Raw genomic sequence first — 56,800 nt, forward strand, 5'->3', positions numbered from 1 at the left:
CGAAGTCGTCACCCGAGCCGGGCCAGCCGACGGTGGGGGCGAGTTCGTCCAGGAACTCCTCGGTCATGCTCTTGGCCAGCGCGCCGATCTCCTCCAACTGCCCGGCCAGGGCCTCGATGCGCTGCGGGTCGACGTAGTAGCGCTGTCCCATCCGTCAGTCCTCCCCGTCCTCACCGAGCGCGTCCCGCCAGCCGGGCGTCGCCGCGGTGTCACGTGCCGTGGCCGGTCCGTCGTCCTCGCGCAGCACCTCGGGGCCGAAGATCCGCTCCCAGTCCAGCTCGAAGCCCTTCAGCTCCGGTACGTCGCTGCTCGGCTCGGTGAAGGGCGCCATCGCCTTCATGACGTGCCGGTTCATCTTCGTACGGGCCGCTCCCGCCGCCTCCAGGACGCTGGCGGCCAGCTCCTGGGGGGACATGTCGCGGTACTTGTTCTCCAGGAACTCGATCCCGGTCAACTCGCCCTGCGGGCCCACCGTGGCACGGACCGCGCGGTCGGAGGAGAGCACCGCGAACGACGCCTGGCGCAGCTCGCGCTCGGTGCGCGCGACCGCCTCCTGCGCCTCCTGGAGTTCGGCCATCGCCTTCGCCAGTCGCTTCTCCAGCGGTTCCGTCACGCCCGCTCCGCCTCTCCGCGCCATTGGATCAACTGCCTTCTTGATCTTGCCTGGTGAGAGCGGTTCCGTGGAAGTGGGGAACGGGTGGGATGCGTCTCTCCGGTAGGGCCCGTCTCTCCGTCGGGGCCCGTCTCTCCGCCAGGGCCCGTCTCTCCGCCAGGGCCGCAGGGGCGGTGGCGGGCCCGCGCCGTGGTCACCGGCCGATGACGGCCGGGGTGCCGCCCTCCTCGGTACCCCACACGTCCGCGTCCCCCTCCAGGTAGTCGGCGGAACTGGTGGTCCCCCGGACGCCGCCCGGTTCCGTCTCCCGCGCGGAGTGGTCGCCGCCGGTGGTCGCCACCCGGGAGGGCGGTGAGAGGAAGGTGTCGCTGTCCTCCTGGCGGTTCCAGGGGCTGCGCCGACGGCGGTTGCGGCGCTCGCTCTCCTCCACCGCGTCGACCAGGACCGCGCGGACCCGCTCGCCGTTGCCCTTCTCGCCGCCCCCGCCCATGCCGCCGGCGCCACCCATGGGCATGCCGGGGCTGCCGGGCGTCCCCGGGGTTCCGGGAGTGCCGGCCGCCGCGGCGGAAGCCGGTGCGGCGGCGCCTCCGGCGGCGCTGTCCGACAGCGGGGCGACGCCGGTCCCGGCGGATCCAGTGAACCCGGTGGACCCGTTGATCCCGGTGGACCCGGCGGCGGTCGCACCGACGCCCGCGTCACCCGGGTATCCGGCGCCGGAGCCCGCGACGTCCGGGGCACCGCCGTTCGCACCGCTGCCGAGGCCGAGATCGGAGAGCGACACGTCCCGGCTGGTGGTGCCACCGCCGGTCCCGTCCGAACCGCCCAGGCCGTCGAGCAGGCCGGAGCCGTTGCCGTCGGTCGAGTCGAGGCCGTCGAGCAGGCCCGAACTGTCGTTGCCGGACGAGTTGAGGGCTCCCAGATCCACCGTCTCGGTGTGGCCCTGCGGATCGGTGAGGTTCGCCACCCCGGTGTCCGGGTCGATGATCTGGGTGCTGCCGTCCGGGAAGGTGGTGCTCAGCCGGCCGTTGTCGAGCATGGTCGAGGAACCGTCCGGATTGGTCACCGCCGCGCCATGGGTGAGATCGGTGATCGTGGTGCTGCCGTCCGGGTGGGTGGTGGTGAGCTGCCCGTTGCCCGGGTCGAACGCGGCGGTGCTGCCGTCCTGGTACGTGGTGGTGAAGTCGCCACCGGAGAGCGCGGTGTGACCGCCCGTCGGGGTCTGCAGTCCGGACTGGTCGCCGTTCAGGTTCCCGAGGTCGCCCAGGTCGAGCGATTGGGTGGGCACGTCCTGGCCGAGGTTGCCCAGGTCGCTCAGGTCCCCCGGATCGTTCTGCTGGCTCTGCCCGTTCAGCCCGTTCAGCCCGTCGAGGGTGCCCAGGTCGGACGTGGTCGTGGTGCCGTCCGGGTGGGTGGTGGCCGCCTGGCCGCTCGTGGGATCGACACTCTGCACCGTCCCGTCCGGGAACGTGGTCGTCAGCTTCCCGTCCTGGCCGAGCGAGGTCACCGACCCGTCCGGATTCGTCACCTCGGCACCGCTGCCCAGATCGGTGGTCGTCGTCGAACCGTCCGGGTGCGTGGTGGTCAGCGTCCCGCTGTCGGGGTGGAACGTGCTGCTGCCGCCGTCCGGGAAGTCGGTCGTCAGGTCACCGGTACCGTTCAGCTGGGTGCTGCCGCCGGTCGGGGTGTCGAGCACGCTGTCACCGCCGGGGCCGCCGTTCAGCCCGTCGAGGGTGCCCAGGTCGGACGTGGTCGTGGTGCCGTCCGGGTGGGTGGTGGCCGCCTGACCGCTCGTGGGATCGACACTCTGCACCGTCCCGTCCGGGAACGTGGTCGTCAGCTTCCCGTCCTGGCCGAGCGAGGTCACCGACCCGTCCGGATTCGTCACCTCGGCACCGCTGCCCAGATCGGTGGTCGTCGTCGAACCGTCCGGGTGCGTGGTGGTCAGCGTCCCGCTGTCGGGGTCGAAGGCGGTACTGCTGCCGTCCGCGAAGCCGGTGGTGACCTTGCCGTCGCCGAGCCGGGTACTGCCGCCGGTCGAGCTCTTGAGCGACGTACTGGGACCGCTGCCGAGCCCGCCGAGGGTGCCCAGGTCCTGCGTGATCGGCGGCACGGTGACGGGCTGTTGGCTCCCGTCGCCACCGGAGCTGTTCAGGCCGTCGCCGCCGAGGCTCTGGGTCACAGCATCGTTCGCACCGCTCTGACCACCCGAGTTCAGCAGATCGTCGAGGCCGAGGCTTTGGGTCGCAGGGTTGTTCCCGCCGCCCTGGCCACCCGAGTTCAGCAGATCGTCGAGGCCGAGGCTCTGGGTCGCAGGGTTGTTCCCGCCGCCCTGGCCACCCGAGTTCAGCAGATCGTCGAGATCGAGGCTCTGGGTAGCCGGGTTGTTCGCGCCGTCCGGGTTGCCCCCGCCATTCTGGCCGCCGCCCGGGTTCAGCAGGTCATCGAGGTTGAGACTCGTGGTGTCGCCCCCGCCCGGACTGTCGCCGCCGCCCTTGCCGAGGCTGTCCTTCAGGGCGTTGGCCTCATCCGCGGCCGCCTTGGCCGCGGCGGCGGCCGCATCCCCGTTCGCCTTCGCCGAGTCCTCCGCTGCCTTCTTCGCGGCCGCGGCCGCGTCCGCGTTCGCCTTCGCCGAGTCCTCGGCCGCCTTCTTCGCGGCATTGGCGGCGTCCTCGTTCGCCTTCGCCGCGTCCGCTGCCGCCGCGGCGGCAGCCGCGTTCGCCTTGTCGAGCTCGTCGTTCGCGTCCTGCGTCGTCTTGTCCGTGTAGTCCGACGCGGCCGTGCTGGTCGTCTTCGGCTTGGGCACGTTGTCCGTGAAGTCGTCGCCGAGGTCCAGGAAGTGGTTGTTCAGTTTGGACTGCACCTGGGCCGCGGCGTTGCGCAGATACATGTCGAGGCCCTGGTTCCAGGTCTTGACGGCCTTGTCACCGACCTTGGCCCAGCTCGCCATGTCGGTGAGGTCGCCGTAGTCCGGGTGAGTCTGGCTGAAGCCCTCCTGCGGCTGGTGGGTGATGACGTACGAGTAGGCACTGGAGGTCGACTGGATGTGCGTCTTGCCGACGTTCTCCCTGTCCACCCATTGGGCGAGGTCGTCCAGGACGTAGCGCAGCACCTGATGCGGGTCGTAGTACGGGGACTGGGCCCAGTCCAGCCACGCTTCGAGCAGCGTTCTGGCGGAGTCCTCCAGGTACTTGCGGCCCAGGGACAGAGCGCGCGAGTACACCGTCTGTCCGGTGCCGGTCTCGCTGCCCTCCCCCGCGGTCGAGTTGAAGGTCTCGACGTAGTTGTCGTAGTTCTCGCGGATCTTCTTCAGCAGATCGCGGAAGACGTTGGCCGCCTCGCCCTTCCAGCTCGCGTCGTCCCCGCCGAAGCGGTCCTCCCAGCCCTTCAGCACCGGCGCCTGGTCCTTGAAGAACTTGGCGGCGTAGTCGAAGGAACGCCCGGCGGCGTCGAAGGAGTCCAGGTCCACCACGTCGGTGTCGGGGACGCCCAGGCCGCTGAACCGGGCGTCCGCCGTGCTGCCGTCGAGCAGGGCCATGAGCGCCGCCCGCGGCCCGTTCATGTACCGGGCGAGCGCGACGGTGCTCATCTTGTCCTTGTTGTAGTCCGTGAAATCGGCGCCTCCCCGGACCGACGCGTCGTTCACGTTGTCGGCGTCGGGAGAGGCGAAGAGGATCTCGTCGCCGGATTTCACGGTGCCCTCGAAGACGATCCGGGCCTGCTTGATCGAGTACTTGTCACCTCGGTCGAAGAACCAGATGTCGTAGTCCTCGCCCGCGTTCATCCCCAGGCCGGAGTCCTTGGTGAGCAGGCTGAGGCCGCGCTCCTGGATGTCCATCCGGAAGAGCTTGCCGCCCTTGTCGGAGCGGAGCGTGTCGAAGAGGGTGGCGCGGTCCGGCACCTTGTAGCCAGTGATGTGGGTGACCAGAGTGGCCCAGATATCGGTCGTGTGGTCCGCGGTACCGCCGAACGCCTCGGCGAACTTGACGTAACCCTCGGAATTCTCGTCGTACCCCTTGGCCACCGGGCACCCTTTCTGGTCGGTTTTCGTCCGGGCCGGCGAGCCGCGTCCTCGTGCGGGTGTGCGGCCGGATGTTTCTCACTCGGGCGCGCCGGGCGGCCCAGGCCCCTACCGGAACGCGCGGTACGGGCTCAGGAGTCGTCGTCGTCCTTGTCGCCTGTGCCGCCGGTGCCGCCGGTGCCGCCGGTGCCGCCCGCGGTGAGTGTGTCGACCTCTTCGAAGCTCTGGAGCAAGGTCTGGGCGTCGATCGCGTCCAGGTTCTTGTCCTTGGTCTTGTTGGCCTCGTCGATGGTGTCGGTGAGCGCCGCCTTCAACTCCTCGAACAGGTCCATCTGGTCACCGAGCAGCGCGTCGATGGCCGTGGCCGCGGTGGTGATGTCCTCGATCAGCGTCGGTCCCGAGACCAGGGGGTCCTTCAGCATCTTGCCGATGCGCAGAAGCTGCTTGTCCTGGTCGAGGTTGTCCGCCGTGTTGTGCCCGTCGAGGAGGTCGCCCAGCGGGCGGGCGTCGGAGGTGCCCTCCTCGCGGTGCCTCTTGGCGGCGGTGTACACCGGGTGCACCTCGTTGTCCCGGAAGTTCTCCATCTGCTTGAGGTCGAAATGCTTGACGTCGGCCTTGTCACCGGCCATGGACGCTCTCCTGCCGCTTGCTGCCGGACGGGACGAGGGTGGGGGCCCGCCCGGGCGGGCCCCGGCCGGATACCGGGGCCCGCTCTCCGGACGGACGAGGGGTTACCGCGCTCGGGCCCTGGGACACACGCCCTAACGGGCCCGCACGTTGCCCCAGTTGTCGGAGCTCCTGCGCTCGTCGCGGGAGTGGTTGTCGTGAATACTCTGGATCAGCTCACCGTTGTCGCCGAGGAGCTTGGCCATGTTCGCGGTCGCCCGGTCCCACTCCGCCTGCACGCCGCGGTACGTCTCCTGGTCCGCGCCCTCCCAGGAGTTGATGAGCGGCTTCAGCTCGTCCTCCAGGTTGTTGAGGGTCGTGATGATGTGCTTGGTCTGCTCCTGCAACTCCTCGATGGCTTGCCGGACCTTGGGGTACTGCACATCGATGATGCCGTCGGCCATGACGTCTCCTCTTCGGTGACCGGGCGCCGGGGCCCCGGAAGTTCACGCGGCCCGGCCTCGCGTCGCGGGGCCGGTGCCACAGCGGGGGTTTCAGCGCAGCGCCTCGAAGACGCCCTGGCTGGTCTTGCTGTTGAGGACCTCGGTGAGGTCCTGGTTCTCCTTCGCCACACGGTTGGCGGAGGTCACGTTCTCCTGGAGCGCGTCGATCATCTTGCTGATCTGCACGACGACCTTCTGCGCCTCGGAGTTCCAGCTGCGGAAGAGCTTCAGCAGGGCCTGTCCCTCGTCGCCGCCGACGCCTGAACGCGCGGCGATCTCGGCGACGTTGTTCTGGGTCTTCTCCACCTGCTGCCGGGCCGACTCCAGGGAGGAGACGCCTCCCAGACCCTTGGCATAGTCCGCTTTCCTAGCGGCGCTGTCGGCCATGTCGCGTTCCCTTCGTTCGGGCAAGTCTCGTCGCACCGTTACCCGCCGAGGCTAAAGAGAAGAAGGGGTTCCGCGCAACGCGTGCAGGGAACATTCCAGGCTCGGCAGGCCCACAAATTGCTTACGTGGCAGCGGAGTTGTCGGCGGGTTTCGGCTGAATGAACACGCGTCCGCCGACCGCTTCGGGACAAGCGGGCGCGGGCCCCCGCCCGTTGTGGCGACACGGGCGGGAAACGGGCACACGGAGAAGGCGAACGGGCAACGGAGGGGACACATTTGCCGCAATGAGTACGCGCCGCCACGGAATCCCGGGTGGTGAAACCCGCCGAAAACTCTGAGCTTTATCTGAGGTTCGCCGCCGCTCCCGAGCGCCACCCGATTCGCCGAACTCGCGTCGGCCCACGTGGATTTCGCCCCGGATTCGCCTCGAATCCGTCCCGGCCCGCCCTTTTCCTTTTCTTCGGCACCTTATGCCCTGGTTGGCATGGTCGGTAGGTGATCAGTGCGCGATGTCGGCTGCGCGCACGATGCCCGCCTTCTCCGCGTCCGCGGCCTTGTCCGTTCCGGCGTCGGCGGCCTCGGCACCGGCCTCGGCATCCGCATCCGCATCCGCCTTGGCGTCGCCGCAGGCCGGAGCCGTGACCTTGGGCTTCGCCGCACCCGAAGCGGCCGCGGTGTCGAGGTCCACGCCGGTCGGCAACGCCGCGAGCAGCGGAGCCGGGACCGCGCCGACGTCGTCCGGCCCGTACCCGAGGGCCGCCAGGGCGTCCTTGGCGGCGACGCGGTACTTCACGCCGTTCTCCGCCACCAGGTAGGTGGTTCCGGCGTGCGCGGCGCCGCTCGCGTTCAGGGCCCTGACCAGGGCGCCGCGTCCCGGCCGCACCACTGTGACGTCGGTCGGCACGCAGGCCGGCCGCAGCGTGGTGCCCTCCGGCGCCGCGACCGGGGCGAGCCGGGCCAGCGGGACCAGCACGGATCTGATCCGGGCGCCGCCGTCGTCGCCGTCCACCTCGGCGCAGAGCGCGGACCCGCGCGGCACCGACTGCGGGACGGGCGGCGCGTCCGGCAGCTCCGCCGACCCGGCGGTGCCCGCGTCCTTCGCCCGGTGCTCGCGCAGCGCGTCCGCGCCGACCGTCCGCGCCTCGGGCGAACGGCCCTGGTAGGCGTCCTTCTGGGTGGCCGGGTCGCCGAGCACCAGGGCGGCGCCGAGGCGGGTCAGCGGCACCAGGCCGTCCTGGCGCAGCAGATGGTACGTGCTGCCGCCGCCGGGCACGCTGACCTTGAACACCTGGCCGACCCGGCTGGGCCCACCGCCGATCTCGGGGCCCTCCCCGCCGCGGCCGGGCACCGGGGGCGGCTTCAGGGCGGGGCCGGACGCCAGCGCGTCGAGGAACGCAGCCGAGACCGGCGCGGGCCGCTGGGAGCCGTAGCCGAGGGCGTTACGGGCGTCGGAGGCGCGGTCCAGCGCCAGCCGGCTGCCCCGCCACACCAGGTACTCGGTGTCGTCCGGGCCGCGTACCAGCAGGGCGTGGTCGCCCGCGACGGCGCGGGAGTCGACCGGCGCCCCGGCCACCATGGTCGTGGCGCCCGGCTTGCGCACCCCGGTCTCCGCCACCGCGCCGGAGGTGTCGGACGACGCCCCGTCCGGGCCGGTGACGCACATGTTCCAGGCCCCGTCGTCGAGTTGGCCGGTCCCGGGCACGGCGTCCGGCGCCCCGGGCAGGCCGACCGCGGAGCCCACCGGCACATCCTCGAGGGAGGCGGTGCGCACGTCCGAGGTCGGCAGGTCGGAGCCGCCGATCAGCCGCGCGGAGGCGTAGTTGCGCACCGGGTGCAGGACGCCGTCGGTGCCGGTCCACAGGTACCGCGCGCCGGTGTCGCGGTTGACCACCAGGTGTTCGCCGTCGCGCCAGCTGTCGTTCCCGCCGGGGCTCAACAGGCCGTAGACGAAGGCTCCGCCGCCGATGAGCACGGTCGCCAGCGCGCCGAAGACGACGCCGCGGGTGGTCCGGCCCAGCGGGCTCTCCGGGGCGTCCGGGTCGGCCGTCAGCAGACCCGAACTGAGCCTGCCCATCATGAACGTATGGGCGTGTACCTGGTCGCGTTTGGACTGCACGGCCTCTCCTGGACTCGTTCTCGATCGGCCGGCGTACCGGCGCGTATCTGTGTGCGGGCGGGCTCAGCCGAAGAGGCCGCGCAGCCAGCCGAACAGCCCCGCCACCCAGAGGGTGAGCGGCACCAGCGCCACCGCGAGGCCGGTGTGCGCCAGCTCCGCCGCCCGGCCCCAGTAGGGCAGCATCCGGCGGCCTGGCACCGTCCAGGCGGCGATCACGAGTGCGGCCGCCGCGGCCAGCAGGACCGCGAAGACCACGGCCCGGCCGTGGCCCTGGCTGTCCACCGCCCACGCGCCGGCGAGCAGCAGCAGCCCCCACACGCCGGGGACGGCCAGGGTCAGCCGCTGTCCGATGTGCACGAGGCCGCGGGAGTGCAGGAGCAGCAGCAGGCTGAGCGCGAGGGAGGTCAGCACCTCGGGCAGGCCGGGGCGGGCGGCGAGGACGACCAGGGCGGGCGCGGCGACGGCGCCGGTGGCGGCGAAGAGCGCAGTGACCCAGCGGCCCGCCAGCAGGGTGCGTTCGGCGACCTCGCCACCGGCGTACGGCTCGATGCCCTCCTGGAGCTGGCCCGCCGATGACGGCAGTGCGGGCATCCGCATCCCGGCCAGCTTGAAGGCGAACGGTGCCACCGCCCCGGCGGCCAGCGCCATCACCGTCGCCACCAGCGCCACGGCGGCCGCGGCGTCGAGGCCCGTGTATCCCATCAGGGCTCCGGCGATCGCGGCCGCCACCGCGACCACGGCGGTGGCCAGGAGGGCCGGGGCGCCGACCGCGGTGGCGGCGAGGGCGAGGACCGCGCCGCCGGCGCCGGCCGCGCCCGCCGCCAGCAGCCGTGCGCCCACCACCTGTGTCGCGTCCGGGCCCGTGATGTCGCCGCCGGGCAGCAGCCAGCCGGCCAGGGCCAGGCAGGGCGCGACGAGCAGGCCGAGCGCGGTGGCGGAGAGCCGGTCGCCGACCGCGCGGCTGGCGGAGCCCGCGCCCGCGAGCAGCAGCAGCCCGGCCACGGTCGCGAAACCCGCCCGCACGGAACCGGAGCCGGCCACCCCGGGCCTGACCACGAGGACGAGGGCGGCCACCACGGTCGCCACCGCCGCGCCCACCAGCAGTCCGCGGGCCGCGCGGGGGCTCCAGGTGTGCAGCCGCCGGCCCGCGGTGTCGGCTATCCCGTCCACCAGGTCGTCGAGCCGGGCCTCGGGCAGCGCCTCGGTGTGCGGGCGCAGATAGAGCACGTCTCCGTCGCGGAGGTCGGCACGGGCGAGGGTGGTCTCCTCGTCGAGCGGGGCGTCACCGAGCCGCTGGAGCACCCAGCCCGCGTGATCGAGCCCGGCTTCCTCGGATTCCTCACCGACGTAACGCAGCAGCGTGGGCAGAAGGTCGGCGACCGGTACGTCGGCGGGTACGGCCAGATCGACGGAAACGCTCGGCGCACGTACGGTCAGGCGGCACAGTGCGGCCACCACGCTGTCGGTCATCGGCTGAACTCTCGTCTTCCGTGGGGGCTTTGCCGGGAGAACTTCCCCGGGGGAGGGGACGTGCGAAGAGTACGGAAGGACCGCGCGGACGAGAACCGGTCGGCCGGGCAGCGGAATTGACCCCGCGGACCCGGCGCCCGCCCCAGCCGCGTGGACAGGTCGCGTTCCGTGAATGCAGACTACTGCCTATGTCCGTCGGCATCTGCTGCGGTCCGGGCTCCTTTGCCCGCTCCGGAGTTGGCGACGGGAAGAGAAGTCGGCCGCCCGCAATCCGCTCGCAGCATTCACCCGGTGTTCATGGTGTCACCCGGAACCCGGAGAATCGGTGTGGTGCGGTCATTTCCACGACCGGGAGCGCCGGTATTCGGTGTGGGCCGAAAGCGAATGAACCGGAGGTTCTGTTCCTTGAGCGTGGTGCTGTTTCGCCGGCCGGCCCGCAGGCGTGGTCCGCAGATGCCGGACGGGCAATTGACCCTCCAGGAGCCACCGGTCCTCGCCGAGACCGTGCCGGACACCTCGGCGGTGTGGACGTATCTGCCGATGGTGCTGATGTCGGTGTCGATGATGCTGATGTTCCTGCGCACCGGTGGCGGCAACGGCGTCTTCATGTATCTGGCGATGGGCGTCATGGTGCTCGCCGCGGCGGCCATGCTGCTGGGCCAGCTGATGCGCCGCTCCGGAGAGCGCAAGCAGCGTCTGAAGGGTGAGCGCCGCGACTACCTCCGCTATCTGGCGCAGATCCGCAAGCGGGTCAGGACCACCATCGTGGAGCAGCAGCGGGCGCTCGCCTGGCGCCATCCGGATCCCGCCTCGCTGCGCTCGCTGGCCCGCACGTCGCGGCTGTGGGAGCGCCGCCCGGCGGACGAGGACTTCGGCGAGGTACGGCTCGCGGTCGGTGAACAGCAGCTCGCCGTCGCCCTGGAGCCGGTCTCCACCCGCCCGGTGGAGGACCTGGAGCCGCTCTGCGCGCACGCCCTGCGCCGCTTCGTCCGCGCCTACTCCACCATCCCCGACCAGCCCCTCGGCCTGTATCTGCGCTCCTCGGCGCGGGTCCTGCTGCGCCCCGAGGAGGCGGCTGAGGGGACGGCCGAGGGGGCTCCCGGCGCTCCGTCGTCCGACGCGGTACGTGCCCTGACGCGTGCCATGCTCGGCCAGCTCGCGGTCTTCCACGCGCCCGAGGAGCTGTGGCTCGCGTTCTGCGTCAGCGACGAGCGGCGGCCCGACTGGGAGTGGACCAAGTGGCTGCCGCACACCCTGCATCCGCAGGAGGAGGACGGCGCGGGGCAGGTGCGCCGGGTCACCGCCGACCTCACCGAGCTGGACGATCTGCTCGGCGCCGAGTTCACCGAGCGCCCCGGCTTCGATCCGGATGCCAGGCCCGGCCGGGACGAGCCGTACACGGTCGTCGTCCTGGACGGCGTCACCGTCCCCGAGGGCCACCGCTGGGAGGGGCCCGGCTACCGCAACGCGCTGGTGATCGACCTCTCCGGGGCGCTGCGCTGGCGGCCCGGCCGCAACACACTGCGGCTGACCGTCGGCCCCGACCGGGTGAGTCTGGTGCGCACCGACCGCAGCCGCAAGGAGCGTTCCGTGCCGCTCGGCCGGCCGGACCGGCTCGGCCCGCTCGGCGCGGAGTCGCTGGCGCGGCTGCTGACCGCCCGGCGGATCAGTCTGGGCACCGATATCGCGCTGCCCCTGGAGACCGACGTCGAGCTGACCACCCTGCTCGGCATACCCGACCTGCACCGGCACGAGCCGCGGACGGTCTTCGAACGGCACACCGGTTCCGGCCGGCTGCGGGTGCCGATCGCGGTCGGCGAGGACGGCCGCCCGATGGAACTCGACATCAAGGAGTCAGCGCAGGGCGGCATGGGCCCGCACGGCATGCTGATCGGCGCCACCGGCTCGGGCAAGAGCGAGCTGCTGCGCACCCTCGTCCTCGGGCTCGCCCTGACCAACTCCTCCGAGACGCTCAACTTCGTCCTGGTCGACTTCAAGGGCGGCGCCACCTTCCTCGGCCTGGAGGAGCTCCCGCACACCGCCGCCGTCATCACCAACCTCGCCGACGAGGTCGCCCTGGTGGAGCGGATGCAGGACGCCCTGCACGGCGAACTCATCCGCCGCCAGGAGCTGTTGCGCGCCGCCGGGAACTACACCTCGGCCCTGGAGTACGAGCGGGCGCGGGCCGGCGGAGCGGACCTCAAGCCGCTGCCGAGCCTGTTCGTGGTGGTCGACGAGTTCAGTGAACTGCTCGCCGCACACCGCGAGTTCATGGACCTGTTCGTGATGATCGGCCGCCTCGGCCGCTCCCTCGGAGTGCATCTGCTGCTCGCCTCGCAGCGCCTGGACGAGGGGCGTATGCACCAGCTGGAGAGCCATCTGTCGTACCGCATCGGTCTGCGGACCTTCTCCGCCATGGAGAGCCGCGGGGTGCTCGGGGTGCCGGACGCCTACGAGTTGCCCGCCCAGCCGGGCAGCGGCTATCTGAAGTCCGGGGTGGAGGCCCTGACCCGGTTCCGTGCCGCGTACTCCTCCGGTACGTACCGGCGTCGTACCGGCGCGGTGGTGCAGGCCCGGGTGGCCAGCCAGGTCGTGCCGTGGACCAACGGCTGGGTGGTGCCCCGGACGCTGGAGGCCGCGCCGGAGCCCGAGCCGGCCGCGCAGGAGAGCGGCGCCGAGGAGACGCTGCTGGAGGTGGCTCTGGAGCGGCTGCGCGACTCGGGTCCGCCCGCGCACCGGGTGTGGCTGCCGCCGCTGGACGAGCCCGCCCCGCTGGACGTGCTGCTGGCCGGGGTCGCCGCCGACCCGGAGCGCGGTCTCACCGCCACCGGCTGGCCCGGGACCGGCCGCCTTCGCGTGCCGGTCGGTCTGGTCGACAAGCCCTTCGAGCAGCGCCGCGACCCGCTGGTCGTCGATCTGTCGGGGGCGGGCGGCCATGTCGCCGTCGCCGGCGGTTCACAGAGCGGCAAGTCCACTTTGACGCGCACGCTGATCGCGGCGCTCGCCCTGACCCACACGCCGGCCGAGGTCCAGTTCTACTGCCTCGACTTCGGTGGCGGTGGCCTGTCGCAGCTGGCCGGTCTCCCCCATGTCGGCGGGGTGGCGGCGCGGCTCAACCCGGAGCGGGTGCACAGGACCGTCGCCGAGGTCATGGCGCTCCTCGCCCGGCGCGAGCAGTTCTTCGTGGACCACACCCTCGACTCGATGCAGTCCTACCGGCGGCGCCGGGCCGCCGGGGAGTTCCGCGATGAACCCTTCGGTGACGTGTTCCTGGTGGTCGACGGCTGGTCCACGGTCCGTCAGGACTACGACGAGCTGATCCCGAAGTTCAACGAGCTCGCCGCCCGCGGCCTCAACTACGGCATCCACCTGGTCGTCACCACCGCCCGCTGGGTGGAGCTGTCGGCACAGGTCCGCGACCAGTCCGCGACCCGGCTCGAACTGCGGATGGGTGATCCGATGGACTCCGAGGTCGACACCCGCAAGGCGCGCTCGGTGCCGCGCAGCGGCGGCCGCGGCATCACCGCCGACAGCAAGATGCACTTCCTGGCGGGTCTGCCGCGGCTGGACGGCAGCGGCTCCCTCGACGACCTCGGCGACGGCGTCGGCCACCTGGTCGGCGAGATCTCCCGGCACTGGAAGGGCGAGCGCGCCCCGCAGGTCCGGATGTTGCCGCACCGGCTGCCGCTGGCCGAACTGCCCGCGCCCGAGGCCACGGAGGGCGGCGGCATGCGGCTGCCGCTCGGCATCGACCAGGACGCGCTGGAACCGGTCTGGCACGACTTCAGCCGTACCCCGCACCTGATCGTGGTCGGCGACACCGAGAGCGGCAAGACCAACCTGCTGCGCCGTGTCACCCAAGGCATCACCGCCCGGTACGCGCCGAACGAGGCGAAGATCATCGTGGTGGACTACCGCCGCACCCTGGTGGACGCCGTCCCCGAGGAGTACCGCATCGGGCACGTGATCTCCCTGGACAACCTCACGGAGACGGTCGAGGGCGCGGCCCGCGCGCTGAAGACCCGGGTCCCCGGCGCGGACATCGCGCCCGGCCGCATGCGCCGGTGCGACTGGTGGACGGGGCCGCGCCTCTTCATCCTGGTCGACGACTACGACATGGTCGCGGGCAACTCCTTCCAGAATCCGTTCGAGCCGCTCTTCCAGCACCTCGCCCTCGGCTTCGAGATGGGCCTGCACCTGGTCGTCGCCCGGAGCGCGATGGGTGCGGGACGTGGTCTGAGCGACGGTCTCGTACGCCGGATGGACGAGGCCAACAACCCGGCCGTGGTGCTCTCCTGCCCGCCCACGGAGGGCCGCCTGTTCGGCAACGCGAAGCCGCTCAACCTGCCGCCGGGCCGTGCTCTGCACATCGCCAGGGGCCGGGCCCGGCTGATGCAGACGGCGCTGGTGGAGGAGGAGCGGGGGCAGGAGGGCTGAGGGCCCGGCGCCCACAAGCGGCGGGGGTCGTTTGGAGGTGGCCCCCGCCGCTTCAGTTCGCGGCCCCGCCGCCGCCCGCCGCGTCCGCCTCCGCCGGGCGCCAGCCCCGCGCGCGGGCCCGGGAGAGGGCGAACCCGGCCCAGAGCGCGGCCAGGACGGCGGCCGAGCCGAGGAGGACGAACAGCGTGGCGCGGCCGGTGGCGCGGTCGGCCGCCGCGGTGTCGCGGACGGTCACGGGGTCGGCGGCGTGTCCGGTGACCGCCGCCGCACCGGAGCCGGCGCCGCCCAGCACGGCCGTGACGGCGGCGTACGGGTCCAGCTGCGGGAGGTCGGCCGGGTACGCGGTGGCGGTCAGGCGGCGCGTGACGGCGTCGGCGGAGTCGTCGGGGCGGGCGGCGCGGACCGCCGCGGCCGCTCCGGCGGCGTAGGCGGCGGCCACCGAGGCACCGCCGCCCAGGTAGTGCCCGGTGCCGCGCGGGCCGCCGGAGACCACTCCCGCGCCGGGAGCGGCCAGGTCGATGCCGTCCGTGGCCAGGGAGCCGTCCGGGCGGGCGCCGCTCGGGAGCATGTCGGCGACCGAGAGGACACCGGGCTCACCGGCCGGCCAGTACGTGCGGGCCGGGATGTCGTCGGCGCCGGACGTGGGCGGGGCAGGGGTGGCAGCGGCGACCACCACCGCACCCGCGTCGCGCGCCTCGGCGACCGCGCGGGTGACGTCCTTGTCGCGGCCCGGCAGCGCCACCGCGACCGCGATGACGTCCGCGTGGGCCTCGGTCGCCTCGCGCAACGCCGTGGCGACCAGGCTGGGGTCCGCCTCGCCGAGTCGGTCGGTGCCGCGCAGCGCCAGGATCTTCGCGTCCGGGGCGACTCCGGCCAGCCGCGGGCCCGCCCCGGCGATCAGTCCGGCGAGGAAGGTGCCGTGCCCCACGCAGTCGTCGGCGGCGGCGCCCGGGGCGGTGACCCGGCCGTCGAGTCCGGCGGCGCCGGGGGCGACACCGGTGTCGATCAGGGCGACGGTCACGCCCGCGCCGGTGCTGTGCCGGTGCACCCGGTCCAGGTCGAGGCGCTGGCGCGACCAGTCCTGCTTCTTGGCCTCCTCGCGGGAGGCGGGGACACAGGTCGGCTGCTCGGCGTCGGGGTCGAGCGCGGAGGGCATGACGGGCAGCGCCTGGCTCCCGCCGCCGTCCGCCGCCGTGCCCGGCGCGTCCGCCCGGGCCGGGGCGACGGCGGGCAGCAGCAGGGCGGCGGTGAGGCCCGCGCCGGACAGCAGGCGGGCGGCCCGGCGGGCGGGCGGCCTCACCTGGCCGCCTTCGGGGCGGCCGCCGCGCTCACGTCGTCGGGTGTCAGGACCCGCAGGTCGTCCAGGGTCGGCGCGGAGAGTGAACTGAGCCGTCCCGCCTGCCGGGTGACCATCGCGTCGACCATCTGCCGGGCCTGGCGCGCGTTGCCGAAGGAGCGGTCGCGGGGCAGCCCGTCGAAGTACTCCTTGAGCAACGGGCCGGTGCCGGGGCCGCATTCGTACCCCATGCTCACGGCCTGGGCGCGCACGATGGTGACCAGCTCCTCGGAGGAGTAGTCGGCGAACGCGATCCGGCGCGGGAAGCGCGAGGCGAGGCCGGGGTTGGAGCCGAGGAAGCGCTCCATCTCGTCGGTGTAGCCGGCGACGATGACGATCACCTCGTCGCGGTGGTCCTCCATCAGCTTCAGCAGGGTGTCCACCGCCTCCTGCCCGAAGTCGGCGCCGCCGCCGCGCGGGGTGAGGGTGTACGCCTCGTCGATGAACAGCACGCCGCCGCGGGCCCGTTCGAAGACCTCGCGGGTGAGCTGGGCGGTGTGGCCGATGTAGCGGCCGACCAGGTCGGCGCGGGCCGCCTCGATGAGCTGGCCGCGCTCCAGGATGCCGAGCCGGCCCAGGATCTCCCCGTAGAGGCGGGCGACGGTGGTCTTGCCGGTGCCGGGCGGGCCGGTGAAGACCAGGTGGTGGCTGAGCGAGGGCACCGGCAGACCGGCGGCGGCGCGGTGGCGGGCGGTGGTGATCAGGTTGACCAGGTCGGCGACGTCGCGCTTCACCTCGGACAGGCCGATCATGTCGCCGAGGCGGGTCAGCGGGTCGTCGTCCGGTACGGCGGTCTCGGTGGCCCGGGTCGCGGCGGTCGCGGAGACGTCCTCGGGCAGCAGCAGCCGCAGATCGTGCTCACCGACCTGGGCCTGCGCGGAGAGCCGGACGGCCTGCCGGTCCACCATCTCCTCGAACACCCCGCGCGCGGCACGGCCGTTGCCGAAGCCGGCGTCGCGGGGCAGTGCCTCGAAGTGCGCGGCGAGCGCCGCCGCGGTGCCCTCCCCCAGTTCGTACTGGTGCTGGGCGCACATGCTCTCCATGATCGCGACCAGGTCGGGCACCGAGTAGTTCTCGAACTCGACGGTCCGTGAGAAGCGGGAGGCGAGGCCCGGGTTGGAGCCGAGGAAGGAGTCCATCTCGCGGGAGTAGCCGGCCGCGACCACGACCACCTCGTCGCGGTGGTCCTCCATCAGCTTCAGCAGGGTGTCCACCGCCTCGCGGCCGAAGTCGGCGCCGCCGTTGCCGCTGTCCGAGGTGAGCGTGTACGCCTCGTCGATGAACAGCACGCCGCCCAGGGCCCGTTGGAAGGTCTCGCTCGTCTTGATCGCGGTGCCGCCGACGACCTGGGCGACCAGGTCGGCGCGGGAGACCTCCACCAGGTGCCCGCTGCGCAGTGAGCCGAGTTCGGCGAGGATCGCCCCGTAGAGGCGGGCGACGGTGGTCTTGCCGGTGCCGGGGGGGCCGGCGAAGATCAGGTGCCGGCTCATCGGCGGGGCCAGCATGCCGAGTTGTTCGCGGCGGCGGGCGAGCTGGGTCAGATTGACCAGGGTGCGCACCTGCTGCTTGACGTTCTCCAGGCCGATGAGCGCGTTGAGGGCGCCGAGCGGGCCGTCCGCGCGGTCCGGCGGCGGCGCGTCGGCGGCGCCGGCGCCGGCCGGGTCGGTGTTCTCGGCGCTGCCGCTGCCCCAGGCGTCCCGCTTGCCGTTGCCGGTGCTGTTCAGGCCGTCCACGGCGAGCCGTTCGCCGGGCGCGGTCTGCACCAGACCCGCGCCCTCGTTCTCCCGGGCCAGGCAGTTGACGAGCGAGACCGGCGCGGTGGATTCGACCCGGAAGCCGTCCTGGGCGCCGCCGGTCGCCTCGCAGCCGCTGAGCGAGGCGAGCGCGCCCTCGCCCAGCAGGAAGCCGTGGCCCTTCGCGGCATGCACCGATGTGCGGTTGGCGGTCAGTTCACCGCCCGCGGCGACGAGCACACCCTCCTCGCCGGATATCTCGACGCGGAAGTCGCGGACCGTGACGTTGCCGCCGTCCTCCACGACCAGGCCGCCCGCGGCGGAGTCGGAGACCCCGCCGCCCGCCAGGTAGAGGGTGCTGCCCAAGGAGACGCGGACACCCGCGCCCTTCGGCCGGACGACCTCGCAGTCCTCTACGCGGCCCCTGGCGTCCTTGGTGGCGGTGATGCCGTCACCGGCGGGTTCCACGAGACGGGCCCTGCGCAGCATCGGGTTGGCGCCGCCGCTCAGCGCGACCGCGGGCGAGCCGCCGATCACTTCCAGGCGGTCGAGCTCCGGTGCCGCGTCCTCCTCCAGGAGCAGTCCGGCGTACTCGCAGTCGCGCACGGTCAGGCCGGTCAGCGCCGGGGAGGCGGCCCCGGCGACGCGCACCGCGGCGCTGCCCGCGCCGTCCACCCAGCAGTCCTCGAAGGTGCCGCGCGCCCGGTCGGTGACGAGGATGCCGTGGCCGCGGGCGCGTGAGACGCGGCAGCGGCGCAGCACCGGGTCGGTGCCCGCGGACAGCGCGATCCCGTGCCCGGAGGCCCCGGTGACGCGGACGTCCTCCAGCGTGGTGCGGCCCGCGCTGCTGAGGTGCACGCCCGTACTGGTGTCGTGCACCACGGTGCGGATCACCGAGAGGGAGCTCTCCCCCTCCAGGGCAAGGGACGGCTTGTCCGTCGAGGAGAGGTCGCAGTCCTCGACGGTGCCGCGGGACTCGCCGTTGGCGAGCAGGCCGTTGCCCCGGGCGTCGCGCACGGTGCAGCCGCGGACGCGCGCCTCGCCCTGCTCCGCGAGGACCAGGCCGCTCGTGCCCAGGTGCTCGAAGGTGCAGGACTCCACGGTGGTGGGGGTGGTCGAAGTGACCACGACGCCCGCGCCCTTGGGGTTGCTCACCCGGCATTCGCGCAGCGCGAGCGAGCCGGTGCCGCCGGCGAGGAGCGCGGTCCAGGCGGCGCCGACGATCTCGCAGCCGTCGAGGGCGGCCTGCCCGCGCCGTACGTCCACGGCCGGTTGTTCGGGGTCGCCGCCGCGCAGGGTCAGCTCGGTGAGCAGCACGGCGTCGGCGCGCAGCGCGAGCACGCTGCCCGAGCGCGGCCGGATCTCCACCGTCCCCCGCCCCTCGGCGGCGGTGAGGGTGACCCGGGTGTGGACCACCAGATTCTCCGCGTACGTCCCCGGGCGGACGCTGATGAGCGCGCCGGTTCGGGCGGCGGCGAGTGCCTCACCGATGGTCCGGTAGCGGTCCTGGTCCCCTGGACCGACCGTCAGTACCTGGCGCGACACGCACCAACCTCCTTGCCACGGCTGCGTCTTCGGCGGGAGCGCCCCGCTTCACCGGGGCGCGTGTCGGCGAGCCGACGATCACATCATGCCTTGCCCGGTCAGAGGCTCCACTTCTGGGCGTCGGCGCCGTTGCAGGTCCAGAGCTGGATGGGCGCCCCCCTGTCGGTGTTGCTGCCCTTGATGTCCACGCACATGCCGACGACGGTGTTGACCAGGTCGTGCCGCTCGTTCAGGACGAACTTCTGGGCGTCGTTGCCGCTGCAGTAGGCGAGTTGCATGGGGGTGCCGGGGGCGAACACCGCGCCCGCGACGTCCAGGCAAAGGCCGCCGATGCGGACGGTGTTGTCGGAGCCGAACTGCCAGCGCTGTGCCTCCAGGCCCGTGCAGTCCCACATGATCAGATTCTTGCCGTCGCGGAAGTCGGCGTTCGGTACGTCGAGGCAGCGGCCGTTGAGATGGCTGCGGAAGGAGACGGGGCCGCTGAACGTCACGGGGGCGGGGGCCTTCTTCTTGCTGCCGGCCTTCTCCGTGTCGTCCTGCTTCTTCGTCTCCGTCTTCTTCGACTCCGTCTTCTTCGTCTTCTTCTCAGCGGCGTCGGCCTTCGGCGCGGCCGGACTCTCGTTCTTGCCCGCGGCGACCGAGGGAGCGGCGTTCCCCGGCTTCTCGCTCTTCTCGGCCTTCTTCTTGCCGTCGGCCGAGGGGCTGCCGCTGGGCGTCGCCTCGGCGAAGGCGCCCGGCGTGTCCTGCGCGCTCCCGTCCAGGACGGTGCCCGCCGCCGTCGTCTCCTTGCGGTCGTTGTCGTCGTTGTCCCCACCGGCCAGCAGGAACGGCACCGAGACGAGCAGCGCCCCGACGACCGCGGCCCCGGCCAGCACCGCCTTGCCCGGCCGTCCCACGGGCCTGGCCTGCGGCTCCGGCTGACCGATCGCTGTCGCGGTCATGGTCCGCACGAGCGCGGGCAGCCGGCTCTTGGCCGCGGCGGCATCCCCGGAATCGACCTCGGGATCGCCCTCACTCTTGCCCCGGGGCTCAGTCCCTACGTCGGCCCCGGACTCAGCTCCGGCGTCAGTTCCGGCGTCGGCCCCGGACTTGGCCCCGGGCTGAGCCCCGGACTCAGGTGCGGCCTCGGCCCCGGACTCCGTTCCGGCCTCGGCCCCGGACTCGGCCCCGGACTCAGGTGCGGCCTTGGTGCCGGTACCGGTACCGGACTTGGCCCCGGCCCCGGACTTGGCTCCCGCCTCGGGCTCCGCCCCGACTGCGCCGGCGGCCTCGGGGCCCGCTTTCGTCGCTACGGGGCCGGACTCGGCCCCGGTCTCAGCGGCGGCGGGAGTACTGGCGGCCGCGGCCGTCTCGCCGTCGGTGCCGGACGTGCGCGTCACAAGGTCCTCCCAGAGGTGCGGGGCCGGGGATCGGCCAAGTCGGTGGTCCGGGCCGTGGCAGCGGCCTCGGCCGGAGGGCCGGAACGGGCGGCCGGCCCGGCATCCGGCGCGGGGGCGCCCTCGGCGTGCGGCCCGGGTGCCGCAGCGAGGAGGCGGTCCGCCGGGACGAGCAGGGGGGCCGCGGCTCCCGCGTTGGCCAGCAGCGAGGTGCCGGAACCGCTCAGCGCACGGGCCAACTCCCGTGCGGGCAGCGTGCCGTGCCGAAGTGCCGGGGACATGAACGCATGTGCTGTCGAGGTGAACAACAGCACCACGGGCGCGCCGTCCTCACCGGTGGCCGTGAGCGGCCCGCCGTCCGGTGCGCGCACCACGGTGACCTCCGCCTCCGCGAGCGCCGCGACGGCCGTCTCCACCGAGCCGTAGCCGGTGGCGGCCCGCTGTGCCGCCGCGTCCACCGGGTCGGTGGGTTCGGGCCAGCCGAGCACCCGGGCCGAAGGCCGGTACTCGGGGTTGGCCCGGTACTCGGTCACGGCCCCGCCCGCGTCCGACTGCCACTCCCCGAGGACCGCCCACTGCGGTGGCGTCCGCTCCTCGGTCCACTCCGGGTCCACCACCCCGACCCAGTGCCCCGGCGCCTGCCGTGCGGCGGCCCGCACGGCCTCGGGTATGTCGGGGAGGCCGGTGTCGGCGGTGGCGTCGGCCGTATGCCCGCCCTCGTGCCGTTCTCCGGGCCGCATCTGCACCTGAACTCTCGTGTTCCGTCGGGTTCTTCCGTGCCGGACGGCTTGCGCTCACATCGGCACTGATCAGATCAGGGAGCCAACAGGATGCCATACACACCTCTTCGGCAGGGCGCGGAGATTGCTCCGTATCGGGCTCTCACGTGCCCGTTTGCCGCCCGAGTCGCGAACTTTCCAGGAGGTGTGAGACGAGAGCGGACAAAGTGACGGCACAGGTCGGGAGGGACGGGTGGGAAGGGAGCGCTGCCGTCCCCACGACGGGCTAAGTTGGTTACGCCGTCCGCCACTTCGGCGTAGGACGCCATCCGGCCGACGGTCCGGGCCGTAGCCACAGCCGTGGGGGGGAGTTCCCGCGGCCGGCGAGGTCGCAGTACGGACCGCCGCCGTCACCACGCCCCCACGTATGGCCTCGCCACCGAGGAGGAGTACCGCGATGTCCCCCGAGCCCCAGGCCGCAGGCGCGAACACAGAGGCGGCCCCCGTCGCCCGCCCGGAGGAAGCCGGGCCCCCGGCACCGGAGGCGAGGACGCCCGATCCGGCCGCCGCTGAAAGCCGGCACGAAGGCGAGCCCGCACCGGCACCGGCATCAGCACCGGCGCCCACCACCGCGACCACACCGATACCGGACTCCGCGCCGGACTCCGGAAAGACCTCCGGAACGGCCTCCGGAACGGCCTCCAAAACGGGCGAGAAGACCAGCGCGGCGCCCAAGAAGTCCATCGCCGTGGCGGCGGCCATCGGCACGACACCCCCCGGCACCAGGTCCGGCATCGGCACCGCCGGCGGACGCCCCCGCAAGCCGGTCCTGGCGGGAGCCGCCGTCGCGGGCGCCGCCCTGATCGCGATACCGCTGCTGCTGATCGGGAGCGCGGACGACAACGGGCGGGGCGACACGGCGAAGAACGCGGCCGCGGCGGGCTCCGACACCGTCCTGAACCCGGGGTCCGCTCCCTCCGCCCCGGGCGACTACGTGGCGGCGAAGCCCAGCGTGCCCCCGCACAAGGAGAAGCCGAAGAAGAGCGCGCCGCCGAAGGTCACCCTCGCGACACCTCCGGCCGCCGCCCCCGTCCCGCAGAAGACGGCGACGAGCGCGCCGCCCAAGAAGAAGCCCGCCCCCGAGAAGAAGCCCGCCCCCAAGGCGGCCCCGAAACCGGACTGGGGCTCCGCGACCGTCTCCGCGCCCAGTGTCCTGGAGGTCAATCAGGCCTGGACGACCAACCGGATCCGGATGGTCATGCAGGCCGACGGCAACCTCGTCGTCTACAACGAGAAGGGCAAGCCCATCTGGGCGGCCATGACCTTCGGGCCCAACCACCGGGCCATCTTCCAGAGCGACGGCAACCTCGTCATCCACAACGGCGACGACCGCCCCATCTGGGCCTCGAAAAGCCACGGCCACCAGGGCGCGCAGCTGATCCTGCGGGCCGACGCCAAGGTCGTCATCGTGCAGAACGGCAGCGTCATCTGGTCGACCTGACCTGCGTCCGCCCCCTGAGGACCGACGACCGGCAGGACCGGCGCTCAGGGGTGCGTCATCGACACCACGAAGACCATGGGGTGGTCCGGGTTCGAGCGGTTCACCACGACGGTCTGGGTCGGGGACGGGTCCTTGCGGCTGCGCGTCAGGCCGTACCAGGGGCCGGGGCCGGTGAACTCCCAGCCGGCCACGTTCCGGTCGCGGCCGCTGATCGCGAGGTTGTCCTTCTTCAGCTCGGCCGTGTCGCTGTCGATCCTCTTCAGGAACGTCTCCAGGCCACTGTTGCTGGTGAGGAACTGCGCGTACAGGCGGCTGACCTTGTAGTTGTTCGTCTCGTAGTAGGCGACGTCGCGGGAGTACCCCGGGATCGGGATCTCGTAGAGGCGGCGCTGCACCTTGGAGGGCCAGCCGATGGTGAGCCCGGTCGCCGAGTACTTGGCCTCCTTGTCCTTGCCGCTGTTGCGGCTCTGGTTCGCCGAGATCACCAGGTAGCCCGCGGGGATGCCGATGAGCAGCACGATGGTGAGGAGGGTGAGGGCGCGGCGGCGGATGACCCTGCCGCGGTCCGGGGCCTCGGGCGGCTCCTGGTCCGGGGACGAGGGTTGACGGGGCACGGTCGTCATTGCTGGCATTCCTGTCGCTCTGGTCGTTCTGGGGGCCAGAAGGCCGGCCCCTAGGGCGTGCAGGCCCTAGCCCTCGGCGCCGGTGCGGGTACGGACGTACCGGTCGTAGCGCTCGTACCGCTCCACGCGGCGGCGCTTGGCCCGGCGGAAGCGGCGGGCGACCAGGCGGGCGAGGTCCGCGGCGCCGACCATGCCGGCCTCCGGACCGAGCTGGGCGCGGGCGATACGGGCCTCGGGGCGGTAGCCGCGTCCGGTGAGCTGGCGTTTGAAGGCGTCGCGGGCGGGGCCGATGAGCAGGTCGTCGGCGGCGGAGACGCCTCCGCCGATGACGAAGCAGGACGGGTCGAGGGCGGCGGCGAGGTTGGCGATGCCGACGCCGAGCCACTGGCCGATGTCCTGGAGCAGCTCGACGCACATGGCGTCGCCCTCGCGGGCCAGCTCGGTGATGAGGGGGCCGGTGATGTCGGGGATGCTGCCCTGGACCCGGTCGATGATGTTGTACGCGACCGGGGAGTCGGCGGCGGCGAGCTCGCGGGCCTCGCGGACCAGCGCGTTGCCTGAGCTGTACTGCTCCCAGCAGCCGCGGTTGCCGCACGGGCAGCGGTGTCCGCCGGGGACGACCTGCATATGGCCGAACTCGCCGGCGACGCCGAACTTGCCGCGCTTGACCTGCCCGTCCTCCAGGATCGCGCCGCCGATCCCGGTTCCGAGCGTGATCATGACGAGGTGGTCCTCGCCGCGGCCCGCGCCGAACCGCCATTCGGCCCAGGCGGCGGTGTTGGCGTCGTTGTCGACGAGGACCGGGACGGAGAGGCGCCCCGCGAGACGGTCGCGGAGCGGCTCGTTGCGCCAGGACAGGTGCGGGGCGAACAGGACGCGGTTGCGGTCGGCGTCGACCCAGCCGGCCGCGCCGATGCCCACCGCGTGGACGTCGTGCCGGTCGGACAGGTCGAGGACCAGCTCGGTGATGGTGTCCTCGACGACCTTGGGGCTCTTGGACTTGTCCGGGGTCTCGGTGCGCAGCGTCTCCAGGATGACGCCGTCCGCGTCGACGACGCCCGCCATCACCTTCGTGCCGCCGATGTCGATGCCGACGGTGGGGACGCGGGGGGCCGTCAGGTGCGAGCGGCGCTCCCGGGTGCCGACGGTCCGCAGGACGGTGGCCCGGGCGCTGCCCCGGTGGGCGAGGTCACGGTAGGTGCTCATCGGGCGGCTCCGACGGACAGCTGTCGGCGGTGGCGGCTGGGTGCTCGCACGAGTCGTATCGCCCCTAGGTGGTGGTTCGCGGTCCTGGCGGGCCCGGCGCCCGCCGTTGCCCGATTCTGCCTCACCTGCCTCCGGCCGCGCACGGCGGCGGGCCCCCGCCCCACAGGGCCCGGGCCCGGGGCGGGTGGCCGGGCCGGATGACACATACCTGTTCCTCGCCGCTCCGGCGGGTCTAGGCTCCGTGGATGACCTTGGAATGGGAACAGGTAATCGTCCACTCGGCGGATCCGGCGGCCTTGGGACAGTGGTGGGCCGAGGCTCTCGGCTGGGTCGTCGTCCACTCCTCGGACGAGGAGTTCGAGATCCGTCCGGCGCCGGACCGCTTGCCGGGGGTTGACTTCGTACGGCTCGACGAGGCCAAGCAGGCCAAGAGCCGGCTGCACCTCGACTTCCGCCCCGACGACCAGGACGCGGAGGTGGCGCGGTTGGTGGCTCATGGCGCCCGGCGCGTCGACATCGGCCAGGGCGACCAGTCCTGGGTGGTCCTGGCGGACCCCGAGGGTAACGAGTTCTGCGTCCTCAGCGACCGACGTCAGTGACGCCCGGCGCCGGTGATCCCGGCGCCGGTGATCCCGGCGCCGGTGGCCCCCGGGGGCGGTCGTCCCCGGGGGTCGGGGTCAGGGGGTCTTGGGGCCCGGGGTGCTCCCCTTCGTCTGGTTCTGGTCGAGGTGGGCGCCCTTGCCGAGGCCGGTGGGGGCCGGGGCGCGCTCCAGTTCGTGGCGGAGGTCGTCGAGCTCGTTGCCGCCCGCCATCTGGCGTGTCAGTTCGTCCAGGGTGATCTCGTCGCGCGTGTGGCTGCCGAACATGGCACCCCGCTTGAGCAGGACGAACCGGTCGCCGACCAGGTAGGCGTGGTGCGGGTTGTGGGTGATGAGGACCACGCCGAGACCCGCGTCACGGGCCGCCGCCACGTACTTCAGGACGACGCCCGACTGCTTGACGCCGAGCGCGGCCGTCGGCTCGTCGAGGACCAGGACCTTGGCGCCGAAGTAGACGGCGCGGGCGATGGCGACGCACTGGCGCTCGCCGCCGGAGAGCGTACCGACGGGCTGGTCGACGTCGCGCAGGTCGATGCCCATGCGCAGGAGTTCCTCGCGGGTCGTCCGGCGCATGAGGTCGACGTCCATGCGCTTGAAGGGGCCCCTGCCCTTCGTCGGCTCGGAGCCGAGGAAGAAGTTGCGCCACACCGGCATCAGCGGGACGACGGCGAGGTTCTGGTAGACCGTGGCGATGCCGCGGTCCAGGGCCTCGCGCGGGTTGGCCAGCCGCGTCTCCTCGCCGTCGATCGAGAAGGAGCCCGCGTCGTGCCGGTGCAACCCCGCGATGATCTTGATGAGGGTGGACTTGCCGGCGCCGTTGTCGCCGAGGACACAGGAGATCTCGCCCGCGTTCACGACGAGGGAGACGTCCTCCAGCGCCCGGATGTTGCCGTAGTACTTGCTGACGCCGCCGAGCTCGACCAGGGGCGTACGTACGTCGGTGGTGGTCACTTGATCGCCTCCGCGCGCTTGCGGACCCACGCGTTGAGCAGGGTCGCGAGGAGCAGCATCGCCCCCAGGAAGAACTTGAACCAGTCCGAGTTCCACTCGGCGAAGACGATGCCCTTGCTGGTCATGCCGAAGATCAGCGCGCCGATGGCCGCGCCGACCGCCGAGCCGTAGCCGCCGGTGATCAGACAGCCGCCGATGACGGCCGCGACGATGTAGATCAGCTCGTTGCCGACGCCTTCGCCGGACTGCACGACGTCGTACGAGAAGAGCAGGTGCTGGCCCGAGATCCAGGCGCCGAAAGCGACCCCCATGTACAGGCCGATCTTGGTCTTGTTGACCGGGACGCCGACCGCGCGGGCCGCGTCCACGTCACCGCCGACCGCGAAGATCCAGTTCCCGACGCGGGTGCGCAGCAGGATCCAGGTGGCTACCAGGATCAGGGCGAGCCACCAGAGAATCGTGATCTTGAAGTCGACGCCGCCGACGGTGAGCGTGGAGGCGAAGACGGACTTGGCGGAGGAGAAGCCCTCCATGTCGGAGATCGACTTCGTCGAGACGGTGCCGCTGATCAGCTTGGTGAAGCCGAGGTTCATGCCGGTCAGCATCAGGAACGTGCCCAGCGTGATGATGAAGCTGGGCAGTTTGGTGCGGGTCAGCATGACGCCGTTGAAGACGCCGATGGCGAGGGTGACGAGGAGGGAGACCCCGACGCCGACCCAGGTGTTCGCCGTCATCTGGTAGCTGAACATCGACGAGATCAGCGCCGACGACGTCACGAGGACGCCCGCCGACAGGTCGAACTCGCCGCCGATCATCAGCAGCGCCACCGGCACGGCCATGATGCCGAGGGTCGACGCCGCGTAGAGGACGGTCGCGAGGCTCGCCGCCCGCAGGAAGCTGTCCGCGAAGATCGCGAAGAAGATGAAGACGGCGACGGCGCCGACGACCGAGCCCAGCTCGGGGCGGCCCATCAGCTTCTTCCAGGGCGAGGTCCGCAGCACTCTCTCGTCGAGCTGTGACCCGGGGGTCGTGGTCGTCATCGGGTTCCCCGCTTCGCGTATTCCTCGAGCTCGGCGGCCTGGTCCTTGGTGACGATCTGCGGGCCGGTGAGGACCGGCTTGCCGCCGCCGAGGACGTTGGCGTTGTACCGGTAGAGCCAGAGCAGGTCCACGGCCTGGTAGCCCTGGAGGTAGGGCTGCTGGTCGACGGCGAAGCCGAGCGAGCCGTCCTTCAGGCCCTGGGCGACCTTCTCGTTCAGGTCGAAGGTGTCGATCTCCGCCTTGCTGCCCGCGTCCTCCCTCGCCTTCACGGCGGTGGCCGCGAAGGGCGCGCCGAGCGTGACGACCGCGTCGACGGCACTGTCGGACTGGAGCTTCGCCTCGATGGAGGACTGCACGTCGGGCATGTTGGTGCCCTCGACGTACAGGTTCGTCATCGTGCCCTCGAAGGTCTCCTTGGCGCCCTCGCAGCGCTGCTCGTGGCCCACGTTGCCCTGCTCGTGCAGGATGCACAGGGCCTTCTTCTTCCCGCGCTTGTTGAGCTCCTCGCCGACGGCCTCGCCCGCGATCTTCTCGTCCTGGCCGATGTGCGTGAGCGCGCCGAACCGCTTGGACTCGGCGGAGCCCGAGTTCACCGTGACGACCGGGATGCCGGCCTTCTCGGCGCGGGCCAGGGCCGACTTCATCGCGGCCGGCTTGGCGAGCGTGACGATGATGCCGTCGACCTTCTTGTCGATCGCGGCGTCGACGAGCTGCGCCTGCTGGTTGGCCTCGTCGTTGTGCGAGTAGAGGAAGTTGATGTTGTCCTTGACGGCGGCCTGCTTGGCGCCGCTCTGGACGATGTCCCAGAAGGTGTCGCCATCACCCGAGTGGGTGATCATGGCGAAGGTCCAGCGCGGGGTGTTCACCGCGGCCTTGCCCTGAGCGGACTGCGCCTTCCTGGCGTCCTCCGCCCGCTTGCCGCCGGTGCTGCTGCATCCCGCCAGCGTGAGGCCGAGCGCCCCCGCAACGGCGATGCTCACCCAGGTCCGAAACCGTGCCACGAGGCCGTGCCCTTCTTGGTCTGCTGCTTCGTACACCGGAGCCGGCGCGGGGCCGGTCCCGGCGGACCTCTCACCGGTCCTTGAGGACCACTTTGCGGTCCCAAACGCACAAGTATGGGTCACGGGGATCATCCAACGGTTCACCGGGTGCCGCGCGCGGTGTACTTCTCCAGCTGGGGCACGTCCTTCTCGGTGACGAGGGCCGGTCCGGTGAGGACGGGTTCGCCGCCGCCCAGCACGTTGCCGTTGGTCTCGTGGAGCCACAGTTCGTCGACGGAGAGATAGCCCTGGAGGTACGGCTGCTGGTCGACGGCGAAGGTGACCTCGTTCGCCTTCAGCCGCCGGACGACCTCGGCGTTCAGGTCGAAGGTGGCGATCTCCGCCTCGCTGCCCGCACCCTCCTTCGCCTTCACCGCGAGGGCCGCGACCGGGGCGCCGAGCGCGACGATCGCGTCGATGGACCCGTCGGCCTGGAGCTTGGCCTCGATGGAGGACTGGGAGGCGGGGGCGTTGGTGCCGTCGACGTTCAGGTTCTCGACGCTGCCCTCGAAGGTCTTCTTGACGCCGGCGCAGCGCTGCTCCAGGGAGACGTTGCCCTGTTCGTGGATGACGCACAGCGTCTTCTTGCGGCCCTCCTGCGTCAGCCTGGTGCCGACGGCCTCGCCTGCCACGGCCTCCTCCTGGCCGATGTGGCTGAGCGCGCCGTACTTCTGCGAGAACTGGGAGCCCGAGTTGATGGAGACCACCGGGATGCCCGCGGCCTTCGCCTTGCCGAGTACCGCCCGCATGGCCTCCGGCTTGGCGAGCGTGACGACGATCCCGTCCACCTTCTTGTCGATCGCCGCCTGGACGAGCTCGGCCTGCCCCTTGGCCTCCTTGTCGTTCGAGTAGAGGAGGTCGACGTTGTCCTTGGCGGCGGCCTGCTTGGCGCCGCTGCGCACGATGTCCCAGAAGGTGTCGCCCTCACCCGAGTGCGTGACCATCGCGATCTTCAGACGGGGCGTCGAGACCCCCTTGCCGTTCTGCGAGGCGTCCGCCCCGTCCTCGGTCTTCTTGCCGCCCGATCCACTGCAACCGGCGGCGAGGGCGATCACCGCGACGAGGGCAGCGGCCGTACGAGCTGTGCGGGTCGTGCGCATGGTGGAGCCACCTCTCCTCCGGCCGCGCGGTGCGGCTGGGGGAGTTTGTAGCGGGGTCCCGTCGCAGCGTCAATGACTTTGTCAGAACATAAGGACTGCACGGTGTTTGTCAGGACAAAGGATTGACAGCACCTGGGTGGGACGGCACGTTGGGTCCATGCGCATCGGACTCATCGGAACGGGCCGGATCGGGACTTTTCACGCGGGTGTGCTGGAGCGGTACCGGGAGATCGGCTCGCTCGTCGTCACCGACGCCGAGCCCGCGCGGGCCGTCGCGCTCGCCGACCGCATCGGGGCGACCGCGGCGCCGGGCGTCGACGAGCTGTTCGCCTGGGGCGTGGACGCCCTGGTGATCACGGCCGCGACCGCCGCGCACGCCGAGCTGATCGGGCGCGCCGCGCGGGCCGGCCTGCCGGTGTTCTGCGAGAAGCCGATCGCTCTCGACCTGCCCGGGACGCTGGCCGCGCTGCACCAGGTGGAGGCGGCGGGCACCGTCCTCCAGCTCGGTTTCCAGCGGCGCTTCGACGCCGGGTACACGGCGGCGCGGGAAGCCGTGCGGTCGGGGGCGCTCGGGCGGCTGCACACCGTACGGGCGATGACCTGCGACCCGGCGCCGCCGCCTGCCGCGTACCTGCCGCTCTCCGGCGGCCTCTACCGGGACTGCCTCGTCCACGACTTCGACATCCTGCGGTGGGTCACGGGGCGCGAGATCGTCGAGGTGTACGCGGCCGGCTCGGACGCGGGGCCCCCGATGTTCCGGGAGGCGGGGGACGTCGACACCGCGGCCGTCGTCCTCACCCTGGACGACGGAACGCTGGCGACGGCCACGGCGACGCGGTGCAACGGCGCCGGGTACGACGTGCGGATGGAGCTCTCCGGCGAGCGGGACACGGTGGTCGTGGGCCTCGACGACCGGACACCGGTCACCTCGACGGAGCCGGAGGGGCCACCGGCGGCGGCGAAGCCGTGGCCCGGGTTCCTCGAACGGTTCGCGCCCGCCTACGAGGCCGAGCTGAAGGCGTTCGTCGACGTGGTGCGCGGGGCGCGGGCCAACCCGTGCGACGGGCGGGAGGCGCTGGCGGCGCTGCGGGTCGCCGAGGCGTGCGAGGTGTCCCGGGCCGAGCGGAGGATGGTGCGGGTGGCGGAGGTACCCGGGGGCTGACAGGCACGGGACGGCACGCGTCGCCGCCCGGGGCTACCAGCGCACCGGCAACGTGCGGACACCGCGCATCAGCATGCCGGGGAGCCAGGCGTCGGGCTCGGCGGCCAGGGCCAGGTCCGGGCAGCGCTCCAGCAGGGAGCGGATGGCGGTGCGGCCCTCGATGCGGGCCAGCGGGGCGCCGAGGCAGAAGTGGATGCCGTGGCCGAACGCCAGGTGGCCGCGGGCCTCGCGGCGGATGTCGAAGCGGTCCGGCGCCGGGAAGCGGTCCGGGTCGCGGCCCGCCGAGCCGAGGCCGATCAGGACGGGCGCGCCCGCCGGGATCACCGTGCCGTCCATCTCGATGGGTTCCGCGGCGAAGCGGTGCGTGGCGGTCTCCACCGGGCCGTCGTAACGGAGCATCTCCTCCACGGCGCCGTCGAGGAGGCTCATGTCCGCGCGCAGGGCGGCGAGTTGGTCCGGGTGCGAGAGCAGGGCGCGTACCCCGTTGCCGATCAGGTTGACGGTGGTCTCGTGGCCCGCGACGAGCAGGAGGAAGGCCATGGCGCGCAGCTCGGACGGGGAGAGCCGGTCGCCGTCCTCCGCGGTGGTCCTGATGAGGGCGCTCAGCAGGTCGTCGGCCGGGTCCGCGCGGCGCTTGTCCTCGATCAACGCGTCGAGGAACGCCGCCAGTTCGACGTACACGTCCGCGGCCTCGTCGTCGCTGGTCGGCGCGACCACCTGACTCGACATCCGGCGGAAGCGGTCCCGGTCGATGTCGGGGACGCCGAGCAGCTCACAGATGACGACGAGCGGGAGCGGGAAGGCCAGCGCGGCGATCAGGTCGGCGGAGCCCCGCGGCACCATGTCGTCGAGCAGCTCGTCCGTGATCTTCTGGATGCGCTGTTCGAGCCCGGCGACCCGGCGCGCGGTGAACTCCCGGGTGACCAGCGACCGGAGCCTGCCGTGCTCGGGCGGGTCCGCGAAGAGCAGGTGCCGTCCGATGACGTCGTCGTCGAACCCCCAGGGCGGGGACTTGACCAGGCGCGGGTCGGTGAACGCGGCCCGGGCCGCCTCGTGCCCGACGATCAGCCACAGCTCCTCGCGGGGGCCGGGCCCCGGGGTCCGCACGTGGTGCACGGTGCCGCGGCGGCGCAGCGCGTCGTACACGGGGTAGGGGTCGGCGTAGAAGGACCGCGCGCCGTCCTCGAACGCGTCGAGGTCGACGGTCCCGCTCGGCTCTGTCATGCTCGCGTACCCCCCGCTGTCGTCCCGGTCCTCACCGGCGTGCGCCTCTCACCTCGTCCAACTCGGCTCGCTCACGATCCGTTCCCGCCGGGCGCCGCCCGTCTCCAGGAACCGGGCGAGCGGCAGGGTCGCCGCGCCGACCGTGACCGCGTCGGCGCCGAGGCGGCCGAGTTCGACGGTGGTCTGCGCGAAGGGGTGGCGCAGCGCGTACGCGGCGGCGGCGCGGCGCACCGGTTCGATCAGGCGCGGGCCGAGGAGCAGTCCGGCCCAGCCGCCGACGACGATCCGTTCCGGGTTGAAGAGGTTGACCAGGTCGGCGATGCCCGCGCCGAGGAACTCCGCCGTCTCGTCGAGGAGTTGACCGGTGTCGGGGGCGGCCAGGAGTTCGGCGAGCGCGCCCTCCTCGTCCTGGGCGGTCCAGCTGCCGCCCGCCTCCCGCCACCGTTCGAGGAGGGCCTCCGCGCCGACGTACGCCTCGAGGCAGCCGCGCGAGCCGCACCGGCAGAGCCGGCCGCCGACCTGGAGGACGGTGTGGCCCCACTCCCCCGCGCTGCTGGAGGAGCCGCGGTAGGGCACGCCGTCGGCGATGACGCAGGCGCCGACACCGGAGCCGATGAGGGTGATCACCGCGTTGCGGGCGCCGCGGCCGGCCCCGAACCACATCTCGGCGCGGCCGAGGGTCTTGGCCCCGTTGTCGACGAACAGCGGGATCTCCGGCGGGAGTTCGCCGGGGGCGCGCAGCATCGCCTCCAGGGGGACGGCGTCCCAGCCGATGGTCTGGCCGTGCACGACGGCGCCGGCCGCGCCGGAGGCGTCCACGATGCCGGGCACCCCGATCCCGACGCCGATGAGCGACGCGGAGGTCACCTCGGTCCCGGCCAGGACCTCGGTGAGGCCGCCCGCGACGAGCCGTACGATCTCGTGGGCGTCGTAGGTGCCGTCCGGTGCGGCGTCGGGCAACGGGGCGTCCACGCGCGCGAGTTCACGCAGCGACAGGTCGAACAGCTCCACGCGGACCCGGGTCTCGCCCACGTCCACCCCGACGACGTGGCCGCTGCCGGGCGCGACGCGCAGCAGGGTGCGGGGGCGGCCGCCGTCGGAGTCGACGGAGCCGGCCTCCTCCACGAGTCCGTCGGCGACCAGCTCCGCGACGACGTTGCTGATGGAGCCCGAGCTGAGGGCGGTGAGCGGGCCGAGCTCCTGTCTGCTGAGCGGTCCGTCGAAGTAGAGCTTGCTCAATACCGTGGCCCGGTTGTTGCGGCGCAGGTCGCGCACCGTCCGCCGGCGTGGTCCTGCCATCGCTCGCTCCACCCCTCACCCTGACTTCGGCCAACTCTTAGATCACGGTGTGAAATTTACCGTGGCCCGCGGGCGGTCAGCCGTCGAGCAGGCCCGCGTCGTGGACGAGGAGCGCGATCTGGACGCGGTTGTTGAGGTCGAGCTTGGTCATGACGCGGGAGACGTGCGCCTTGATCGTGGCGACGCTGAGGTAGAGGGTCCCGGCGATCTCCGCGTTGGACTTGCCGCGGCCGATCTCGACGGCGACGTCGCGCTCGCGGTCGGCGAGAGAGGCGAGGCGCCGCCGGGCGTCCGCCGCGCGGACGTCGCGCTCGGAGGCCGCGGCGTGGGTCATCAACTGACGGGTCACCGCGGGCGAGAGCGCCGGATCGCCCGCCACGACGCTGCGCACCGCGTCGAGGATCTCGCCCGGGGTGGCGTCCTTGAGCACGAACCCGGCGGCGCCCGCGCGCAGCGCCCGCAGCACCTGCTCGTCCGCGTGGAAGGTGGTGAGGACGACCACCTCGGGGGCGTCCGCCGCGGCCCGCAGCCGCTCGGTGGCGGTGAGCCCGTCCATGTTCGGCATGCGGATGTCCATGAGGACGACGTCGGGGCGGACGGTGCCGGCGACCGCGAGCGCCTCCTCACCGTCGGCCGCCTCGCCGACGATGACGACGTCCTGGGCCCCGCCCAGCATCAGGGTCAGTCCGGAGCGGACCAGCGGGTCGTCGTCGACCAGCAGCAAACGGATCGCGTTCATGGGGTCACCGTAACCAAGCGGGGCCCGGCGGCGGGCCGGCCCGTCATCCGGCCCACGGCAGCCAGGCGCTGACGACGAAGCCGCCGTCGGGTCCCGGCCCGTGGTCGAGGTGGCCGCCCGCGAGCGTGGCCCGTTCGGTCAGCCCGATCAGCCCCTGCCCGGAGCCGGGGACGTGCGGCACCGCGCCGGGCGGCGGCGGGTTGCTGACCGTGACGGTGAGGCCCTTTCCGGGAGCGCCGTCGACCGAGACGGTGACCTCGGCCCCGGGGGCGTGCTTGCGGGCGTTGGTCAGGCCCTCCTGGGCGATGCGGTAGGCGGTGCGGCCCGCGGAGGCGGGGAGCGCCGTGGGGTCGGTGACGTGCTGGTCGAGGTCGACCTTCATGCCGGCCTCGCGGGACTCGGCGATCAGGGTGTCCAGAGCGCCGAGCGTGGGCTGGGGCCGTCCGGACTCCTCGCCGTGGTCGGCGGCGCGCAGCACGCCGATGATCTCGCGCAGGTCCTGGAGCGCCTCGTGCGCGCTCTCCCTGATGACGCCCGCGGCGCGGGCGATCTCCGCCCGGGGCGCGTCCGGCCGGAACTCCAGGGCGCCCGCGTGCACGCTGAGCAGGGTCAGCCGGTGGGCCAGGACGTCGTGCATCTCGCGGGCGATGGCCTCGCGGGCCAGCCGCTGGGCCTGCTCGGCGCGGAGCGCCGCCTCGGTCTCGGCGCGGTGGGCGCGGTCCCGCAGTGACATCAGGAGCTGGCGCCGGGAGCGGACGAACATCCCCCAGCCGACACAGGTCGCCGCGATGACCACGGCGAAGGCGACCGCGACCAGGTACGGCGTGGTCGGGTCCGGGCGGAGCGCGAGGTACCCCGGGACCAGCGCGACGGAGACGCCCGCGACCCAGCCGACGTAGCGGAACGGGCGGTGCACGGCCAGCGTGAAGATGGAGATCATCACCGCGCCGCCCGCGCTGTCGGACAGCAGGCTGACGGGGACCATGGCGACGGCGAGGCCGAGCGGCCAGCGGCGGCGCAGCCAGAGCGCGGCGCAGGACAGGACGCCGACGAGCTGGTCGACGACGGCGAGGTCGTGCGGGATGTTCGGGTTCCGGTCGAGCTGGTCGGCGGCGACCATGCCGATGCCGACGGCGATCAGGAAGCAGCTGAAGTCGACGGCCCAGTCGCGGGCTGTGCGTTTTCGGCGGCCGGGGCGGCCGTCGGGGTCGAGGTCGAGTTCGCCGGCGGCCGTCGACGGCAGCAGTCGGCGGCGCCACCCCGGCGGCGGTTCGACCGTCTGCTCCGGGGTTCTGGTCCCTTCCGTTGCCTCCATGGTCGACAAATCTACGCACCACGAGCGGCCCGCAGCGCCCCGTGCGCCCGGTGCGCGACCAAAGTCGTACGGGCGGATACTTCGGTCGCGCGGGGCCGGCCGGGGCAGCGACTCGTGCCGTACGTGCCTCGCCCCGCGGCCGGTGTGCGAGGGGGGTCCGCGGGGCGAGAGTTCGGGACATGAACAAGAAGCAGTGGCAGCAGTTCCTCGAGGTCGTCGGCGGTCTCGCCTTCCTTCAGGGCGCGGTCGGCCTCGTCCACGAGTTCACCGGGTGGCTGGGCTGGGGACTGATCCGGCACATCGGCCTCCTCGACGGCCGCGAGGTGTACGGCAGTGCGGCGCTGGTCGTGCTCGCGATCGCGCTGTTCGCGGCCGCCGGGAGCCGGCAGGAGAGCTGAGGCCCGGGGCCCGTCGGGGAAGGCCCGGCTCAGCAGTCGTGGTCGACGAGGTCGAACGACGCGTAGTGGTCGGACGTGTAGTAGTCCTCCTGGCTCGCCGCGCCGGTGACGATGCGGCGGGCTCCGCGGTCGGAGGAGCCGGGCGTGATGACCGTGTACTCGTGGTAGTAGCCGGTGGTCCGGGACGGCAGGACGCTCTCGCGGTTCTGGAAGACGGTGCCGTCCTGGTCGTACGGGTACGGGCCGCCCCGCGCGATGAGGTCCAGGGTGTCGTGCGCCTGGGACGGCAGTGCGGAGTAGCAGATGGAGCCGACCGCGGCGGTGGAGAGGGGGGAGGCGGCGGTGACGGGGGCCGGGGCGGCCTGGGCGGCGACCGTGGCGGGGCCGCCGACGAAGAGGGCGGCGGCGAGGGCGGCGACGCTGATGAAGCGTGGGGGAATCTTCATGCTCCTAGCATGACGCGCGTAGACGGGTACACGTCAACCCCAACTACGGCATGTTCTCCGGGAGTTAACTCGCCGCCCTCCCGCCCCCACCCGGTCGCGGCCGGCTCCCGATCTCGGCGTCCGTTTGCCGCCAGCGTCGGTCGCCGTACGCCGCTGTACTCGAAGCCGTACCACCACACCGACCGACGACCTCAGGAGTGTTCATGGACAGCAAGGTGGCTCTGGTGACCGGCGGCAGCCGTGGCGTGGGCGCGGCGACGGCGCTGCGGCTCGCGCAGGACGGTTTCGACGTGGCCGTCACCTACGTACAGGGCAAGGAGGCCGCCGAAGAGGTCGTGCGCCGGATCGAGGCGCTGGGGCGGCGCGGGCTCGCGGTGCGCGCCGACGCGGGCGACGCCGACGAGGCGGCCGGGGCGGTGGCGGTGACCGCGGACCGGCTCGGCCGGCTCGACGTGCTGGTCAACAACGCCGGTGTCGGCGTCCTCGGCCCGCTGGAGAGCCTGAGCCTCTCCGACGTGGACCGGGTCCTCGCCGTGAACGTCCGCGGCGTCTTCCTCGCCTCGCAGGCCGCGGCGCCGGTGATGGGCGAGGGCGGCCGCATCGTCACGATCGGCACCTGCATGGCCAAGTACGTGCCGGGGCCCGGCGGCACGCTCTACGCGATGAGCAAGTCGGCCCTGATCGGCCTGACGAAGGCCCTGGCCAGGGAGCTCGGCGGGCGTGGCATCACGGCGAACATCGTCCACCCGGGTCCGATCGACACGGACATGAACCCGGCGGACGGCCCGTACGCGGCCGGCCAGGCGGAGGGGACGGCGCTCGGCAGGTTCGGCACGGCGGACGAGGTGGCCCGGACGGTGGCCTACCTGGCGGGTCCCGCGGCCACGTACGTCACGGGCGCGGAGCTCGCGGTGGACGGCGGGCACGCCGCGTAGGGCAGGGCGCCGCGGGGCGCACCGGTGCTGTCGGGCCGGTGCGCCCTGGGCCGGTGCGCCCGGGGCCTGGCTAGGCGCCCAGCTCCGCGTGGCGGGCGGCCAGTCGGGCCTCGCCCTGTTCCGTGAGGGAGCCGAACAGGCGCAGCCGCGAGATGCCGCCGTCGGGGTAGATGTCGACGCGGGCGTGGGTGCCGACCGCCGGGGTGTCGAGCACGAAGCGGTGGTTGGTGTCGGGCTGGAGGCGGGTGCGGGGCAGCACCTCGACCCAGTCGCCGTCCCCGTTCTCGGAGACATCCTTGACGGAGACCGAGGCCCAGCCCGCCGAGTTGCCCTTCAGGTACGCCGTGTCGATCTCCAGGGCGCGGATCTGCGCCTGGGCGACGAGCTGGTAGCGGATCCAGTCGTTGCCGTCGTCGCGGCGGCGCCTGGTCTCCCAGCCGTCGTCCATCTTGCGGGAGTAGCCCGGCTGGATGGTGTTGGAGGCGGGCGAGTAGAAGAGGTTCGAGGCGTCCTCGGCGTGGCCGCCGTTGGCGAGGGCGACGACGTCGAACGTGCCGAGCGTGGCGAGCCACTTCGGGTCGGGGACGACCTCGCCGTACACGCGCAGGCGGGCGATGCCGCCGTCGGGGTGCTGGTTGACGCGCAGGTGTGTGAAGCACTGCTCGACGTCGACCTCGAAGCCGTTGGCCGCGTGGCCGCCGACCGCCGTGCGCGGGACGAGCGTGGTCCACTTCACGTCGGGGGCGAGCAGCTCCTCCGGGGTCGGCGCGCCGGTGACCGAGGTCGCCTCGACGGAGACCGCCTGCGGGTAGTTGCCGCGGAAGTGGGCGGTGTCGACGACGATGCCGCGGACGACGCCGGGGGCGCCGAGCCGGACGAGCGCCCAGTCGTGGTCCTCGGCGGTGGGCCACGGGTGGTCGGCGCCGGGGCCGCGGCGACGGCGGGTCTCCCAGCCGTCCATGACCTTGCCCTTGTGGCCGAAGTGCTCCGGGTCGAACTCGGCGCGCCCGGCGACGAGGAGGTTCTCGCGCTGGGCGAAGAACTCGTCGTTGGCGGCGATCACGCCGGCGCCGAGCGTGCGCGCGGCGAGGTCGGCGTACCGGGTGAAGGGGAAGTCCGCGGTGCGGTAGTCGGCGTACGGGTCGCCGCCGCCGTACGGGCTGGCGTCGCCGGTGAAGCGGGGTATCTCAGAGGATGCGGCCACGGTCTTACTTGTTCCTTTCGAGCAGCTTGCCCTGCGGGGCGGTGAACTCGCCGTCGGCGACGATGCGTTCGCCGCGCAGCCAGGTGGACTTGACGACTCCGTGCAGCGTCCTGCCCGCGTACGCGGTGACGCGGTTGCGGTGCTGGAGCGCGGCCGGGTCGACGGTGAAGGTCTCGTCGGGGGCGAGGACCGCGAAGTCGGCGTCGCGGCCGACGGCGATGGCGCCCTTGCGGTCGTCGAGGCCGACCAGCTCCGCGGTGCGCGCCGACATCCAGCGGACGACGTCCTCCAGGGAGTACCCGCGCCGGCGGGCCGCGGTCCAGATGGCGGAGAGGCTGAGCTGGAGGCCGGAGATGCCGCCCCACGCGGTGGCGAAGTCGTCCGTCTTCAGGTCGGCGGTGGACGGCGAGTGGTCGGTGACGACGCAGTCGATGGTGCCGTCGGCGAGGGCCTGCCAGAGCAGGTCCTGGTTGGCGGCCTCGCGGATCGGCGGACAGCACTTGAACTCGCTGGCCCCGTCCGGGACTTCCTCTGCGGTGAGCGTGAGGTAGTGCGGGCACGTCTCGACGGTCAGCTTGACGCCCTCGGCCTTGGCGGCGGCGATCAGCGGCAGCGCGTCGGAGGAGGACAGGTGCAGGATGTGGACGCGGGCGCCGATCCGCCTGGCCGTGTCGATGAGGCCCTTGATCGCGGTGTCCTCGGAGATACGGGGCCGGGTCGCGAGGTAGTCGTCGTACTTGGGGCCGCTGGTGTGCGGGGCGATGTCCAGCTCGTGCGGGTCCTCGGCGTGCACGATGAGCAGGCCGCCGAATCCGGTGATCTCGGCCATGGAGGCGGTGAGCCGGTCGCTGTCCAGGTGCGGGAACTCCTCGACGCCGGACGGCGACAGGAAGCACTTGAAGCCGAAGACGCCGGCGTCGTGCAGCGGGCGCAGGTCCTTGACGTTGTCGGGCAGCGCGCCGCCCCAGAAGCCGACGTCGATGTGCGCCTTGGCGGCGGCGACCTCCTGCTTGGTGCGGAGGTTGTCGACGCTGGTGGTCGGCGGCAGGGAGTTGAGCGGCATGTCGACGAGGGTCGTGATGCCACCGGCCGCGGCGGCGCGGGTGGCGGTCCAGAACCCCTCCCACTCGGTGCGCCCGGGGTCGTTCACGTGGACGTGCGTGTCCACGATGCCGGGCAGCAGGACGTGGTCGCCGAAGTCCTCGGACCGGGCGCCCGCCGGTACCTCCGCGTCGTGGTCGAGCACCGCGACGATCTTCCCGCCGGCGACGGCCACCGACGCGGGCCGCGTACCGTCGGGGGTGATGACGCGGGTCGAGCGCAGCACCAGTTCGACTTCGACGTCCGACACCCTGGACCTCCTCTATTTCAACGTTCTGTTGAAGGAGTCTTCACTCCTCGTTCGCGGTCCGTCAAGGGTCCGCGGTGACCGCCGTACGCCCTGAGCCACCTCTGGATGTTTCCACAAAGTGAAATTATGATTCCGATAGGCAGAATGTAGCTACCGACGAACTTCAGGGTCAAGGGATCACCGCTCGGGAAACCGCCGGTAGGCTGCACCATCGCCTGCTTGCCCTCGAAAGGAACGCGCTGTGCCGACGTCCAACGCCAGCACCTCTGATGCCGCCAAGTCCGCGCCCAGCGGTGGTGTCCAGTCCCTCGAGCGCGCCTTCGACCTTCTCGAGCGGATGGCCGACGCCGGCGGCGAGGTGGGTCTCAGCGAACTCTCCGCGAGCAGCGGTCTGCCCCTGCCCACGATCCACCGCCTGATGCGCACCCTGGTCGCCTGCGGCTACGTACGCCAGCAGCCCAACCGCCGCTACGCGCTCGGCCCGCGCCTGATCCGCCTCGGCGAGTCCTCCGCGCGGCTGCTCGGCACGTGGGCCCGGCCCTACCTGGCCCGGCTCGTCGAGGAGACCGGCGAGACGGCGAACATGGCACTGCTCGACGGGGACGAGATCGTCTACGTCGCCCAGGTGCCCTCCAAGCACTCGATGCGGATGTTCACCGAGGTCGGGCGCCGGGTGCTGCCGCACTCCACCGGCGTCGGCAAGGCGCTCCTCGCACACGCGCCGGCCGGTGAGGTGCGGTCGCTGCTCGCACGGACCGGGATGCCGGCGGCGACGGAGAAGACGATCACCACGGCCGACGGTTTCCTCGACGCGCTGGAGGAGGTGCGCCGCCTCGGGTACGCCGTCGACGACAACGAGCAGGAGATCGGCGTGCGCTGCCTCGCCGTACCGGTGCCGAACTCGCCCACGGCGGCGGCAATCTCCATCTCGGGCCCCGCGGGGCGCGTCACGGAGGCGGCCACCGACAAGATCGTGCCGGTGCTCCAGCAGGTGGCCCGTGAGCTGTCGGAGGCGCTGGCCAGTTCGGGCGCCGCGTCCTGAGACCCGCCGTGGGCGGTGCCGCCGCCGAACCGGCCGGGCCGGGGCGCCTTCTCAGCCCCGGGAGGCCGGGCCCCCGAACAGCTCGATCGCGCCCCGCACCTGGGTGAGCGACGCCGACAGGGCACTCATCGAGCCGATCGCGCCCGCGACCAGCAGCAGTGACCGGCGCAGCCTCGGCGCCTCCGGGCTGCCGGCGCGCACCATCGCGTCGAGGGCCGCCAGTTCCTCCTCGGCGATACCCCGGTCCGGGAACTCCGCCGGATGGGCGGCGAGCTCCCTGCGCAGCCGGGACACGGCTGCGCACAGCTCCGCCACCCGGGGATCCTCGTCGCCGCCCGTCACCAGACTCTGCCTCTGCCTCTGCTCCACGCTCCGCAACACAGGTCTCCCCCTCGCACGCCGTTGTGCGCCTGCCGTACGCCTTCGGTGCAGACCCGCGCCGGGCGCTGGTCGGGTGCCCAACTCGGGTTCGTGGGCGCCTAGTTAACGCCACGACCCCCCTTTCGCGCCAGTCCGTCGCGTCAGGCAACCGCATGCACTCGGGCACCGCCCTGGCCCATGCGGTATGCAGGGGTCATGACGACCGGAGAAACGGACGAGGTGGCCGGAGTACTGCTGGCCGCGGGGGGCGGGCGACGGCTCGGGGGGCGCCCCAAGGCCCTGCTGACGCACCGCGGGCGCCCGCTCGTGGAGCACGCGGTGCGGATGTTGCGCGAGGGGGGATGCGGGCCGCTGCACGTGGTACTCGGGGCGGCGGCCGGTGACGTACGGGCACGGGCCCGGCTGGAGGGGTGCGTGATCGTGGAGAACCCGGCGTGGGAGGACGGGATGGGCTCGTCGCTGCGTGCGGGCCTGGACTCGCTCTCGGCCACCGGCGCCTCGGCCGCCCTCGTCCTGCTCGTCGACCAGCCGGGGATCGGCGCGGCCGCGGTGGCCCGGGTCCGGGCCGCGTACCGCTCGCCCGCGTCCCTGGCGGCGGCCGCGTACGACGGGGAGCGCGGGCACCCGGTGCTCTTCGGCCGCGCGCACTGGGCGGGGGTCGCGGCGAGCGCGGCCGGGGACCGCGGGGCCCGCGACTACCTCAGGAAGCACGCGGCGGCCGTGGAGCTGGTCGAGTGCGGGGACGTCGCCGAGGCGTTCGACATCGACACGGCGGCGGACCTCCGCCACCTTGAGTGAAAGGGGTGGCACTGAGCGCCACGTTCTGTCGACTCAGAGAATCTCGACATCAACAAACGATTGAACTTCCACAATGAGGAAACTAGTATCCACTGATCAGAAGGGCCGGTCCCCCGCAGAGGGGCCAGCAGTCGTACCCGGACGCGCCCGGCACTGCGTGCCGACGCCCGCGCCCGCTCGCTGAAGGAAGTGACAGCCTCATGTCCGCACCAGCGCCGTCCCCGCTGGCCATCGTCGACGCCGCGCCCCTGCCCCGGCAGGACGAGGTGCTCACCGATGCGGCCCTCGCCTTCGTGGCCGAGCTGCACCGGCTGTTCACGCCCCGGCGTGACGAGCTCCTCGCCCGCCGCGCCGAGCGCCGCGCCGAGATCGCCCGCACCTCCACGCTCGACTTCCGTCCGGAGACCGCCGCGATCCGCGCGGACGACTCCTGGAAGGTCGCCCCCGCTCCCGCCGCGCTGAACGACCGCCGCGTCGAGATCACCGGCCCCACCGACCGCAAGATGACGATCAACGCGCTGAACTCGGGCGCGAAGGTCTGGCTCGCCGACTTCGAGGACGCGTCGGCGCCGACCTGGGAGAACGTCATCGGCGGCCAGCTGAACCTGACCGCCGCCTACCACCGTTCCCTCGACTTCACCGACGAGCGCACCGGCAAGTCGTACGCGCTCAAGGACGCCGACGAGCTCGCCACCGTCGTCATGCGCCCGCGCGGCTGGCACCTGAGCGAGCGCCACCTCGTGGACGGGGACGGCACGCCCGTGCCCGGCGCGCTCGTCGACTTCGGCCTCTACTTCTTCCACAACGCCAAGCGCCTCATCGAGCTCGGCAAGGGCCCGTACTTCTACCTGCCGAAGACCGAGTCGTACCTGGAGGCCCGCCTCTGGAACGACATCTTCGTCTTCGCCCAGGAGTACGTCGGCATCCCGCAGGGCACCGTCCGCGCCACGGTCCTCATCGAGACCATCACGGCCGCGTACGAGATGGAGGAGATCCTCTACGAGCTGCGCGACCACGCCAGCGGCCTCAACGCCGGGCGCTGGGACTACCTCTTCTCCATCGTCAAGAACTTCCGTGACGGCGGCCAGAAGTTCGTCCTGCCGGACCGCAACCTCGTGACGATGACCGCCCCCTTCATGCGGGCGTACACCGAACTCCTCGTCCGCACCTGCCACAAGCGCGGCGCGCACGCCATCGGCGGCATGGCGGCCTTCATCCCGTCCCGCAAGGACGCGGAGGTCAACAAGGTCGCGTTCGAGAAGGTCCGCGCCGACAAGGACCGCGAGGCCGGCGACGGTTTCGACGGCTCGTGGGTCGCGCACCCCGACCTCGTGCCGATCGCCATGGCGTCCTTCGACGCGGTCCTCGGCGAGAAGCCGAACCAGAAGGAGCGGCTGCGCGAGGACGTGTCCGTCGCCGCCGGTGACCTCATCGCCATCGACTCGCTCGACGCGAAGCCTACGTACGACGGTCTCGTCAACGCCGTCCAGGTCGGCATCCGGTACATCGAGGCGTGGCTGCGCGGCCTCGGCGCCGTCGCCATCTTCAACCTCATGGAGGACGCCGCCACCGCCGAGATCTCGCGTTCGCAGATCTGGCAGTGGATCAACGCCGGTGTCGTCTTCGAGCGCGACGGCGAGACGGTGACCGCCACCGCCGACCTGGCCCGCGAGGTCGCCGCCGGTGAGCTGGCGAACATCAAGGCCGAGATCGGCGAGGAGGCCTTCGCGGCCGGCAAGTGGCAGGAGGCGCACGATCTGCTGCTCCAGGTCTCCCTGGACGCGGACTACGCCGACTTCCTGACGCTGCCCGCGTACGAGCGGCTCGGCTGACCGGTCCGCACCGAGACCCCCGGCACCGCACAGCGCCGGGGGTCTCGGCGTGCGTCGCCGGGTGCGGGCATCGTCGTGGCTGGTCGCGCACTTCCCCGCGCCCCTGGAGCACGCAGTGCGCCTTTCAGGGGCGCGGGGAACTGCGCGAGAAGCTCCACCGGGCCCGCGGCCGACGTGACGACCCGCTCAGCCCAGGTGCACGGACCAGTCCTGCTCGGCGCCAGGCTTACCGTGCAGATCCGGCACCCGCTTGAGCCAGGCGGGCCGCCCCCGCCGCGTCGCCGCCGCCCGCCGCGCATCCACCGCGGCCAGTACGTCGCGGCTCGGAAAATCGGTGGGCAGCCACGCCGCGGACGCGCGGGCGCGGGCCAGGAGATAGGTGACGTAGACGTCCCTGAGGTCGTCCGGCGTCGCGAAGCCCGGCTCGCCGGTGAGCCACGCGTCCGGGACGAGAGCGACGACCTCGCGCAGCAGCTCCTCGGTGACCTTCGGCGCCAGTTCGGCGTCGGCCGCGCGGGTGTCGGGGCCGTAGCCGCCCAGCGCGTGGTGCCGGAAGTCGTACGCCTTGTCGGGCGTCGCCCCCTCCCAGCGGTGGTGGAAGACGAGCGCGGCGCCGTGGTCGATGAGCCAGAGCCGCGGCGGGGCCGTGCCGAACGTGGGCCACACCATCAGGTTCGAACTGTGCACGGTGCGGTCGACGTTGACGGTGAGCGCGTCGAGCCAGACGATCCGGCCGGCCTCCAGCGGGTCCACCGGGAAGACCTCGGCGACCTCGGGGGTGAAGTCGGCGGCGCCCGGCAGGAAGTCCATGCCGAGGTTGAGCCCCGCGCTCGCCCGCAGCAGGTCCTGGACCTCCTGGTGCGGCTCGTCGGCGGCGATCGCCGGATCGAAGTGAGCGAGGACCAGCTCCGGGAAGCGCAGTCCGAGCCGACGGGCCAGCTCCCCGACGACGATCTCGGCGACCAGCGCCTTGACGCCCTGCGCGGACGCGGTGAACTTCAGGACGTACGTGCCCAGGTCGTCGGCCTCGACGACACCGGGGACGGAGCCGCCGGACCGCAGAGGCTCGATGTAGCGGGTGGCGGCGACCTCTCTCAGCATGTTCCAAGGTCCTGTCGCGCGTCCATCACAAGTTTCACGGCCACCTCTGAGGTGCTGTGATCCGGACGCGGCCTTCGCCTCCGGTCTCCAGCATGAAGTGAGCATAGTAATCAAGCGTGACAGCCGGAGCGGGACGCCCGCGACTCGGCGCCCGCGCCCCACGGGCTCCGCGTCTTTGCCACGGACTCACTCCGCGCCGCAGTCGCGGGCCGAGCGCTTCCGAGGGGCGGTGGGCACTTCGGCCCCCTTCGGTGTCACGGGTGTGCGGTGCCGGGAAGGACGGTCGTGGAGGGCGGCGAGGACAGCCCCCGCCGACAGGATCACGGCCCCCACCGACTGCGACAGGGTGAAGGACTCGCCCAGAAACACGGTGCCGCACACCGTGTTGACCACCGGAACGGTGAACATCATCAACGACGCCGAGGCCGGTCCCACGGCCCCCACCCCCCGGTAGTACAGCAGGTTCGCGACGGCGGCCGCGCCCAGTGCCAGGTAGACGGCGTTCAGCCAGACGCTCGGCGGCAGCCCTGGCCAGTCGACGTCCGGCAGGTCCGGCGCGGCGAGCACGCCCAGCAGCACGGCTCCCGTGCACGTGGCGTACGCGGTGGCGCGCAGCGGGTCGATGCCGGAGAGCACGCGGGGCCCGGCGAGCGTGAAGGCGGCCCAGCACAACGCGCTCAGGAGGAACAGCGCGTCTCCGGCGAGCCTGGACGGGTACTGCTCACCGGCTTCGCCGACCAGGCGCACTTCACCCGGTGGTTCCAGCGGGTGTACGGCATCACACCCGGCGTCTTCCGGCACGCCTGAGCCCGGCCGCCGCGCGTCACCCGCGTCACCTCTGGCGACAAGTCCCCACCGCTGCGGCCCGGGTGGGGGAGGGCTCCGGACGAGCCCTCGTTTTGGCATGTTCCCATCTTGATCCATAAGATCCGCCGATGATCACTAGACAACGGCTAGGGGCGGGCGCGGGCGCCCTGCTCGCCGCCCTGGCCCTGGGCGGCATCGCGCCCGTCGGCAGCGCGGCGGCCGCCGACGAGCCCGCCGGGGACAAGCCCGCCCCCAAGGTCGAACTCGTCCTGGACGTCAGCGGTTCCATGCGCGCCCGCGACATCGACGGCGACTCCCGGATGGCCGCGGCGAAGCAGGCGTTCAACGAGGTGCTCGATGCGACGCCCGAGGAGGTCCAGCTCGGCATACGCACGCTGGGCGCCGACTACCCGGGCGAGGACCGCAAGACGGGCTGCAAGGACACCGCGCAGCTCTACCCCGTCGGCCCGCTGGACCGCACGGACGCCAAGACGGCCGTCGCGACGCTGAGCCCCACCGGCTGGACGCCGATCGGCCCGGCCCTGCTGAAGGCCGCCGACGACCTGGACACGGGCGAGGAGGGCGGCACCCGCCGCATCGTCCTCATCAGCGACGGCGAGGACACCTGCCAGCCGCTCGACCCGTGCGAGGTGGCCCGCGAGATCGCCGCGAAGGGCATCGGCCTCACCATCGACACGCTGGGCCTGGTGGCCGACGCCAAGACCCGCGCGCAGCTCTCCTGCATCGCCGACGCCACCGGTGGCACGTACACCTCGGTCCGGCACAAGGACGAACTGACGGACAGGGTTGGCCAGTTGGTGGACCGGGCGGCCGATCCGGTGGTCACGCCCGTCGCCGTCGACGGGGCCGCGCAGTGCGCGGACGCGCCCGAGCTGAAGTCCGGCCTCTACACGGACCGGGAGAAGTTCGGCGAGCACCGCTACTACCGGGTCGACGTCGAGCCGGGCAAGGAGCTGCGCGCCTCGGTGAGCGTGGCGGCCGACCGGGCCGTCGACCGTGACTACGGCGTGCTGCTGCGCGCGGTCACGACGCGGGGCCGGGAGATCGTGCGCGGCCAGGAGTCCGGCGACGGGCGCACCGACGTCATCTCGACGGGGCTGCGCTACCCGAAGGCCGAGGAGGACTCGTCGGACGACGAGGAGGCGCAGCCGGAGACGGTCTGCCTCCAGGTCTCGAACTCCTACTCCGCGCCCGCGTCGGTGAAGACCACTCCGGGCCTGCCGGTCGAGCTGGCTGTCGACGTGGTGGACGGCCCCGACGCGGCGTCCGACGTGGCGGCGTTCGGCCTGGGCCACGGCTGGTGGCTGCTGGCCGCGCTGGTCGTGGTCGGTTTCCTCGCGGGTGTGCTGTGGGGCTGGGTCTCGCGCTGGCGAGTCGCCGTATGGAGGACCAACTGATGCGCCGTACAAGGTTGTTCGTGACGGGACTGCTGCTGGGGTTCACGTCCCTCGCGGCGTTCACGGGGAGCGCCGTCGCCGCCGGCGACGACGGCGGGGAGAAGGCGCCGACGGAGGCGGGCACGTCGTTCCGTACGGCCACGCCGATCGCGCAGGAGCAGAAGGCGACGGCTAGCGCGTCCACCGGTGACTACCTGTACTGGTCGTTCCCGGCCGACTCCGGGCAGCGGCCGACGGTACGGGCCACGGTCGACCTGCCCGACGCGCAGGCCAGGCACGGCGCGCAGACCTGGCGGATCGACGTGTACGACGGTCTGCGCCGCCGCCAGTCCTGCATGTACGGGACGCAGGCGCGCACGGTGGCCGCCGACGCGGCGCGCGCCGACCTCGCGTGCACGCTGCGGGCGGTGCGGGCCTGGTCCGAGCCGTGGGCGAACGACCCGCTGCCCGGCACGTACTACGTGCGGCTCACGGTGACCGGGCTCGCCGACAGCGATCTCGGGCTGCCGGTGTCGGCGTCGGTCGAGGCGGCCTCGAAGGACATGGGCGGCGCGGCCGCGGTGGACGGTTCGCTGTCGACCCCGCTGGTCCCCGGCTCGACCGGGACCGCCGACGACCATGACTGGGCCTCCGGCTGGTGGACCAGCCGCTGGCTCTGGACCGGCGCGGGCGCGGTGCTCGCGGCGCTCGCCGGGATCGGCGGGTACACCCTGACACGGGGTTCGGGCCCCCCCGGGCGGGTGCCACCGACGGCCTGACGTCACCGGGTGCGCCCCCGTCCCTCGGAAACAACGACGGCGGCGCACCCGCGACGGACGTCGACGCCGCCAGGAGCGCGGGGGCCCGCGCAATCGGCCCCGCCTGCCCCCTCAGGGACGCGGGCGGGGAACCGCGCGACCGGCGGCACAGCGCCCACAGAGCGGCCTCAGCCCCTCAAAGGGCGCGGCCACGACGGCACCGCACCCGAGAACGCCGGCTCAACCCGCGAGGGACTCGGCCCCCTCCCCCGACCGCCGAGAGCCCAGCGCCGCGGCCAGCGGGCCGTCCCCCTCGGCCTCGGCCCGCCCCGACCGAACCGCCTCGACCAGCCCCATCTCCCCCCGCGCGACCGCGCCCCCCGCCTCCGCGCCGAGCACCATCCGCACATCGGCCTCGCCGCCCTCGTACGGCCCGTCCCCGTACCCGGGCTCATCCCCCACCCGGACCCAGAACCGCCCCTCGTCGAGCCGGACTTCGGCCACCCCGCGCTCCCCGAGACCGGTCAGCTCGCGCAGCACCGGCAGCGCCAGCCAGTGCGCCCGCACCGCGTCCGTGGGCCGGCGCTCGCCCAGCTCGGCCGCGCCCCACTCCCCCAGCGCCACCAGCACGGGGAGCAACTGCCGCCCGCGGTCGGTGAGTTCGTACACGTACACCGAGGCGGGGGCGGCGAGCCTGCGCCGCGTGGCGAGTCCGTCGCGCTCCATGTCCTTCAACCGGGTGGCCAGCATGTCCGTGCTGACACCGGGCAGGTCGGCGTGCAGATCGGTGTAGCGGCGCGGACCCGCGAGGAGCTCCCTGACGATCAGGAGCGTCCAACGGTCGCCGACGGCGTCGAGGGCGCGGGCGGCGGCGCAGTACTGGTCGTAGCTTCGGCGTGGCATGACTCGCAGTCTATGCAACTTGTTGGACTTTCCAAGCTCAAGCTTGGTAAAACCAAGTAAGTCACCGAAGCAACACCAGTGACCCCGGTACGCACAGACACCTGGTCCGCCTGGAGGGCACGCGCATGGAGTTCCGGCAGTCGAGCAAGCTCAGCGAGGTCTGCTACGAGATCCGCGGCCCGGTGATCGCGCACGCCAACGCGCTGGAGGAGGCGGGCCACAGCGTGCTGCGCCTGAACACCGGCAACCCGGCGCTGTTCGGCTTCGAGGCGCCCGAGGAGATCGTCCAGGACATGATCCGGATGCTCCCGCAGGCGCACGGCTACACCGACTCGCGCGGCATCCTCTCGGCCCGGCGCGCCGTCGCCCAGCGCTATCAGGCGCTCGGCCTCGATGTCGGCGTCGACGACGTCTTCCTCGGCAACGGCGTCTCCGAGCTGGTGACCATGGCCGTCCAGGCGCTCCTCGAAGACGGTGACGAAGTCCTCGTCCCCGCCCCCGACTTCCCCCTGTGGACCGCGGTCACCACGCTCTCCGGCGGCAAGGCCGTGCACTACCTCTGCGACGAACAGTCGGACTGGTACCCGGACCTGGACGACATGGCGGCCAAGATCACCGACCGCACCAAGGCCGTCGTCATCATCAACCCGAACAACCCCACCGGCGCCGTCTACCCGAAGGAGATCGTCGAGGGCATCCTCGACCTCGCCCGCCGGCACGGCCTGATGGTCTTCGCCGACGAGATCTACGACCAGATCCTGTACGACGACGCGGTCCACCACAGCGCCGCCGCCCTCGCCCCCGACCTCGTCGTCCTCACCTTCTGCGGCCTCTCCAAGACGTACCGCGTCGCGGGTTTCCGCTCCGGCTGGCTGGTCGTCACGGGCCCGCGGCAGCACGCCAAGAGTTACCTGGAGGGGCTGACGATGCTCGCCTCCATGCGGCTGTGCCCGAACGCGCCCGCGCAGTACGCCATCCAGGCCGCACTCGGCGGCCGCCAGTCGATTCGCGAACTGACCAGGCCCGGCGGCCGGTTGCACGAACAGCGCGACAAGGCGTGGGAGAAGCTGAACGAGATCCCCGGCGTCAGCTGCGTCAAACCGAAGGGCGCCCTGTACGCCTTCCCCCGGCTCGACCCGAAGGTCCACAAGATCGTGGACGACGAGAAGTTCGTCCTGGACCTGCTGCTGCGCGAGAAGATCCAGGTGGTCCAGGGCACCGGCTTCAACTGGCCACGGCCCGACCACTTCCGCATCCTCACCCTCCCGTACGCTGATGATCTCGACGCCGCCATCAGCCGCATCGGCCGCTTCCTGAGCGGCTACCGCCAGTGACGCGGCGCTCGCCGGACCGACGGGAGAGTCAGTGACGCCCTGCACCACCTGCGGGTACCCGAGCCACACCCAGTACGCCTCGCCCGACCTGGTCGGCGCGATCGTCTCGGGTGAGTTCGACCGGGCGCGGGACCCCGCGTGGCGGGAGTCCGGGGCGAGCACGGTGGAGGACTACGCGCGCTGGTGCGGGCACCTGTGCGGGGCGACCTGCCTGCGCATGGCGCTCGGCGCCGGGGCACCCTCCCTCTTCGAACTCCGCGACGGCGCCCTGAAGTTCGGCGCGTACACCGTGGACGCCGACGGCGAGATCCACGGGATGATCTACGCCCCCGCCGCCGCGTACCTCCACGAGGCGCACGGCGTCGAGGCGCGGGTGCACCGCGAGCTGACGACGGACGGGATCGGCGAGCTGCTCGACGCCGGCCGCCTCGTCATCGCCTCCGTCCACTACGCGATCCGCCGCCCCCACGAACCCTCCCCCGGCCGCGGCGGCCACCTCGTCCTGGTCACCTCCCGCACGCCGGACGGTACGGGCTTCCACTTCCACAACCCGTCGGGCACGGACCCGGCGACGCGTACGGCGGAGCTGCCTGCGGAGCGGTTCGGGGAGTACTTCGCGGGGCGGGGCATGTCGCTGGCGGCGAAGGCGTAGCCTGCCCGTTCCTCCACCCGGTCCTCGTACGGCACATCGCACCTGTGAGGAGTACGCAACGTTGGACGCGGCACTGATAGCGGTCCTCGGCACCCTGCTGGGCTCGGTCGTCACGCACTACTTCCAGAGCCGCGCGACGGTGCGCGGCGCGGAACTGGCCCGCGCCGAACAGCTCCGCCAGGAACGCATCGCCGCCTACAGCGGGTTCACCGGCGCCCTTCTCGACTACCGGCGCGGCCAGAACGACCGCTGGTTCCGCGCCAAGGAACACCCCGGCGCGCCCGACGCGGAGGCGGCGCGCTTCGCCTCGTACGAGGCCCGCATCGCGGCGCGCCAGGCGCTGACCCGGGTCCAACTGGTCTGTGACGTACCGAGGTTGCGGCAACTGGCCGAGACCGCCTTCGAGTTGGCGAACTGCCTGCACGAGGCCGCCGACGAACAGGACCGCGACCAGCGCTCGCGGCGCTGCAAGGACGCGCTCTCCGCGTTCGTGGAGGCGGCGGCGCCGAGCGTGCAGTAGGCGCCTGCGGAAGGCGGGTGCGGACCGCGGGTGGAGAAGGCGGCTTCAGAAAGCGGCTTCAGAAAGCGGGGAAGGCCGCGCCGGACGGGTGGAACGGTTCGCGTGTGCCGCGGAAGGCGAGGGAGGCCGCCGCCACCGCGCCGGGGGTCAGTTCCTCGACCCGGCCCGCCGCCGCGAGGGCCGACAGGGTGGGGCCGCCGAGGTAGGCCGCGCCCAGCTCGGCGACGGTCAGGCGCAGGTCGGGGCGGTCCCGGGTGCGTTCGCACAGGGCGGTGCCGGCGTCGGCGGTGAGCCGGTGGCGGCCCGCGTTCCACGGGCAGAAGGTGTCCTCGACCTCGATGACGAGGTCCACGGGCGCGGTGTAGCGCCGGGCGGCGAGGGCCCGGCCGACGTCGACCAGGCGCACCCACAGGTTGTCGGTGACGGTGGCGCGTACGGCCCGCGGGTCGAGCAGCAGGTGCAGCAGCGGCTCGTCGACGGCCACGTCGCAGGTGAGGTGGTCGTGGGCGTCGAGTTCGATGAGGTACCGCCACAGGGCGGCATGGGAGTGGCGGCTGGTGGTGGCGACTTCCACGACCTGCGCGGTACTGCCCTTGGACCGGTAGAGGACGTAACCGGTGGTGTCGCCGCCGGCTTCGGTGTGCAGCGCGTAGCGCAGCTCGGTCGCGCCGTCGCGGATGTGCTCGGCGTCGTAGAGCCGGGCGTCCCAGTACTTCTCGGCCCGGTCGACCCAGCCGGGCGTCTGCCGGCGAGCGGTGTCGTGGACCTTCTCGAGCAGCGGGCGTGCCTCGTCACGGGTCTTCAGGCGGATGGTGCCGTCACCGAGGTCGACATCGGGGCGCAGCGCCATGTGCCGCTTGTCGCCGCGGAGTTCGGAGCGGTGGGAGGCGATGCCGTACCCGAAGCGGCCGTAGATGGTGGCCTGGGCGGCGTTGAGGGCCGCGACCGGTTCGCCGCCCGACTCGTGCAGCTCGGTGAGCTGCTTGCGCATCATCGCGGTGAGGATGCCGCGCCGCCGGTGGGTGGGCAGGACCGCGACGAGCGCGATGCCCGCGACGGGTGTGAAGGCGCCGGGGACCGTCAGGGTGCGGCCGTAGACCGTCGCGCCGCCGACGATGTCCCGGCCGTCGAGGGCGACGATCGTGCGCGCCGGATCGTGCACGGAGCGGGCGTTGCGCAGGGCGCCCTCGCGCCAGTCCTGGCCGTACGTCGTCGTGGCCATCCGGGCCCATGCCTCGAACTCGTGGGCCTCGATGGTGCGCAGGGGGTGGGGTGTGGTCATGGGGAGAGTCTGGCCGGGTGAACACCCGTGCCGCATCCCGCGACTTGGGTATTTTCGTGACGGCGCCCTCGCTCACCCGCGAGGGCTGACGGGTGAGGGGGCTCAGCTCCCGTCCAGCAAGGAGACCAGGGCCGACACGGCGTCGGGGGCCGGCTCTCCCCTGGGCCACCAGTCGTCGCGGCCCGGGTCGGACTCGTAGCCGTACCACAACCCGTCGCGGCCGAGGCGGAGTTGGACGGACGCCGTCGACAGGTGGTTGCGGCGGGGGCGGAACTCCGGGTGGCCCGTGGCGAGAAGGGCGGGGCGGGCGCGGTCGAAGGGGCCGGCCGGCGGGTCCCACTCCTCCTCCAGGACGGACAGTCCGGCGAGCCCGCCCTGGCGCCAGGCGGCGACCGCGCGGGCGAGGTCGGCGGGGGTGCGGCCGGTACCGCGGGAGAGCGAGGCGTACAGCGCGCGGGTGGCCGCGGTGAGGCCCGAGCCGGGGTGGGCGGCGGCCAGGCGGACGGCGTCCTGCCAGGGGGTGAGGCCGGCCAGCGGGTCGGCACCGGTGGTCAGCAGGGTGTGCGCGCGGACGCCGGCCTCCGTGGCCAGCAGGTCGAGGGCGAGCGGATCGGGGGCATCGGGGGCCTGCGGATAGGACGGCGGGCGCTCGGGGTGCGGCGGGGCGGGGAACTCCGGGGGCAGCGACGGCAGTTGCCCCGCGCGGGCGAGCGCCTCCCGTGCGGGGGCCGAGTCGAGGGACGGCGCCTCGGCCGGGCGCAGCTCCCGCGCCGTGTGGACGGCGTTGCGCCGCGTGAGGTCGGCGAGCAGCTCCTGCTCGCCGCGGCCGCGCAGCAGGAACAGGACGAAGGGGTCCTCGTCGACGAGACGGGCCGTCTGGTAGCAGAGGGCCGCCGCGTGCTTGCAGGGCTCGGCGCGGTCCGGGCAGCTGCACGCGGGGACCAGGTCGTCGACCGCGGGGAGCAGGTCGACGGCGGCGGCGAGCGCGTGCGGTACGTCCTTGTCGAGCAGGGACGCCATGTGGTCGGGGCGGGCCGCGGCCGTCTCCACGAAGCGCGTCCACTCGTCGTCCGACAGGGTGCGCAGGCGCAGTTCGGCCCGGTAGGGGCGGGGCCGGGAGCCGTGCACGTAGGCGACGACGCGGCCCGGGGTGACGGTGATCGCGTCGACGTGACCGCGGTCGGCGTAGGCACGGCCGCGCGCGAGGCGGGCCGGGTCGAGGGCGGTGTCCTCCAGGGCGTCCACCCACGCGTTCCCCCACCAGGTCAGGGCGGATCCGTCGCCCGGCCGGGCGCGGGGCGGCACCGGCGGGAACGTGCGGCGGGTGTCCGTGTGCCGGGCCTGCGCCTGCTCGGCGGTGCGGGCCCGGCCGGGGATGTGCGCGGCGTGCCCTCCGCCGGTCGCGGGGCTCATGCCGACCCCCTGCGCAGCGCGACCAGGTCGGTCAGCTCCCGGTCGGTCAGTTCGGTGAGCGCCGCCTCGCCGGCGCCGAGCACCGCGTCGGCCAGCGCCCGCTTGGCCGTGAGCAGTTCGGCGATCCTGTCCTCGACGGTCCCCTCGGTGATGAGGCGGTGCACCTGGACGGGCTGGGTCTGTCCGATGCGGTACGCGCGGTCGGTGGCCTGCTCCTCGACCGCCGGGTTCCACCAGCGGTCGAAGTGGACGACGTGGCCCGCGCGCGTGAGGTTGAGCCCGGTGCCCGCGGCCTTCAGCGACAGCAGGAACACGGGGGCCTCGCCGGCCTGGAAGCGGTCCACCATGCGCTCGCGCTCGGCGACGGGGGTGCCGCCGTGCAGCAGCTGTGTGGGGATGGACCGGGTGGCCAGGTGGGTGGCGAGGAGCTTGGCCATCGACACGTACTGGGTGAAGACGAGGACCGAGTTCTCCTCGGCGACGATCGTGTCCAGCAGCTCGTCGAGGAGCGCGAGCTTGCCGGAGCGGCCCGCGAGACGGGCGCGCCCGCCGTCGCCCTCGCCCTCCTTCAGGTACTGCGCCGGGTGGTTGCAGATCTGCTTGAGGGAGGTGAGCAGCTTCATGACGAGGCCGCGGCGGCCGATGCCCTCGGCGGCCTCGATGTTCGCCATGGACTCGCGCACCACGGCCTCGTACAGCGACGCCTGTTCCCTGGTGAGGGGCGCCGGGTGGTCCGTCTCGGTCTTGGGCGGCAGCTCGGGCACGATGCCCGGGTCGGACTTCTTGCGGCGCAGGATGAAGGGGCGTACGAGGCGGGAGAGGCGCTCGATCGCCTCGGGGTTGACTCCGCCCTGGCCCTGGAGGGGGACCTCGCCCTCGACCGTGCGCGCGTGCAGGGCGCGGAACGTCTTCAGCGGGCCGAGGAGACCGGGCGTCGTCCAGTCGAGCAGCGCCCACAGCTCGGACAGGTTGTTCTCGACGGGGGTGCCGGTGAGGGCCACCCGCGCGGGGGCGTCGATCAGGCGCAGGGCCTTCGCCGTGGCCGAGTTCGGGTTCTTCACGTGCTGTGCCTCGTCCGCGACGACCATGCCCCAGGTGTGGCCCGCGAGTTCCCCGGCGCGGGTGCGCAGGGTGCCGTACGTGGTGAGGACGAACCCGCCGTCGAGCCCGGTCAGGGTCCGCTCGGCGCCGTGGAAGCGGCGCACGGGCACGCCGGGGGCGAACCTCGTGATCTCCCGCTGCCAGTTGCCCAGCAGGGAGGCGGGGCAGACGACCAGGGTGGGCGCCGGCCGGTCCCTGCGCAGGTGCAGGGCGATGAGCGTGACCGTCTTGCCGAGGCCCATGTCGTCGGCGAGGCAGCCGCCGAGGCCGAGCGAGGTCATGAGGTCGAGCCAGGCCAGGCCGCGCAGCTGGTAGTCGCGGAGGGTCGCGTGCAGGCCCGCGGGCTGCTCGACGGCGTCGATGCCCCGGGTGAGCCGGTCGCGGAGCTCGGCGAGGCGGCCGGTGGGCACGGCCGCGACACGCTCCCCGTCGACGTCGGCCTCGCCGGTCAGCGCGACGGCGAGCGCGTCGACGGGCTGGAGGAGGCCCAGCTCCCGCTTGCGCGCCTTGCGGACGAGGTCGGGGTCGACGACCACCCACTGGTCGCGCAGCCGGACCACGGCGCGGTGCGACTCGGCGAGCCGGTCCATCTCGCTCTCGGTGAGCGGGTCGCCGTCGAGCGCCAGCTGCCAGTTGAACGCGAGCAGTTCGTCGCTGTCGAAGAAGGCCGTACCGTCGGTGGCCGAACCCGGCGCGGTCTGCGCGCGCACCACGGCCGTCGCGGTGAGCGAGCGGGCCAGCTCGCGCGGCCAGTGCACCGTGACCCCGGCCCTGGCGAGGCGGGCCGCCCCGGGTCCGAGCAGATCGATCAGCTCGCTCTCGGCGAGCGCGAGCACGTCCGGCACGTCCTGCTCCAGGAGCCGGCCGAGCGGCGGCCAGACGGCGACGGCGCGCCGCACGGCGAGGATGGCGTCGATGCGGGCGCGGGGCCCGAAGTGGTCGCCCTCGACGTCGCCGGCCCACAGGTGCGCCGCGTCCACCACGCGCGTGGGGTCGGCGAGGCTGTGCACCTGGACGACGGCGGCTCCGGCGCGGCGGGCCGCCGGCTCGTCGGGCGCCGCGGGCTCTTCCGCCGCGTCGAACAGCAGCTGCTGGGAGAGGTCGAGCCGCAGCGACACCCGGACCCCCGCGTCGAGTCCGGCCGCCGCCTCGACGGCCCAGGGGCGTGCGTGCGGGATGTGCTGCGCGGCCGCCGCGGCGAACGGGGCGCCCGCCGCGTGCGCCGCCGCCGGGGTACGCGGCAGCGCGTCGGCGACCGCGTCGACGAAGGCGCGGACCAGGGCCTCGGGGTCGGGCAGCCGGAGGGGGCGGCGTCCGGGCACCGGCGTCGCGTAGCCCTCCGGGGGCAGGGCGGCGGCGATGCCCTGGAGCTGCGCGACGTCGTCCGCGTCCAACGGACCCGCTCGCCACGCGTCGTGGTCGGAGGCGGTGAGCCCGGGCAGCAGCCGGCCGCGCGCCACCAGATGCAGGGCGTGCGCGGCGGCGGCGCCCCAGGCGGCCGAGGCGGGGTGCGCGCCCCTGGTGCGGCGGGCCCGGACGAGCAGCGGCAGCGCGTCGACGACCGGCAGCACGAGCGCGGGTACCTCGCGGCTGCGCACCCCCGAGCCGTGCGCGCGGACGACCGTGATCAGCTCGGTGGCGCCGGGGGGACCCGCTCCGTCCGGCGACCAGAACGCGATTCTCCCCTCGCGCGGCAGGGCGGCGGGCAGGAAGACGGCGGCGGCGCCGAGGGCGACGCCGGGCAGCTCCGGCACGACCACGTCACCTCCCCTCTCCGCTCGGCCGGCTCACGCCGACGGACTCACACCTGTGGACCTGTCCCGGTGGGCTCTCCCGTCACTGGACCTCTAGACCTTACGGGCCGGGTCCGACAATCCCTGATCCGCGGGCTGCCGCACGGGTCCCGTCCGCCGCCGGGCGGGCCCGTGATCTTCGTGCGGGGGCGCAGGTGTACGGTTCGTTCGATAATGTCCCTGTCTCGTACCGACCCCAGAACAGGCGTGAACCGTGGGTGATCTGCTCCTCGTCCGGCACGGTGAGACCGAGTGGGCGCTGACCGGTCAGCACACCGGCCTCACTGACATCCCGCTCACCGAGAACGGCCGCGAAGAGGCACGCAGAGTCGCGCCGCTCGTCAACAGCTACCACGTAGGGGCCGTCTTCGTGAGCCCCCTGGGCCGGGCCCGCGAGACCGCCGAACTGGCCGGCCTGCACCGTTTCACCGTCGACCCGGACCTGAAGGAATGGGACTACGGCGCCTACGAGGGCGTGACGACCCGCGAGATCCAGCGCACCCGCCCCGACTGGTACCTGTTCGACGACGGGGTGCCGCCCGGGCCGCCCGAGCACCCGGGCGAGACCCCGGAGCAGGTGGGCGAGCGGGCCGACCGGATGCTCTCCAAGGTCGACGCGGCGCTCGCCAACAACGAGGGCAGCGTGGTGCTGGTCTCGCACAGTCACTTCCTGCGGGTCCTGACCGCACGGCGC

47 protein-coding genes (2 of these 47 only partly in view) are annotated in these 56,800 nt (G+C 72.8%); 15 read left to right on the forward strand and 32 right to left on the reverse strand.

Annotation, left to right across the window (positions count from 1 at the left end; genetic code table 11):
- The 8 genes from ACZ45E_RS03905 to eccD all read right to left on the reverse strand — a co-directional run.
- Window positions 1-151, reverse strand: the beginning of a protein-coding gene (locus ACZ45E_RS03905; protein WP_468216164.1) for a hypothetical protein. It extends 227 nt beyond the left edge of the window; 151 of the gene's 378 nt are visible here — the first part of the coding sequence; the start codon lies at window positions 149-151; the stop codon falls past the left edge of the window.
- 3 nt (window positions 152-154) lie between these two features.
- The gene (locus ACZ45E_RS03910) at window positions 155-613 is read right to left on the reverse strand and encodes a YbaB/EbfC family nucleoid-associated protein (RefSeq protein WP_468216167.1); all 459 of its coding nucleotides are present in this window, start codon (window positions 611-613) and stop codon (window positions 155-157) included.
- Window positions 614-806: 193 nt separating this feature from the next.
- Window positions 807-4,634 carry an AAWKG family protein gene (locus tag ACZ45E_RS03915; RefSeq protein WP_468216169.1) on the reverse strand — a complete coding sequence of 1,276 codons (3,828 nt, stop codon included), beginning with the start codon at window positions 4,632-4,634 and terminating at the stop codon, window positions 807-809.
- 128 nt (window positions 4,635-4,762) lie between these two features.
- Entirely contained in the window at window positions 4,763-5,260 is a 498-nt protein-coding gene (locus tag ACZ45E_RS03920) for a type VII secretion system-associated protein (RefSeq protein ID WP_468216171.1), read from the reverse strand.
- Window positions 5,261-5,392: 132 nt separating this feature from the next.
- Window positions 5,393-5,701, reverse strand: coding sequence for a WXG100 family type VII secretion target (locus ACZ45E_RS03925; RefSeq protein ID WP_468216174.1), 309 nt, complete (start codon window positions 5,699-5,701; stop codon window positions 5,393-5,395).
- Window positions 5,702-5,791: 90 nt separating this feature from the next.
- Window positions 5,792-6,127: a hypothetical protein gene (locus tag ACZ45E_RS03930; RefSeq protein ID WP_468216176.1), complete on the reverse strand. Its 336-nt coding sequence runs from the start codon at window positions 6,125-6,127 to the stop codon at window positions 5,792-5,794.
- A gap of 499 nt (window positions 6,128-6,626) precedes the next feature.
- Window positions 6,627-8,243: a type VII secretion protein EccB gene (gene eccB, locus ACZ45E_RS03935; RefSeq protein WP_468216179.1), complete on the reverse strand. Its 1,617-nt coding sequence runs from the start codon at window positions 8,241-8,243 to the stop codon at window positions 6,627-6,629.
- Window positions 8,244-8,306: 63 nt separating this feature from the next.
- Window positions 8,307-9,713, reverse strand: coding sequence for a type VII secretion integral membrane protein EccD (eccD, locus tag ACZ45E_RS03940; RefSeq protein WP_468216182.1), 1,407 nt, complete (start codon window positions 9,711-9,713; stop codon window positions 8,307-8,309).
- 405 nt (window positions 9,714-10,118) lie between these two features.
- On the opposite strand from eccD, the gene eccCa reads away from it, so the two are divergent.
- Window positions 10,119-14,150: a type VII secretion protein EccCa gene (gene eccCa, locus ACZ45E_RS03945; RefSeq protein WP_468216185.1), complete on the forward strand. Its 4,032-nt coding sequence runs from the start codon at window positions 10,119-10,121 to the stop codon at window positions 14,148-14,150.
- 52 nt (window positions 14,151-14,202) lie between these two features.
- Here the strand turns inward: eccCa and ACZ45E_RS03950 are convergent, their stop codons facing one another.
- The 4 genes from ACZ45E_RS03950 to ACZ45E_RS03965 form a co-directional block, all read right to left on the reverse strand.
- On the reverse strand, window positions 14,203-15,450 hold the full coding sequence (locus ACZ45E_RS03950) for a S8 family serine peptidase (protein WP_468216187.1): 1,248 nt from the start codon (window positions 15,448-15,450) through the stop codon (window positions 14,203-14,205).
- A complete protein-coding gene (locus ACZ45E_RS03955; protein WP_468216190.1) occupies window positions 15,447-18,764 on the reverse strand; it encodes a right-handed parallel beta-helix repeat-containing protein in 3,318 nt (1,105 codons plus the stop codon). Before ACZ45E_RS03955 ends, ACZ45E_RS03950 begins: the two co-directional genes overlap by 4 nt.
- Before the next feature lie 98 nt (window positions 18,765-18,862).
- Complete coding sequence (locus ACZ45E_RS03960; protein ID WP_468216193.1) at window positions 18,863-20,143, reverse strand: ricin-type beta-trefoil lectin domain protein; 1,281 nt, start codon at window positions 20,141-20,143, stop codon at window positions 18,863-18,865.
- Entirely contained in the window at window positions 20,140-20,880 is a 741-nt protein-coding gene (locus ACZ45E_RS03965) for a type VII secretion system-associated protein (RefSeq protein ID WP_468216196.1), read from the reverse strand. Before ACZ45E_RS03965 ends, ACZ45E_RS03960 begins: the two co-directional genes overlap by 4 nt.
- 436 nt (window positions 20,881-21,316) lie before the next feature.
- Here ACZ45E_RS03965 and ACZ45E_RS03970 point away from each other — a divergent pair, with 436 nt between their 5' ends.
- A complete protein-coding gene (locus ACZ45E_RS03970; protein ID WP_468216199.1) occupies window positions 21,317-22,360 on the forward strand; it encodes a mannose-binding protein in 1,044 nt (347 codons plus the stop codon).
- 44 nt (window positions 22,361-22,404) lie between these two features.
- Here the strand turns inward: ACZ45E_RS03970 and ACZ45E_RS03975 are convergent, their stop codons facing one another.
- Window positions 22,405-22,983: a sugar kinase gene (locus tag ACZ45E_RS03975; RefSeq protein ID WP_468216201.1), complete on the reverse strand. Its 579-nt coding sequence runs from the start codon at window positions 22,981-22,983 to the stop codon at window positions 22,405-22,407.
- Window positions 22,984-23,049: 66 nt separating this feature from the next.
- Window positions 23,050-24,189 carry an ROK family glucokinase gene (locus tag ACZ45E_RS03980; RefSeq protein WP_468216204.1) on the reverse strand — a complete coding sequence of 380 codons (1,140 nt, stop codon included), beginning with the start codon at window positions 24,187-24,189 and terminating at the stop codon, window positions 23,050-23,052.
- Between the two features lie 245 nt (window positions 24,190-24,434).
- On the opposite strand from ACZ45E_RS03980, the gene ACZ45E_RS03985 reads away from it, so the two are divergent.
- The gene (locus ACZ45E_RS03985; protein ID WP_468216207.1) at window positions 24,435-24,788 is read left to right on the forward strand and encodes a VOC family protein; all 354 of its coding nucleotides are present in this window, start codon (window positions 24,435-24,437) and stop codon (window positions 24,786-24,788) included.
- Between the two features lie 78 nt (window positions 24,789-24,866).
- Here the strand turns inward: ACZ45E_RS03985 and ACZ45E_RS03990 are convergent, their stop codons facing one another.
- From ACZ45E_RS03990 to ACZ45E_RS04005, 4 genes are all read right to left on the reverse strand, one after another.
- Window positions 24,867-25,769, reverse strand: a complete 903-nt coding sequence (locus tag ACZ45E_RS03990; protein ID WP_468216209.1) for an ATP-binding cassette domain-containing protein — start codon at window positions 25,767-25,769, stop codon at window positions 24,867-24,869.
- Complete coding sequence (locus ACZ45E_RS03995) at window positions 25,736-26,779, reverse strand: ABC transporter permease (protein ID WP_468216211.1); 1,044 nt, start codon at window positions 26,777-26,779, stop codon at window positions 25,736-25,738. Before ACZ45E_RS03995 ends, ACZ45E_RS03990 begins: the two co-directional genes overlap by 34 nt.
- Window positions 26,776-27,780, reverse strand: coding sequence for a sugar ABC transporter substrate-binding protein (locus ACZ45E_RS04000; protein ID WP_468216214.1), 1,005 nt, complete (start codon window positions 27,778-27,780; stop codon window positions 26,776-26,778). Before ACZ45E_RS04000 ends, ACZ45E_RS03995 begins: the two co-directional genes overlap by 4 nt.
- A 140-nt stretch (window positions 27,781-27,920) precedes the next feature.
- Complete coding sequence (locus ACZ45E_RS04005) at window positions 27,921-28,919, reverse strand: sugar ABC transporter substrate-binding protein (protein WP_468216216.1); 999 nt, start codon at window positions 28,917-28,919, stop codon at window positions 27,921-27,923.
- Between the two features lie 157 nt (window positions 28,920-29,076).
- Here ACZ45E_RS04005 and ACZ45E_RS04010 point away from each other — a divergent pair, with 157 nt between their 5' ends.
- Entirely contained in the window at window positions 29,077-30,081 is a 1,005-nt protein-coding gene (locus tag ACZ45E_RS04010) for a Gfo/Idh/MocA family protein (protein WP_468216219.1), read from the forward strand.
- A 33-nt stretch (window positions 30,082-30,114) separates the two neighbouring features.
- Here the strand turns inward: ACZ45E_RS04010 and ACZ45E_RS04015 are convergent, their stop codons facing one another.
- The 4 genes from ACZ45E_RS04015 to ACZ45E_RS04030 form a co-directional block, all read right to left on the reverse strand.
- The gene (locus tag ACZ45E_RS04015; protein ID WP_468216221.1) at window positions 30,115-31,305 is read right to left on the reverse strand and encodes a cytochrome P450 family protein; all 1,191 of its coding nucleotides are present in this window, start codon (window positions 31,303-31,305) and stop codon (window positions 30,115-30,117) included.
- A 48-nt stretch (window positions 31,306-31,353) separates the two neighbouring features.
- A complete protein-coding gene (locus ACZ45E_RS04020) occupies window positions 31,354-32,604 on the reverse strand; it encodes an ROK family protein (protein WP_468216224.1) in 1,251 nt (416 codons plus the stop codon).
- Window positions 32,605-32,680: 76 nt separating this feature from the next.
- Window positions 32,681-33,343: a response regulator gene (locus ACZ45E_RS04025; RefSeq protein ID WP_468216227.1), complete on the reverse strand. Its 663-nt coding sequence runs from the start codon at window positions 33,341-33,343 to the stop codon at window positions 32,681-32,683.
- A 43-nt stretch (window positions 33,344-33,386) separates the two neighbouring features.
- The gene (locus ACZ45E_RS04030; protein ID WP_468216229.1) at window positions 33,387-34,658 is read right to left on the reverse strand and encodes a sensor histidine kinase; all 1,272 of its coding nucleotides are present in this window, start codon (window positions 34,656-34,658) and stop codon (window positions 33,387-33,389) included.
- A gap of 179 nt (window positions 34,659-34,837) precedes the next feature.
- On the opposite strand from ACZ45E_RS04030, the gene ACZ45E_RS04035 reads away from it, so the two are divergent.
- Complete coding sequence (locus ACZ45E_RS04035) at window positions 34,838-35,056, forward strand: hypothetical protein (protein WP_468216231.1); 219 nt, start codon at window positions 34,838-34,840, stop codon at window positions 35,054-35,056.
- 29 nt (window positions 35,057-35,085) lie between these two features.
- Here the strand turns inward: ACZ45E_RS04035 and ACZ45E_RS04040 are convergent, their stop codons facing one another.
- Window positions 35,086-35,502, reverse strand: a complete 417-nt coding sequence (locus ACZ45E_RS04040) for a ribonuclease (protein ID WP_468216232.1) — start codon at window positions 35,500-35,502, stop codon at window positions 35,086-35,088.
- A 203-nt stretch (window positions 35,503-35,705) separates the two neighbouring features.
- Between ACZ45E_RS04040 and ACZ45E_RS04045 the strand changes: the two genes are divergently transcribed.
- On the forward strand, window positions 35,706-36,437 hold the full coding sequence (locus ACZ45E_RS04045) for an SDR family oxidoreductase (protein ID WP_468216234.1): 732 nt from the start codon (window positions 35,706-35,708) through the stop codon (window positions 36,435-36,437).
- Between the two features lie 70 nt (window positions 36,438-36,507).
- On the opposite strand, the gene alc is transcribed toward ACZ45E_RS04045, so the two are convergent.
- On the reverse strand, window positions 36,508-37,641 hold the full coding sequence (gene alc / locus ACZ45E_RS04050; RefSeq protein ID WP_468216236.1) for an allantoicase: 1,134 nt from the start codon (window positions 37,639-37,641) through the stop codon (window positions 36,508-36,510).
- A 4-nt stretch (window positions 37,642-37,645) separates the two neighbouring features.
- Entirely contained in the window at window positions 37,646-38,992 is a 1,347-nt protein-coding gene (allB, locus tag ACZ45E_RS04055; RefSeq protein ID WP_468216238.1) for an allantoinase AllB, read from the reverse strand.
- 241 nt (window positions 38,993-39,233) lie between these two features.
- On the opposite strand from allB, the gene ACZ45E_RS04060 reads away from it, so the two are divergent.
- A complete protein-coding gene (locus ACZ45E_RS04060; protein ID WP_468216241.1) occupies window positions 39,234-40,034 on the forward strand; it encodes an IclR family transcriptional regulator in 801 nt (266 codons plus the stop codon).
- 51 nt (window positions 40,035-40,085) lie between these two features.
- On the opposite strand, the gene ACZ45E_RS04065 is transcribed toward ACZ45E_RS04060, so the two are convergent.
- Window positions 40,086-40,415: a DUF5955 family protein gene (locus ACZ45E_RS04065; protein ID WP_468216243.1), complete on the reverse strand. Its 330-nt coding sequence runs from the start codon at window positions 40,413-40,415 to the stop codon at window positions 40,086-40,088.
- A gap of 195 nt (window positions 40,416-40,610) precedes the next feature.
- Between ACZ45E_RS04065 and ACZ45E_RS04070 the strand changes: the two genes are divergently transcribed.
- Both ACZ45E_RS04070 and aceB read left to right on the forward strand, forming a co-directional pair.
- Complete coding sequence (locus ACZ45E_RS04070) at window positions 40,611-41,213, forward strand: nucleotidyltransferase family protein (protein ID WP_468216246.1); 603 nt, start codon at window positions 40,611-40,613, stop codon at window positions 41,211-41,213.
- A 200-nt stretch (window positions 41,214-41,413) separates the two neighbouring features.
- Window positions 41,414-43,045: a malate synthase A gene (gene aceB / locus ACZ45E_RS04075; protein ID WP_468216248.1), complete on the forward strand. Its 1,632-nt coding sequence runs from the start codon at window positions 41,414-41,416 to the stop codon at window positions 43,043-43,045.
- Between the two features lie 186 nt (window positions 43,046-43,231).
- On the opposite strand, the gene ACZ45E_RS04080 is transcribed toward aceB, so the two are convergent.
- Together ACZ45E_RS04080 and ACZ45E_RS04085 are read right to left on the reverse strand one after the other, a co-directional pair.
- Window positions 43,232-44,146: a HipA family kinase gene (locus ACZ45E_RS04080; RefSeq protein ID WP_468216251.1), complete on the reverse strand. Its 915-nt coding sequence runs from the start codon at window positions 44,144-44,146 to the stop codon at window positions 43,232-43,234.
- A gap of 186 nt (window positions 44,147-44,332) precedes the next feature.
- A complete protein-coding gene (locus ACZ45E_RS04085; RefSeq protein WP_468216253.1) occupies window positions 44,333-44,893 on the reverse strand; it encodes a DMT family transporter in 561 nt (186 codons plus the stop codon).
- A gap of 188 nt (window positions 44,894-45,081) precedes the next feature.
- Between ACZ45E_RS04085 and ACZ45E_RS04090 the strand changes: the two genes are divergently transcribed.
- Window positions 45,082-46,371 (forward strand): VWA domain-containing protein, encoded by a 1,290-nt coding sequence (locus ACZ45E_RS04090; protein ID WP_468216255.1) that lies wholly within the window; start codon window positions 45,082-45,084, stop codon window positions 46,369-46,371.
- Window positions 46,371-47,129 carry a hypothetical protein gene (locus tag ACZ45E_RS04095; RefSeq protein ID WP_468216258.1) on the forward strand — a complete coding sequence of 253 codons (759 nt, stop codon included), beginning with the start codon at window positions 46,371-46,373 and terminating at the stop codon, window positions 47,127-47,129. The genes ACZ45E_RS04090 and ACZ45E_RS04095 overlap by 1 nt, the downstream gene beginning before the upstream one ends.
- 219 nt (window positions 47,130-47,348) lie before the next feature.
- Here ACZ45E_RS04095 and ACZ45E_RS04100 read toward each other — a convergent pair whose 3' ends face one another.
- Window positions 47,349-48,011, reverse strand: a complete 663-nt coding sequence (locus ACZ45E_RS04100; protein WP_468216260.1) for a winged helix-turn-helix transcriptional regulator — start codon at window positions 48,009-48,011, stop codon at window positions 47,349-47,351.
- Between the two features lie 125 nt (window positions 48,012-48,136).
- Here ACZ45E_RS04100 and ACZ45E_RS04105 point away from each other — a divergent pair, with 125 nt between their 5' ends.
- The 3 genes from ACZ45E_RS04105 to ACZ45E_RS04115 all read left to right on the forward strand — a co-directional run bounded on the left by ACZ45E_RS04105 (window position 48,137) and on the right by ACZ45E_RS04115 (window position 50,517).
- The gene (locus ACZ45E_RS04105; protein WP_468216263.1) at window positions 48,137-49,345 is read left to right on the forward strand and encodes a pyridoxal phosphate-dependent aminotransferase; all 1,209 of its coding nucleotides are present in this window, start codon (window positions 48,137-48,139) and stop codon (window positions 49,343-49,345) included.
- Between the two features lie 31 nt (window positions 49,346-49,376).
- Window positions 49,377-49,997, forward strand: a complete 621-nt coding sequence (locus ACZ45E_RS04110) for a cysteine peptidase family C39 domain-containing protein (protein WP_468216265.1) — start codon at window positions 49,377-49,379, stop codon at window positions 49,995-49,997.
- Window positions 49,998-50,058: 61 nt separating this feature from the next.
- Complete coding sequence (locus ACZ45E_RS04115) at window positions 50,059-50,517, forward strand: hypothetical protein (protein WP_468216267.1); 459 nt, start codon at window positions 50,059-50,061, stop codon at window positions 50,515-50,517.
- A gap of 58 nt (window positions 50,518-50,575) precedes the next feature.
- On the opposite strand, the gene ACZ45E_RS04120 is transcribed toward ACZ45E_RS04115, so the two are convergent.
- From ACZ45E_RS04120 to ACZ45E_RS04130, 3 genes are all read right to left on the reverse strand, one after another.
- Window positions 50,576-51,799 carry a GNAT family N-acetyltransferase gene (locus ACZ45E_RS04120; protein WP_468216269.1) on the reverse strand — a complete coding sequence of 408 codons (1,224 nt, stop codon included), beginning with the start codon at window positions 51,797-51,799 and terminating at the stop codon, window positions 50,576-50,578.
- A gap of 102 nt (window positions 51,800-51,901) precedes the next feature.
- Window positions 51,902-53,212 (reverse strand): SWIM zinc finger family protein, encoded by a 1,311-nt coding sequence (locus ACZ45E_RS04125; RefSeq protein WP_468216272.1) that lies wholly within the window; start codon window positions 53,210-53,212, stop codon window positions 51,902-51,904.
- Entirely contained in the window at window positions 53,209-56,073 is a 2,865-nt protein-coding gene (locus ACZ45E_RS04130; protein ID WP_468216275.1) for a DEAD/DEAH box helicase, read from the reverse strand. The genes ACZ45E_RS04125 and ACZ45E_RS04130 overlap by 4 nt, the downstream gene beginning before the upstream one ends.
- Before the next feature lie 247 nt (window positions 56,074-56,320).
- Between ACZ45E_RS04130 and ACZ45E_RS04135 the strand changes: the two genes are divergently transcribed.
- Window positions 56,321-56,800, forward strand: partial view of a histidine phosphatase family protein gene (locus ACZ45E_RS04135; protein WP_468216278.1) — the 5' portion only. It continues 123 nt past the right edge of the window; 480 of the gene's 603 nt are visible here — the first part of the coding sequence; the start codon lies at window positions 56,321-56,323; the stop codon falls past the right edge of the window.

This window comes from Streptomyces sp. NPDC030991 (assembly GCF_055571235.1).

Excerpts from the sequence above, each read along its gene's own strand:
- ACZ45E_RS03920 (WP_468216171.1), bottom strand. The coding sequence starts at position 5,260 with ATGGCCGGTGACAAGGCCGACGTCAAGCATTTCGACCTCAAGCAGATG.
- ACZ45E_RS03925 (WP_468216174.1), bottom strand. The coding sequence starts at position 5,701 with ATGGCCGACGGCATCATCGATGTGCAGTACCCCAAGGTCCGGCAAGCC.
- ACZ45E_RS03930 (WP_468216176.1), bottom strand. The coding sequence starts at position 6,127 with ATGGCCGACAGCGCCGCTAGGAAAGCGGACTATGCCAAGGGTCTGGGA.
- eccD (WP_468216182.1), bottom strand. The coding sequence starts at position 9,713 with ATGACCGACAGCGTGGTGGCCGCACTGTGCCGCCTGACCGTACGTGCG.
- ACZ45E_RS03965 (WP_468216196.1), bottom strand. The coding sequence starts at position 20,880 with ATGCGGCCCGGAGAACGGCACGAGGGCGGGCATACGGCCGACGCCACC.
- ACZ45E_RS03970 (WP_468216199.1), top strand. The coding sequence starts at position 21,317 with ATGTCCCCCGAGCCCCAGGCCGCAGGCGCGAACACAGAGGCGGCCCCC.
- ACZ45E_RS03975 (WP_468216201.1), bottom strand. The coding sequence starts at position 22,983 with ATGACGACCGTGCCCCGTCAACCCTCGTCCCCGGACCAGGAGCCGCCC.
- ACZ45E_RS03980 (WP_468216204.1), bottom strand. The coding sequence starts at position 24,189 with ATGAGCACCTACCGTGACCTCGCCCACCGGGGCAGCGCCCGGGCCACC.
- ACZ45E_RS03985 (WP_468216207.1), top strand. The coding sequence starts at position 24,435 with ATGACCTTGGAATGGGAACAGGTAATCGTCCACTCGGCGGATCCGGCG.
- ACZ45E_RS03995 (WP_468216211.1), bottom strand. The coding sequence starts at position 26,779 with ATGACGACCACGACCCCCGGGTCACAGCTCGACGAGAGAGTGCTGCGG.
- ACZ45E_RS04005 (WP_468216216.1), bottom strand. The coding sequence starts at position 28,919 with ATGCGCACGACCCGCACAGCTCGTACGGCCGCTGCCCTCGTCGCGGTG.
- ACZ45E_RS04010 (WP_468216219.1), top strand. The coding sequence starts at position 29,077 with ATGCGCATCGGACTCATCGGAACGGGCCGGATCGGGACTTTTCACGCG.
- ACZ45E_RS04015 (WP_468216221.1), bottom strand. The coding sequence starts at position 31,305 with ATGACAGAGCCGAGCGGGACCGTCGACCTCGACGCGTTCGAGGACGGC.
- ACZ45E_RS04020 (WP_468216224.1), bottom strand. The coding sequence starts at position 32,604 with ATGGCAGGACCACGCCGGCGGACGGTGCGCGACCTGCGCCGCAACAAC.
- ACZ45E_RS04025 (WP_468216227.1), bottom strand. The coding sequence starts at position 33,343 with ATGAACGCGATCCGTTTGCTGCTGGTCGACGACGACCCGCTGGTCCGC.
- ACZ45E_RS04030 (WP_468216229.1), bottom strand. The coding sequence starts at position 34,658 with ATGGAGGCAACGGAAGGGACCAGAACCCCGGAGCAGACGGTCGAACCG.
- ACZ45E_RS04035 (WP_468216231.1), top strand. The coding sequence starts at position 34,838 with ATGAACAAGAAGCAGTGGCAGCAGTTCCTCGAGGTCGTCGGCGGTCTC.
- ACZ45E_RS04040 (WP_468216232.1), bottom strand. The coding sequence starts at position 35,502 with ATGAAGATTCCCCCACGCTTCATCAGCGTCGCCGCCCTCGCCGCCGCC.
- ACZ45E_RS04045 (WP_468216234.1), top strand. The coding sequence starts at position 35,706 with ATGGACAGCAAGGTGGCTCTGGTGACCGGCGGCAGCCGTGGCGTGGGC.
- ACZ45E_RS04070 (WP_468216246.1), top strand. The coding sequence starts at position 40,611 with ATGACGACCGGAGAAACGGACGAGGTGGCCGGAGTACTGCTGGCCGCG.
- aceB (WP_468216248.1), top strand. The coding sequence starts at position 41,414 with ATGTCCGCACCAGCGCCGTCCCCGCTGGCCATCGTCGACGCCGCGCCC.
- ACZ45E_RS04080 (WP_468216251.1), bottom strand. The coding sequence starts at position 44,146 with ATGCTGAGAGAGGTCGCCGCCACCCGCTACATCGAGCCTCTGCGGTCC.
- ACZ45E_RS04090 (WP_468216255.1), top strand. The coding sequence starts at position 45,082 with ATGATCACTAGACAACGGCTAGGGGCGGGCGCGGGCGCCCTGCTCGCC.
- ACZ45E_RS04095 (WP_468216258.1), top strand. The coding sequence starts at position 46,371 with ATGCGCCGTACAAGGTTGTTCGTGACGGGACTGCTGCTGGGGTTCACG.
- ACZ45E_RS04100 (WP_468216260.1), bottom strand. The coding sequence starts at position 48,011 with ATGCCACGCCGAAGCTACGACCAGTACTGCGCCGCCGCCCGCGCCCTC.
- ACZ45E_RS04105 (WP_468216263.1), top strand. The coding sequence starts at position 48,137 with ATGGAGTTCCGGCAGTCGAGCAAGCTCAGCGAGGTCTGCTACGAGATC.
- ACZ45E_RS04120 (WP_468216269.1), bottom strand. The coding sequence starts at position 51,799 with ATGACCACACCCCACCCCCTGCGCACCATCGAGGCCCACGAGTTCGAG.
- ACZ45E_RS04125 (WP_468216272.1), bottom strand. The coding sequence starts at position 53,212 with ATGAGCCCCGCGACCGGCGGAGGGCACGCCGCGCACATCCCCGGCCGG.